Below are 46,478 nucleotides of genomic sequence, written 5' to 3'. Positions count from 1 at the left end.
GCGTCTTGGCCTGTGGAGAGTCGGCGCAGTCAGGCCGCTCGATGAAGCAGGAACCCACCGAAGCGACCCGTAGATCATCACGCGGCGCCGTAGGAATCCCCTTCCTGTAGGGAGGGGAGGATGTCAACGAGCGGTGAATCAATGGTTCCGCATCGTGCCATGATCCCGGCAGCTTTTTCAAGGAACATTGTCATTCTTACCCTGTCCGGGTAAGGCCAGGCAATGTCAGCGAAGGGCGAGCGACATGAAGGTATACGCGAGCGCTTCGCCGTCGATGCGGAACATGTCGGCCGTTTCGCCGGTCTGCACGAAGCCGCAGCGCGTGTACAGCTGGCGCGCAGGCAGGTTCACCGACAGCACTTCGAGGTCGATCCAGTCGAGTGCCGCCGCGCTGGCCGCCCACGCCGCCGCCACGGCGATCAGGCGCGCCCCCAGGCCCTGCTGGCGGGCGTCGCGCCGCACGCCCATGCCGAGCAGCGCGCGGTGCGCGCAAGCGCCTTCAGGACGCGCACGCAGGTCGATGTGGCCCCGGATGGCGCCGTCGCTGTCGTGCGCCAGCCACAGGCGGCGCCACCCGGGCTGCCCGAGGGCGCTGGCGAACGCATGGCGAAAGGCGGTTTCGCGTTCGGGGCCAAAGCACGAGGCGCCGCGCGGCATCGGCATGAACAGCGCCGTGGCGCCGCTGCCGTTGTCGCGCAGGTGCTCGTTCAGGTAGGCGAAGAAGGCTTCGAGGTCGCCGCTTGCGGCCGGCCGGATGATCGCTTCGCCCGCCATGCTTACAGCGCCCGCGCGATCAGGATCTTCTGGATGTCGCTGGTGCCTTCGTAGATCTGGCACACGCGCACATCGCGGTAGATGCGTTCGACCGGGAAGTCGCTCACGTAGCCGTAGCCGCCATGCACCTGGATCGCGTCGGAGCAAACCCGCTCGGCCATTTCGGAGGCGAACAGCTTGGCCATCGCAGCTTCTTTCAGGCAGGGCAGGCCGGCATCCTTCATCGACGCGGCGTGCCGGATCAACTGGCGCGCGGCCTCGATCTGGGTTGCCATCTCGGACAGTTTGAACTGCACCGACTGGTGCTCGAAAATCGGTTTGCCGAAGCTTTCGCGCTCGCGCGCATACACCAGCGCCGCCTCGAACGCGGCGCGCGCCATGCCGACCGCCTGCGAGGCGATGCCGATCCGTCCGCCCTCGAGTCCCGACAAGGCGATCTTGTAGCCCTGGCCTTCTTCGCCAATCAGGTTGGCGGCCGGGATGCGGCAGTTCTCGAACAGGATCTGCGCCGTGTCCGACGAGTGCTGGCCCATCTTCTGTTCCAGGCCGGCCACGATGTAGCCGGGGGTGGCCGTCGGCACCCAGAACGCGCTGATGCCCTTCTTGCCGGCCGCCTTGTCGGTGACCGCCATGACGATCGCCACGTCGGCATATTTGCCGCTGGTGATGAACTGCTTGGTGCCGTTCAACACATACTCGTCGCCTTCGCGCGTGGCGGTGGTGCGCAGCGCCGAGGCATCGCTGCCGGTGTGCGGCTCGGTCAGCGCGAACGCGCCCAGCATCGCGCCTTGCGCCAGGGGCCGCAGCCACTGTTCTTTTTGCGCGTCGTTCGCATACATCATGGCGATGCTGCATACCGGGCAGTTGTTGACCGAGATGATGGTCGAGGTGCCGCCGTCGCCGGCCGCGATTTCTTCGAGCACCAGCGCCAGCGACACGTAGTCAAGGCCGGCGCCGCCCATTTCTTCGGGCACCGCCACGCCAAAGGCGCCCAGTGCGGCCAGTTCCTTCAGTTCTTCCTTGGGAAAGTAGTGCTCCTTGTCCCAGCGCGCGGCGTTGGGGGCGAGGCGCTCCTGCGAAAAGCTGCGCAGGGCGTCGCGGATCATCTGGTGTTCTTCGGTCAGTATCATGGGTTTCGCTAGGTTGGGCTTACCAGGGAATTGGCGTGCCGTCGTAATTGAGGAAGGCGCCGTTGGCGGCGGCGTCAAGGCCGGCCAGGGTGGCGCGCAGGCCGGCCGCGCTTTGTTCGGGCGTGATGTCGGCGCCGGGGCCGCCCATGTCGGTCTGGACCCAGCCCGGATGGAAGGCGACGCAGGTCGCGCCCTTGGGGCCGAAGCGGATGCCGGTATCGACCAGCACCGAATTCAAGGCCGCCTTGCTGGCGCGGTACAGGGTGCCGGAAGCGCTGCCGCGCGCGCCCATCGAGGCCATGCGCGAGGAGATCACGGCCAGCTTGCCGCGCGCCTCGGCCACCATGGGGGCGATCACGGGCAGCAGGCGCAGGGCGGCCAGCACGTTGGTGTGCATGACGGCGTCGAAGTCGTCTTGCGTCGGAAAGCCGTCGTGGCGCGGGCCGTACACGCCGGCGTTGAGAATGGCGGTGTCGAGCAGTTCGCCGTCCAGGTTCCAGCCCAGGGCGGCGATGGAGTCGGCGCTGGTGACGTCGAGCTGGTACGGATGCGCGCCGGCCGCGCCGAGGGCGGCGCAGTCGTCGCTGTTGCGGGCGGTGGCGAGCACGCGCCAGCCGTCGGCCAGGTACTGGCGCACCAGTTCGCGGCCGATGCCGCGCGAGGCGCCGATGATGAGTGCTGTTGGCATTGATTCTCTTGGTCGGGGTTCGGATACATGCAGCTTTGCCGCTAACCTCATATCCGTCGTCCCCGCGCCAAGGCGGCCCTCGGCGGGGAACGACGGTGGCCGGATTACATCATCTCGAACGCCATCGCCGTCGCTTCGCCGCCGCCGATGCACAGCGAGGCCACGCCGCGCTTGCCGCCGGTTTTCTTCAGCGCGCCGAGCAGGGTGACGATAATGCGCGCGCCCGAGGCGCCGATCGGGTGGCCCAGCGCACAGGCGCCGCCGTGGATATTGACCTTGTCGTGCGGGATGTTCAACTCGTGCATCGCCGCCATCGGCACCGCCGCAAACGCTTCGTTGATCTCGTACAGGTCCACTTCGGACGGCGTCCAGCCGGTCTTGGCGAACAGCTTTTGCAGCGCGCCGATCGGGGCGGTGGTGAACAGGTCCGGTTCCTGCGCAAAGGTGGAGTGAGCGACGATGCGGGCGATCGGGGTCAGGCCCAGTTCGCGCGCTTTCGATTCGCGCATCAGCACCAGGGCCGCGGCGCCATCGTTGATCGACGACGACGAGGCGGCGGTGATGGTGCCGTCCTTCTTGAAGGCGGGCTTCAACGCGGGGATTTTATCGAGCTTGGCCTTGGCCGGGCCTTCATCCTTGTCGATGATGGCGTCGCCCGCGCGCGTGCTCACGGTGACCGGCGCGATTTCCCACTTGAAGTAGCCTTCGTTGTTGGCTTCCTGCGCGCGCTTGACCGAGGCGATCGCAAACGCGTCCTGCGCTTCGCGCGTGAACGCATACTTGGCCACGCATTCTTCGGCAAAGGTGCCCATGGAACGGCCTTCGCCGGTTTTCTCGTTGCGCGAGTAGGCGTCTTCCAGGCCGTCGTACATCATGTGGTCGAGCATCTGGCCGTGGCCGATGCGGTAGCCGCCGCGCGCCTTCGGAATCAGGTAGGGCGCATTGGTCATCGACTCCATGCCGCCGGCGACGACGATGTCGGCGCTGCCCGCGAGCAGGCTGTCATGCGCGAAAATGGCCGCTTGCATGGCCGAGCCGCACATCTTCGACAGCGTCACCGCGCCGGCGGACAGCGGCAAGCCGCCCTTGATGGCCGCCTGGCGCGCCGGGGCCTGGCCCTGGCCGGCCATCAGGCAGTTGCCGAAGTAAACGTGTTCGACCAGCTTGGCGTCAACGCCGGAACGCTCGACGGCGGCGGCGATGGCCACGGCGCCCAGGTCGCTGGCGGACTTGGAGGAAAAATCGCCCTGGAACGCGCCCATGGGTGTGCGGGCCGCGCCGACGATAACGACTGGATCATTCATTGTGCAAGTTCTCCAAATAGGACGGGGTATATGCCGCCGGATTATCGGCGGCACTCTGGTTACAAAAGCGGATTTGCTGCGGATACGGGAACACGTCTTCGATATGGCCGTCCATGATGCGCTGCTTGCGCGACTGCCAGAAGTCCCTGGTCAACAGGTCCGCGTGGTGTTTCATGAAATACAGGCGGATTTTCGCGTTACCCAGCAAAAATGCGCCGAACTGCTCGGGAAACACATCGTGCTTGCCGATCGAGTACCACGGCTCGGCCGACATTTCATCTTCTTCGTTGCGCGGTTCCGGGATATTGCGGAAATTGCAGTCGGTGATATATTCGATTTCGTCGTAATCGTAAAACACCACGCGGCCGTGGCGCGTCACGCCGAAGTTCTTGTACAGCATATCGCCGGGGAAGATATTCGCGGCCACCAGTTCCTTGATGGCGTTGCCGTATTCGAGCACGCCGTGTTCGATCAGCGCATCGTTGCCGGCCACTTCGGCCTGGTTCAGGAAGATATTGAGCGGCACCATGCGCCGTTCGATGTACAGGTGGCGGATGATGATGCGGTCGCCTTCGTACTCGACCAGCGAGGGCGCGTGATGCATCAGCTCGGCGATCAGTTCTTCCGAAAAACGTTCCAGCGGAAAGGCCACGTTCGAGTATTCGAGCGTGTCGGCCATGCGGCCCACGCGGTCGTGGTTCTTGACCAGCAGGTATTTTTCCTTGATCTGGGCGCGCGTGGTTTCTTTCGGCGCCGGGAAGAAATCCTTGATTACCTTGAACACGTACGGAAACGAGGGCAGCGCGAACACCAGCATCACCAGGCCCTTGATGCCGGGCGCGATTTCGAAACGGTCGGCGGTGTGTTTCAGGTGCTGCAGGTAATCGCGGTAGAACAGCGTCTTGCCCTGCTTTTGCAGGCCGAGGATGGTGTAGATCTCGCTCCGTGGTTTACGCGGCAGCAGGCTGCGCAGGAATTGCACGTAGGCCGAGGGCACTTCCATGTCCACCAGGAAGTAGGCGCGCGTAAACGAAAACAGGATGGTGATCTGTTCATGGTCGAACAGCACCGTGTCGAGGATCAGCTCGCCGTGGCGGTTGTGCAGGATCGGCACGATGAATGGATATTCACGGTTGCCGTTGATGCCCTTGCCGACGATGTAGGCGCCCTTGTTGCGGAAGAACAGGCTCGACAGCACCTGGATCTGGTGGTTCGGCTCGAGCGCTTCGCCGCCGAAGATGAGCTTGAGGCGTGCTTCGACCAGCGCGATGTCGCGGTCGAGGTTGGCGAACTTGCAGTTCAGCTGGAAATTGGTGACGATGCGCTTGAGCGCGAAGCGCAGGCCGTCCTTGGCCGGGTAGTACACGCGGTAGGTCGGCAGCAGCTCGTCGGTTTCGATGTACTCGGTGGATACCACCGGACGCACGAAAATGAAATCGTTGTGGAAATAGGTGCGGTGCAGGATGTTGCAGCAGACCGAGTTGAAGAAAGTTTCGGCCAGTTCGGGCTGCTTGTGGCCGGACAGCATGCCGATGTAGTGCAGTTTGAGTTCGCGCCAGACTTCGTCGGTCAGTTCGCCGTTATCGTATTCATCTTCGAGGATTTGCACGCATTCCTGCACGCGCTGGTCGTAAAAGCCGATGCGCTCGCGCGCCGCCTGCTGGGCGGTGGCCCAGGAACCGGTTTCGAAATGGCGCTTGGCGACCTGGCTGGTCTGGCGGAACAGGCGGTAGTGCTTGTCGAAACCGTCGAGGATGGTGCGGGCGATGTCGAAAGCAATCTGCGAAGACAGCAGCTTGGGGAACGCAACTTGTGTCATCTGGCTTCTCGATCAGTCTTTTGTGGGAAGACTATTCTATACGCCGCAAGCTCGTCGTTCCCGCGCAGGCGGGAATCCAAGTGTGCGCCGCAGCCGATGGCTGAATGACGAACTTGGGTCCCCGCCTGCGCGGGAACGACGGTCTTGAGGTCGGCGGTGACCGAAATTACTTGGTCTCCGCAAACAACTCGCGCCCGATCAGCATGCGGCGGATTTCGCTGGTGCCTGCGCCGATTTCGTAGAGCTTCGCATCGCGCCACAGACGTCCGACCGGATACTCGTTGATATAACCATTGCCGCCCAGGGTCTGGATCGCTTCACCCGCCATCCAGGTCGCCTTTTCGGCGCTGTACAAAATCGCCCCGGCCGCATCCTTGCGCAGGTTGCGGATCGCTTCCGGCGTCTTGGCGCGGTCGCAGGCCTGGCCCACGGCATACACATACGCCTTGCACGCCATCATGGTCGAATACATGTCGGCCAGTTTGCCCTGCATGAGCTGGAATTCGCCGATCGGCTGGCCGAACTGCTTGCGCTCGTGTACGTACGGCACCACCGCGTCCATGCACGCCGCCATGATGCCGAGCGGCCCGCCCGAGAGCACGGTACGCTCGAAATCGAGGCCCGACATCAACACATTGACGCCCTTGCCCAAGCCACCGAGCACGTTTTCAAGCGGCACTTCGCAGTCCTGGAACACCAGTTCGCCCGTGTGCGAGCCGCGCATGCCCAGCTTGTCGAGCTTTTGCGCGATCGAAAAACCCTTGTAACCTTTTTCGATGATGAAGGCCGTCATGCCGCGCGGGCCGGCTTCCAGGTCGTTCTTGGCGTACACCACCAGCACGTCGGCGTCCGGGCCGTTGGTGATCCACATCTTGGTGCCGTTGAGCACCCAGCGGTCGCCCTTGAAATCGGCGCGCAGCTTCATGCTGACCACGTCGGAGCCGGCGTTCGGCTCGGACATGGCGAGTGCGCCGATATATTCGCCGGAAATGAGCTTCGGCAGGTACTTCATCTTCTGTTCTTCGGTGCCGTTGCGCTTGATCTGGTTGACGCACAGATTCGAGTGGGCGCCGTACGACAGGCCGACCGAGGCCGACGCGCGCGAGATTTCTTCCATCGCCACGATGTGCGCCAGGTAACCCATCTGGGCGCCGCCGTATTGCTCGTCGACAGTAATGCCCAGCACGCCCAGGTCGCCCATCTTGCGCCACAGGTCCATCGGGAACTGGTCGCTGCGGTCGATTTCCGCCGCGCGGGGAGCGATCTCTACCGCGGCGAATTGTTGGACTGCTTCGCGCAGCGCGGCGATGTCTTCGCCATGGTCAAAGGTCAAGCCTGGAAGATGCAGCATTTGTCGTCCTCGCGGGGTCGGAATGGGAAGAGTTCATCATACGCATGTTTGACGTTAACGTAAACGTCAAGCAGCGAGGCTGTTTAGGCATTCGCCGTTTGTTCGGCCAGCATGCGGCGGCATTCCTCTTCATGGGCGGCAATTTCGGCCAGGGCCATGTCGATATCCTCGCGCTGGCGCTCGAGCGTTTCGCGCTGGTGGGCCAGCACGCCGAGGAAGCGGTTCATCTGCGCCGCGGTATCCTTGGGCGACTCGTACATGTCGACGATGCTCTTGATTTCCGACAAGGTCAGGCCGAGGCGCTTGCCGCGCAGGGTCAGTTTCAGGTGGGTGCGGTCGCGCGCCGTGTAGACCCGGTTGCGCCCGCCCACGCCTTCGCGGCTGGGGCGCAGCAAGCCCTGGTCTTCGTAGAAGCGGATGGCGCGCGCGGTAATGTCGAATTCGCGCGCCAGTTCGGCGATGGTGTAAGTACGTATGGACATCAGTGGCTCGGAGCTATTCTCAGGCGGCGGGTGGAAGGGGCCGCGCGCAACCGCTTGGAATTGGGCGCAGCTTGCCGTTTACGTCAACGTCAACCTATTGTAGCGTGCCTGCCGTCTTCCTGAACACGAAAGAATGCGCCATGAATGCGCTCGCATCCGCGCTGTCCTGCCCTTGCGGCGCTGGCCCATTTGCACAAGCTCTGGTACAACGGTGTATTGCGCCGCAGCCATGATGACGACGGCATCCTGCGCTGCCATCTGATCTAAGCCAAACCATCGGTTCGTGCGCGGGGGTGGCGCGGGGACGCTGCGCCTATACTGGTTTTTCCGACCAGTGACGGCCGATCGAGTATGCCAGCCCGCCAAAAATTGCTGAAGAATTAACATTTCCTCGTGGTTTGCGGCAATGCTGCGAGGGTGTACAATTCCCGCTTGATTGTTAAATTGCAAATGTAACTTGTCACAATTGGTCTCAACCGTGAAGAGACTGACTTTCATGCCGTTGCATGAAATAGTGCCACTCATGAATTCATCCAACGAACGCGAAAGCTTTAGTGAGCGCCTGCAGCAGGCACTGAAGAACGCCCACTACTCCCCCGACAGCCCTACCCGCCTGGCGCGGGAATTTAACATTCGCTTCGATGGACGGCCCATTACTGTGCATGCTGCCCGGAAATGGCTGGTTGGAGAGGCGATTCCCACCCAGGAGAAGCTGCGCATGATCGCGCAATGGCTGGGCGTGCCGGCGGAATGGTTACGCTTTGGCGGGGACGAAAGCGCCTCGGCAAACAGCGACAGCGCGGCCGGCTTGTCGCGTTTCGAATCCGCCGATGTGAAACTCATTGCGGATTTACAGAGACTGGACGAACATCATCGTCAAATAGCACGCGAATTCATTCGCATGCTTGTACGAATTAATTACCAAAAGTAGCTATTTGGTAGGCGTATCGGCCTTTTTCGTGTTGATATAAACCAAACTATTTTCACGCCAAGCGCCCCGATATCGGTGCTTGCCTGCCTACGCACGCCTTCTGCGTCACATCAACGTCCAATCACGACCCTGTCCTCTGCAAATTCGACGGGGCTTTATGATTTGTCATGGCGAAGCCATAAAATTCATGCACAATGGTCAGACCGTGAGGAACTTTCCCGGTTGCAAGGAATTGATATTGTGCCGCACAAACACGGCATAGTGGATCATAATCACAACAGACATTGCAGTCTTGTCATCCCGTTACGCAACACGTCGAGGACCCAGCCGTCTTATGAAAAGTAACTACAGCAATACCGCGCAACTCAAGGACCTGATGACTGTTCCCCCGATGACTGCCGCGCAGCACGCAGAAGTCATGCGCAAGCGCATCGCCCATCGGCGGATGGTCGAGGAAGCAAAAGAACTGAAAAAGGCCGACAGCTGGCAGTTCGACAAGCGCTGATCGCGGCCAGCGCGGCGCCGGCACAGCTGGCGCGCGCTTGCCTGTGTACTCGTTGCGAAGATCGTTGACGCACACAGCGGCGCACACAGCGGCGCACACAGCGGCGCAGCAGGGCGCCAGGGCGTCTCAGGCGTCCTTGAGGCCGGACCCCGGCTTCATGCCGGCCCAGCGCGGCGCCAGCGTGTGCATCACGCCAAACAGGTCCATGACCCGCGCCACCGTATGATCGACCATGGCGTCGATGCTCTCGGGCTTGTGATAAAAGCTCGGCAGCGGTGGAAAGATCACTCCCCCCATTTCCGTCACTGCCGTCATATTGCGCAGGTGCGCCAGGTTGAACGGCGTTTCGCGCACCATCAGCACCAGCCGGCGGCGCTCCTTGAGCACCACGTCGGCCGCGCGCGCGATCAGGTTGTCGGACAGGCCCAGGGCCACCGAGGCCAGGGTTTTCATCGAGCAGGGGGCGATGACCATGCCATCGGACTGGAACGAGCCGCTGGCGATCGAGGCGCCGACATCGCGGTTCTTGTGGACGACATGGGCCAGCGCCTCGACCTCGCGGCGCTGCATGCCCAGTTCCTGGTGCAGGGTCAGGACGGCGGCGTCCGAGACGATCAGATGCGTCTCGATGCCCGGCGTGGCGGCCAGTTGCTGGACCAGGCGCACGCCATACACGGCGCCGGTGGCGCCGGTGATGGCGACAAGCAGGCGCCGCGGGGGAGAATCAGGCATCGAGCAGGGTTTTGAGTTCGCCCGACTCGAACATCTCGTTCATGATGTCGGAGCCGCCGATGAATTCACCCTTGACGTAGAGCTGGGGAATGGTTGGCCAGTTCGAATAGTCCTTGATACCCTGGCGTACTTCCGGATCTTCCAGCACATTGACGGTGGCGATATTGTCGACGCCGCAGGCTTTCAGGATCTGGATGGCGCGGCCGGAAAAGCCGCATTGCGGGAACTGGGCGGTTCCCTTCATGAACAGCACCACAGGGGTGGCGGTTACGGTGTCTTTGATCCAGGTTTTTACGTCGCTCATGGCTTGCCTCGGTGGGAAATAGGTTAGATACCGTCATTTTATAAGAAAACGGCGGGGGACGGACGTTTGGGGTCTGGCGGCGTTGGGAGTAGGGGGGAATAGCTACTTTGACGGAGAGGCCGCGTCGGGATGATTAACCGGCCTCCAGCAATTTGCCCAGGCAAACCGCCTCATCGCGCCCCACATACTTGCCGTAGCTGGGAATCGCGCGGTAGCCGTGCTTTTCATAGAACGCCAGCGCGCGCGTATTGACCTTGCGCGTTTCCAGCCACAGTTCGCGGTAGCCGAATCCGTGCGCCGCCTGCTCCACGTGGGCCAGCAAGGCCGCGCCCGCGCCCCTGGCGCCGGGGCGCGCGAACATGCGCTTGAGCTCGCCCACATCCCCGTCCAGCGGCCGCAAGGCCGCGCAGCCGAGCAACTGCCCGGCCTCGCCCCTGGCCAGCACGAACAGCGAGCGCGCCATGCGCGCATCGTCGGCCGAAAACGAGGCCTTGCCGCTGTCGCCGGTGAGCGCCGCCAGCGCCGCCGACAGTTCCTCGACCAGCACCCGCGCCTCAAGGCTGTCCGGATCGCAGGCGCTCATGGCGATCATGGGCCGCTTATCCGCGCAGCTTGGCGAACGCCGCCGCCATGCTGCCTCCGGCCGGCGCCGCTGCCCGCTCCTGCTTCTGCTGGTGCTGCGCCAGGCGCTTGCCGTCGCTGCGGTCGCCCCGCTGCTCGGGCTTGGAGCCGGCCTGCGGCGCGCTGTCGGTCAGGCGCATGGTCAGGGCGATGCGCTTGCGCTTCTCGTCCACTTCCAGCACCTTCACGCGCACCACCTGGCCGGCCTTGACCACCGTGTGCGGGTCCTTCACGAAGGTGTTCGACAGCGCCGAAATATGCACCAGTCCATCCTGATGCACGCCGATGTCGACAAACGCGCCGAAGGCCGCCACGTTGGTGACCACGCCCTCCAGAATCATGTCCGGGCGCAGGTCGCGGATTTCTTCCACGCCTTCCTTGAAGGTCGCGGTGGTGAACTCGGGACGCGGATCGCGGCCCGGCTTTTCCAGCTCCTTGAGGATGTCGGTAATGGTCGGCACGCCGAATTTTTCATCCGCGTATTTGGCCGGATTGAGCGTCTTCAGAAGCGAGGCGTCGCCGATGACGGACTTCATCTCCTTCTTGATATCGGCCAGGATCTTTTCGACCAGCGGATACGATTCCGGGTGTACCGCCGAGGCGTCGAGCGGATTGGCGCCGCCCATCACGCGCAGAAAGCCCGCCGCCTGCTCAAACGTCTTCTCGCCCAGGCGCGGCACCGCTTTCAGGTCCGCGCGCGAGGTAAACGCGCCCTTCAGGTCGCGGTAGGTGACGATGGCCTGCGCCACGCTCGACGACAAGCCGGACACGCGCGCCAGCAGCGGCGCCGACGCGGTGTTGACGTCCACCCCGACCGCATTGACGCAATCTTCGACGACGGCGTCGAGCGAGCGCGCCAACTGGGTCTGGCTCACATCGTGCTGGTACTGGCCCACGCCGATCGACTTGGGATCGATCTTCACCAGTTCGGCCAGCGGATCTTGCAGGCGGCGCGCGATCGACACCGCGCCGCGCAGCGACACGTCCATGTCGGGCAGTTCGCGCGAGGCGAATTCGGAGGCCGAGTACACCGACGCACCGGCTTCCGACACCACGATCTTGGTCAGCTTGAGTTCCGCGCGCTGCTTGATCAGGTCCTGCGCCAGCTTGTCGGTTTCGCGCGAGGCGGTGCCGTTGCCGATCGAGATCAGGGACACATTGTGTTTCGCGGCCAGCGCGCCGAGCACGTGCAGCGAGCCGTCCCAGTCGTTCCTTGGCTGGTGCGGATAGATGACGGCGGTGTCGACCACCTTGCCGGTGGCGTCGACCACGGCCACCTTCACGCCGGTGCGCAGGCCGGGGTCCAGGCCCATGGTGGCGCGCGGTCCGGCCGGCGCGGCCAGCAGCAGCGCTTTCAGGTTCAAGGCGAACACGTTGATGGCATCGAGTTCGGCGCGTTCGCGCAGGGCGCCCATCAGCTCCGTCTCCAAGTGCATGAAGCTCTTCACGCGCCAGGTCCAGCGCGCCGTGTCGGCCAGCCATTTGTCGGCCGGGCGGCCCTGGTGCTTGATGCCGAAGCGCGCGGCGATGCGGCCTTCGCACGGGTTGTGCGGCGCGTCCCACTTCGGTTTTTCGGCTTCGGTGTCGAGCCGCAGGACGACGTCGAGAATGCCTTCGCGGCGCCCGCGCAACAGGGCCAGCGCGCGGTGCGACGGGACCGTCGATATGGTTTCGGAATAGTCGAAGTAATCGGCGAATTTTTCGCCTTCATCCTGCTTGCCCTCGACCACCTTCGATTCGACGATGCCGTGTTCCTGCACGTATTCGCGCAGCGACTGCAACAAGGTCGCGTCTTCGGCGAAGCGCTCCATCAGGATCTGGCGCGCGCCGTCCAGCGCGGCCTTGGTGTCGGCCACGCCGGGGTTGTTGCCGTCGTCGCTGGTGAACGCTTCGCGCAGGTACTTGGCCGCTTCTTCTTCGGGGGCGATGGTCGGGTCGCCCAGCAAGCCTTCTGCCAGGGGCGCCAGGCCCGCCTCGATCGCGATCTGCGCCTTGGTGCGGCGTTTCTGCTTGTACGGCAGGTACAGGTCTTCCAGGCGCGTCTTGTCTTCGGCGTGGGTGACGGCGTCGAGCAGGGCCGGCGTCATCTTGTTTTGTTCGGTGATCGAGGAGATGATCGCGGCGCGCCGGTCTTCCAGCTCGCGCAGGTAGCGCAGGCGCTCTTCCAGCAGGCGCAACTGGATATCGTCCAGTCCGCCAGTTGCTTCCTTGCGGTAACGCGCGATAAAGGGAACGGTGGCGCCCTCGTCGAGCAGGGCAATGGCGGCGGCAACCTGGACAGGCTTGGCGACAAGTTCAATGGCGAGACGTTGTTCGATAGTTGGGAGCATGGGGAACATCCTGATGGGTCAAGCAGGCAATGATACGCAATCGCGGCGAATGCGCCAGTCTTGACAGTGCCTGGACGGTGTGCAGGGCGAGCGCCGTCCTGGCTGTTTAAAAGGGGACAGTGTACATTGCCTCGGTCCTGTTGATTAGCATAAAAAAACCATGGAAAAATTGCGCCAGTATTTTCTCGAACTTCAATCGACATTACCGGCCGACGGGCCGGGTTTCAGTGCCGTTGTGCTGCAGGATAATGCGCTGGCATGCGAGCTGCATCATGGCATGGCGTCGCTGGAACTGGCGGTGCCGCTGTCGGGAAAGTCGGCCTATTATCTGGCGTCGGAATCGAAGCAGTTTACGGCGGCGTGCATGCTGGCGCTGGTGCGCGCCGGGCGGATCGGCCTCGATGACGATGTGTGCATCCACTTGCCGGAACTGGCGCGCCTGGAACAGGCGTTTCCCCTGCGCTCGCTGCTCAATCACACAAGCGGCATTCCCGATTATTTTCAGTTCTTGCAGTGCCAGCTGGGACGGCACGAAGCCGATTATTTCAACAATGCCTTGATTCTGAAAATGATCGCCGGGTTTGAGTCGCTTGCTTTTCCGACCGGTACACAACATGGTTACAGCAACAGTAACTATATCCTGCTGGCGGCACTGATCGAGCGCCTGAGCGGCTTGTCCGCGGCGCGCTTCGCACGCGAGACCTTGTTCCAGCCACTCGGTATCGAGCGCATGGGCTTTGACGATGACCGCAGCAATATCATCATGCAGCGCGTGCTCAGTTATGAGGCCGATGCGGCGCGCCCGCGCGGATTCAAACAGCATCTGGGCAATGCCAATACAGTGGGCGATGGCGGCGTGTATGCCAGCACCGATGAACTGGTGCTGTGGGAACGCGCATGGCATCGCCAGTGGGACGATAGCGGGAGTCTGTTGCAGGCGATGCTGCAGCCATCGGCGCTGGCCGATGGCACGGTGCTGCCTTACCGTTTCGGGCTGGAGATCATCGAGCGCAATGGCGCCGCCGTGGTGTTTCACAGTGGCGGCTTATGGGGATTTCATACCCTGCTGATGCGGCTGCCGGCGCGGCGCCTGTCGGTGATCTTCCTGGCCAATTGCGACAGCGCCGAACCGGATAGGGAACGGATGCTGGCGGCGCTGGCTTGACATCGCGGCCGGCTGGCGCTGCGCCATCGGGCGCCCTGTGTCGTTTAACGCTTGGCGGCGCCGGCGTACACCTGTTCCAGCACCGCCTGCATGGCAAGCAAATGTTCTTTCTCAATGTCGGCATATTCCCACTCCGGATTGACGACACGCGCGCGCTCGTTGTACCAACATTGACAACGCAGGGCGAGCAAGGCTTCGTCGAGCATGCCGGGCTCAATCTCGCCGCTGATGCGCAACTGGCCGAAGGCCGCAGCCACCCTGACCCGCCATTCATCGGTCAGGAAACACTCATTGACCGGTTCCAGCGCCAGCCACGGTTCGATCTCGGCGGGTTCGGCGCGCCAGATATTGTCAGGAACCGGATAATCCCATTCCTCAAACAAGCCGCGCACGAACGAGGCGATCTCGCGATTGCGCCCGCCGTGCTGGTACCAATCCTGCAGCGCGGACAGGGTATCGTGGCCGGCGTCGCTACCGAATGGACTGAAATCGTTGCACCCGTCGTAGTAAAAATCGTCAGGGGCCAATTTCGCATAGCGCGGATGGCAATTGTCCCGGTTCATGCCCTCGTCATGATCGAAGTAATACTGCGTCATCTCAGCATTCGAAGCCATGTTGTTCGCGATATTGCTTGACCTCTTGCGCCGGCATCGACTTGAACATGGCGCAGACGGTGAAGCTGCCTTTTTGCTTGCCGTTCTGGACGTAGCCCCAATCTGAAATATCGGCGCGCTTGAAGGTGATTTCATCGCCGTTTTCGACGCTCTCGACGATATCCGGGTCGTTGGCGATGGTGCCGGTAAAGCCAGTCTTGGTCTGCTTGAATGGCATGACCCAGAAATGCTCGCTGCCGTTCTTGTCGGTGACTTTTACCTTGAGGCGAAACAGATCCGCGCCTTTGGGTGGTTTGGCATAAATGGCGAGAAAGGAATCGAGCGAGCCTTGCGCCTTGACGATCGCGGCCGCCATGTCTTTGTTTTCATTGGCGATCATGACCGCACGGTCGCCGATCTGGGCATTGGCGGTGGCGGTAAACAGCAGCAGGGCGAGGACGGCGGACAGTTTCATGATTTCTCCAGGAGGGGGGGCGAGTGCGGCGACGATCACCGTGCGACTCGAAGGTTGCCATATTATCTACATTGTAAATAAATAGCAATATTCGAGTCATGGCGGTATCGGTATCGGGAATGCGGCGATGCATTTTTGCACCCGCGCTTACCCTTGCCGCATGAATGCCGTGGCACGCCCCCTGAGCGCGCATCAACCCATCCCTGCGTGCGAAAGAGAACAGAACACAAGCGTCTTTATGTCGGATAATATCGGGTGTTATCGTCTTCGATATTGCCCTTACAGAACACATGCACACGATGGATTTAACGCGCGACGAACCCCGCGAAGGACGCCCTGCCACCGCTGCGCCGCACGCTACCCCGGCGTCGGCCCTGCCGGCGCCGATCGCCAGCTGGCTGCAACGGGTCGAGGCCGCCGCCCACCCGCAGCCCAAGCTCGACCTGGAGGTCAAGGATCCCAAAGTCGCCCAGTACAAGTTCGTCTATGTGCTGGCGCCGACCAGCGGCGGGCGCCACGTGGCCCTGTGCCTGTGCAAGGCACGCCTGCGCCCGAACGGCGAAGTGGCCGCCGCCAGCCCGGTCAGCGAAGTGTTTTCCCTGCTCTCGGCCCCGCCCGCCTACCTGGAAGGCGACGATGAAGACCTGGTGCGTTTCTTCATCGCCATGCGCAGCGGCGCCGCCTCCCAGGGCGGCAGCGCGACCGAGCCGAAAGGCAAGGTCGGCGCCATCCTGCTGCAAATGTTGCTGGAACAAGACAAGCTGCTGTGGGCGAATTCCTGGGCCGACATGGCCAACGGCCTGATCTACCCATTGCAGGCCGGCCCCGTGCGCGAAGCCAACCTGGTCTGGCGCGAGGAAGGCCGCAGCGCGCGCCTCGGCTGGCAAGTCCAGCCCGCCAGCGGCGCGACCCATACCGCCGCCGACCAGATCGACTACATGCTGCCGACCGATCCGCCGTGGTACATCGACAACCTGTCCTGCGGCGCGCTGGCGCTCAACCGGGGCGGGGTCGACATTTCCCTGGCCGACTTGCAGGCGCTGGTGGCGCAAGCCCCGGCCCTGAGCGGCAACGATAAGAAGCGGGTGTCGCAACTGTTGCTGGCCCACGGCTTGCAGCAACTCATGCCCCTGCCGCAGCCGCTGACCCAGCGCCTGCGCGACGACGTCAAGCCGCGTCCGCACTTGCTGCTCGACAGCGTGCCGCTGGCCGATGGCGCGCACCAGCGCTGGCACGATTACGCCGTGCTCTCGTTCGACTACGACGGCGAGCGCGTGGCCTTCGACCCGGCCCAGCGCGTGGTGCGCCAGGTGGGCGAGGTGACCGAAGTCATCGCCCGCGATAGTGCGGCCGAGGCCGCCGCACTGGAAGAACTGACCGCCCTCGGTTTCCGCAAGCCCGGCACGCCGCCGCTCAATGCCCTGGCCGGCGCCCGGCAACTGGAAAGCCAGGCGCACTGGCTGCGGTTTGCCGCAGGCGACCTGGCCGGCCTGGTCGACGCTGGCTGGCATGTGCAGAAATCCAACAAATACCGCTACGATGTCGTCGCCGTCGAAGACTGGTACGCCGAGATCGACGAGCCGGTCGAAGCGGGCAATGCCTGGTTCGAGCTGGAGCTGGGCATCGTGGTCAACCAGAAAAGAGTGCCGCTCTTGCCGGTGCTGGTGCAACTGATCCGCAGCGCGCCGAGCGACTTCGATCCCGAGGTGCTGGCCGCCCACGCCGACGCCGACCAGATGCTGGCCACCTTGCCGGACGGCCTGCGCGTGGCGCTGCCCTGGGGGCGCTTGAAGCCGATTCTCAACACGCTCGGTGAACTTTACTTCAGCGACAAGATCAAAGCCAAGGTCAGGCTCTCGACCCTGGATGCGGGCCGTCTCGAAGAACTGGCGCGCGGAACCGCGTTGCGCTGGTTCGGCGGCGAGCAGTTGCGCGAAACCGGCCGCAAGCTGAGCTTGTTCGGTTCGGTGCAAAAAGTGGCGCCCCCGGCAGGGCTGCAGGCCACCTTGCGCGACTACCAGGCAGATGGCCTGGCGTGGATGCAATTTTTGCGCGAGTACGACCTGGCCGGCATCCTGGCCGATGACATGGGTCTGGGCAAGACCGTGCAAACCCTGGCCCACATCCTGATCGAAAAAGAAGCCGGCCGCCTGACCCATCCGGCGCTGGTCATCGCGCCCACCAGCCTGATGACCAACTGGCAGGACGAGGCGGCCCGTTTCGCGCCCGACCTGCGCGTTCTGCTGCTGCAAGGCAAGGAGCGCCTGGAACAGTTCGACAAGATCGAGAAAGTCGACCTGGTCCTGACCACTTACGCCCTGTTGCCGCGCGATGAAGAAAAGTTGCGCGAGCATGAGTTCCACCTCGTCATCCTCGACGAGTCGCACTACATCAAGAACAACCGCTCCAAGGCGGCCCAGAGCGCCGGCCTGCTCAAGTCGCGCCACCGCCTGTGCCTGACCGGCACGCCGCTCGAAAACCACCTGGGCGAGCTGTGGTCGCAATTCCATTTCCTGCTGCCGGGCTTGCTGGGCGATGAAAAAACCTTCAACAACCAGTTCCGCCACCCGATCGAGCGCCAGGACGACCCGCTGCGGCGCGCGCTGCTGAACCGCCGGATCCGGCCTTTCCTGCTGCGCCGTACCAAGGACAATGTCGCCAAAGAACTGCCGCCGAAGACCGAAATGGTGCGCAAGGTGGAATTGTCGGGCGCCCAGCGCGACCTGTACGAAACCGTGCGCTTGGCGATGGACAAGAAAGTGCGCGACGAGATCGACAAAAAAGGTGTGGCGCGCAGCCAGATCGTCATCCTGGAAGCCTTGCTCAAGCTGCGCCAGGTCTGTTGCGACCCGCGCCTGGTGAAGGCCTTGCCGGCCAAGAAGAAGGACAGCGGTTCCGCCAAGCTGATCGACCTGATGCAAATGGTCGACGATTTGCTCGAAGAAGGGCGCAAGATCCTGGTGTTCTCGCAATTTACCAGCATGCTGGCGCTGATCGAGGAAGAGCTCAACGCGCGCCGCATCCCGTACGCCTTGCTGACTGGCGACACCAAGGATCGCGCGGCCCAGGTCGCCGCCTTCCAGCAGGGGGCGGTGCCGATCTTCCTGATCAGCCTGAAAGCGGGCGGCGTCGGCCTGAACCTGACCGCGGCCGATACCGTGATCCACTACGATCCGTGGTGGAATCCGGCCGCCGAAAACCAGGCCACCGACCGCGCCTGGCGCATCGGGCAGGACAAGCCGGTATTCGTGTACAAGCTGATCGCCAAGGGCACCCTGGAGGAAAAAATCCAGTTGCTGCAACAAAAGAAATCCGACCTGGCGCAGTCGATCCTGGCCGAAGGCGAGTCGCACAAAATGAGCCTGACGCAAGAAGACCTGCAAGCCATTTTTGCGCCGCTGGACGAATAAGCGCCTCCCATGTGTATTCATATACTTGCTGCAATGTTGGCGATATACTAGCGGAGTGTGATGTTGAATAGCTAAAGAAAGTGTTTCATGAACGGTCATGCCAGCGAGGCAAGCCAAGGGCCGGTGCGGTCCAGCGACAACATGCTCGTGGAACAGTTTCGCGCCATCGCCGAGTTGCGCGGCGATGTGGCCTGGATCGTCGATTGCGCGTCCGCTACCTTGTCCTATATCAGCCCATCGGTGCGTGACTTGCTCGGCTACGAGGCTGCGGATTTCATCAAGCAACTGTCCAGCCAGCAAGCCGAGTCGCCGCTGGCCGCCTTGTGCGCGGGCTTGCCGCAGCGTCTCGCCCGCTTCAACGCCGGCGACCAGAGCCGGCGCGAGCTGCTGCGCCATGTCGAGCAGCTGCGTCCGGATGGCAGCACGGTCCCGCTCGAGGTGCGCTCGACCTTGCTGACCGACGCCAGCGGCAAGCCATGCGCGCTGGTCGGCGTGCTGATCGACGCCAGTGCCGCACGCGCGCGGGCCGAGGAACAGCGCCGCTTTGCGAGCATGCTGAACCATGAATTCCGCACGCCCTTGTCGACCATCGACGGCGCCATCCAGCGCCTGGAGGCGACCGCAACGCAGGCCGACGAGCCGACCCGCCAGCGTTATCGCAAGATCCAGGCGGCGGTGGACCGGCTGATCGGCATGCTCGACCAGTACCTGTCGCCCGACCGCATGGACGAGATCGGCAGCGCGCGCCAGCCCGACACCGTCGCGCCCGAGCTGCTGTTGCAGGAAGCGGCGGCCCAGGTCAGCGCGGCAGGGGGCAGCGCGCGCATCGAATCGAGCGGCTTGCCGCCCCTGATCCGCGCCCAGCCGAACGCCTTGCGCCTGGCGTTGAAAGTGCTGGTGGATAACGCACTGCAATATTCGCCGCCGGGGCACGCCATCATCCTGGCCGGGTACGCCACGGCCGATGGCATCGAGCTGTCCGTGCGCGACCAGGGACAGGGCGTGCCGCCAGCCGAAATGGCCATGATTTTCGGCAAGGGTTGTCGTGGAAGTAATGCCGTGGGCACGGGCTCCGGCTTAGGCTTGTATATGGCGCGTTCCGTGATCGAGGTGCATGGAGGCACGATCGATGTGCAAAACGTGCCATTGTCGGGCCCGGTGTTCAAAATCTGGCTCCCCGCGCAACGTGCGGCGGGGAAAAGAGTTGCGCCAGAAGGTAGCAGCAGTGATAATTCCGGTAATCAACACACTAGGGAAGGCACCGCGCGCAAGTAGGGAAACTACGCACGGGGTAATGAAATGAAGAAAATGGCCAACCCATGACGCACATATTGATTGTTGAGGACAACGGCGACTATGCCGGCGATATGGCGGAGTTTCTGACCGAACTCAAGCATGAAGTAATGATTGCGACCACCGCCGCCGAGATGTGGGCGGCCCTGACCAAGACCCCGACCGCCGTGGTCGTGCTCGACCTCGGCTTGCCCGACGAAGACGGTTTCAATGTGATTCCGCGCATGCGCCAGCTGTATCCCGAAATCGGCCTGCTGGTGCTGACCGGACGAGTCGCGTTCGACAACCGCATTCTGGGCTTGCGCCTGGGCGCCGATCATTACCTGACCAAGCCGATCAAGTTTCCGGAACTCGCTGCCCATATCGAGGCGCTCGACCGGCGCGTGCGTCCGCCCGAGCCGGCGGCCCAGCTGCCGAGCAAGTGGACCTTGCGCGTCAGTGCGCGCCAGCTCGAACTGATGGGCGCGGTGATCGACCTGACTGAAAAAGAGTGCAACTTCCTGCACCTGCTCACGCTCAACACCCGTCCGGTGCCGCGCCAGGTGATCGTGGCCGGCATGGGTGGCGACGACCCGGACGCCAGCCGCCGCGTCGACATGCTGGTGTACCGCCTGCGCAAGAAAGCCCGCTCCGGCCTCGGCCAGGACTTGCCGCTGCGCAGCGCCTACGGCGAAGGCTACAGCCTGTCCGCCGGTTTCACACTCGCGTAACCGGTTACATTGCGGCGCGGCGCACGCTACCCGGCTGTTCGCCAATAGCAAGCGGGCCTGGGCAAGGCCTTAGGCCAAGCATGCATCGAAAATAGGGACACAGTCATGTGGTCTGAGCATGGGTCTGCATTTAATGAGGGACAGGGCCAGGCCGATTCAGTAAAATGGCGTGATCCCCTCGTTTCTCATACTGCCATGGCCCGCCTTCCCCGTCTCGTCCTCCCCCACCAGCCGCATCACATCATCCAGCACGGTAACGACCGCCAGCTGATTTTCCGCGAAGCGGAAGATTACCAGCGTTTCCTCGGCTGGCTGAAAGACAGCGCCAAGGAATTCAAGGTCGCCATCCACGCCTACGTGCTGATGCCCAAGCACCTGCACCTGCTGGCATCGCCCTCGACCGTGGAAGGCCTGGCCCAGACCATGCAGCGCGTCGGCCGTTACTATGTGCCCTGGTTCAACGCCAAGTACGGCCGCAGCGGCAGCCTGTTCCAGGGCCGCTTCAAAACGGCCCTGATCGACGCCGCCGCCTACTTCCTGCTGTGCAGCCGCTATATAGAACACAATCCGGTGCGCAACGAGCTCGTTGCCGATCCCCTGGACTACCCGTGGTCGAGCTACGCGCACCACGCCGGCGCCCAGCCCGACAACGTCATCACCGACCACGCCCTGTACTGGGCGCTGGGAAACACCCCCTTCCAGCGCGAAGCCGCTTACATCGAACTGAGCCGGCCAGCCCTGACGCACGAGCAGCTCGACCAGATCGACGCCGCCGTGCTCAAGGGCTGGCCACTCGGTTCCGATGCCTTTAAGACAGAATTGCAACACCGTGCCAAACGCCAGGTACTACCCGCCAAGCGCGGCAGGCCGTTCAAAATCAAGGCCCCCGCCCCCTGAAAACGCCCGCCGGGCGTTTTTTTTCGGCCGTCAAAACCCGCCAAAATCCCTTTTCCAGCTAGCCGAACAGCATCAAGCTGAAAATCGGTTCACTATGTCCCTATTTAATTTTCCGAGCGACGCCAGGCAAATTAATGCGACTCTGACCCTAATTAATTTGCTTGCCCATTCTGCTGCATTGCACTAATGTTGGTGTTCGATTTTAAAAAGCTGTGGAGAATGCGCATGATTGCCCAAGGAATGTACGATCCGTCCAATGAACACGATGCCTGCGGCGTCGGTTTCATCGCCCATATCAAGGGCAACAAGAGCCACTCCATCATCGAGCAGGGCCTCTTGATCCTGAAGAACCTCGATCACCGGGGCGCTGTCGGCGCCGACAAGCTGATGGGCGACGGCGCCGGCATCCTGATCCAGATCCCGGACCAATATTTCCGCGATGAAATGGCGAAGCAGGGCGTGGAACTGCCTCCGCCGGGCGAATACGGCGTCGGCATGGTGTTCCTGCCGAAAGAAAATGCTTCCCGCATCGCCTGCGAGCAAGAAATTGAGCGCGCCGTGCGCATCGAAGGCCAGGTCGTGCTCGGCTGGCGCAACGTGCCGCTGGACGACACCATGCCCATGTCGCCGACCGTGCGCGGCAAGGAACCGGTGATCCGCCAGATTTTCATCGGCCGCGGCCCGGACATCATGGTCACCGACGCGCTCGAACGAAAGCTGTACGTGATCCGCAAGTCGTCCGGGCACGCGATCCAGGCCCTCAAACTGCTGCACGGCAAAGAATTTTTCGTGCCATCGATGTCGGCCCGCACCATCGTCTATAAAGGCTTGCTGCTGGCCGACCAGGTCGGCGTCTATTACAAGGACCTGCAAGATCCGCGCTGCATCTCGGCGCTGGCGCTGGTGCATCAGCGTTTTTCGACCAATACGTTCCCGGAATGGCCGCTGGCCCACCCGTACCGCCTGATCGCCCACAACGGCGAAATCAACACCGTCAAAGGCAACTTCAACTGGATGCGCGCGCGCGAAGGCGTGATGAAGTCGGCCGTGCTGGGCGAGGACCTGCAAAAGCTGTTCCCGCTGATCTATGAAGGCCAGTCCGACACCGCCTGCTTCGACAACGCCCTCGAACTGCTGATCATGGCCGGCTACCCGATCGCCCAGGCCATGATGATGATGATCCCGGAAGCCTGGGAAAATCACACCATGATGGACGACAACCGCCGCGCTTTCTACGAATACCATGCCGCCATGATGGAACCGTGGGACGGCCCGGCCGCCATGGCGTTTACCGACGGGCGCCACATCGGCGGCACCCTGGACCGCAACGGCTTGCGTCCGGCGCGCTACATCGTCACCGACGACGATCTGGTCGTGATGGCCTCCGAATCGGGCGTGCTGCCGATTCCGGAATCGAAAATCATCCAGAAATGGCGCCTGCAGCCGGGCAAGATGTTCCTGATCGACCTGGAAGCGGGCCGCATCATCGACGACAAGGAATTGAAAGACACCTACGCCAACGCCAAGCCGTACAAGGCATGGATCAACTCGGTGCGCATCAAGCTGAACGAAATCAAGCTCAAGGAAAGCCAGCTTGGCCACAACCGCGCCAAGGACGGCGCCTCGGCCCAGGGCGAAAAAACCCCGGCGTCGGTGCTCGACCGCCAGCAAGCCTTCGGCTACACCCAGGAAGACTTGAAATTCCTGATGGCCCCGATGGCCGTGCTCGGCGAAGAAGCCACCGGTTCGATGGGCAACGATTCGCCGCTGGCGGTCATGTCCAACAAGCTCAAGCCCCTGTACAACTATTTCAAGCAACTGTTCGCGCAAGTGACCAACCCGCCGATCGACCCGATCCGCGAAGCGATGGTCATGTCGCTGGTCTCCTTCATCGGTCCCAAGCCGAATTTGCTGGACACCAACAACGTCAATCCGCCGATGCGCCTTGAAGTGTCGCAGCCGGTGCTCGGCTTCGACGACATGGCGCGCCTGCGCAATATCAGCGCCCACACCGGCGGCAAGTTCAAGTCGTACGAACTGAACATTTGCTACCCGGTCGCCTGGGGCAAGGAAGGCATCGAAGCCTCGCTCGCCTCGCTGTGCGCCGAAGCGGTGGACGCGGTCAAGTCCGGCCACAACATCCTGATCGTTTCCGACCGCGCCGTGTCGGCCGAACAGGTTGCCATTCCAGCCCTGCTGGCCACCTCCACCGTCCACCAGCACCTGGTGGCGCGCGGCCTGCGCGCCTCCACCGGCCTGGTCGTGGAAACCGGCTCGGCCCGCGAAACCCACCACTTCGCCCTGCTGGCCGGCTACGGCGCCGAAGCCGTCCACCCCTACCTGGCCATGGAAACCCTGATCGAACTGGCCCAGGGCATGAGCGGCGAGATGTCCGGCGACACTGCCATCTATAACTACACCAAGGCCGTCGGCAAGGGCTTGATGAAGGTGATGTCCAAAATGGGCATCTCGACCTATATGTCGTACTGCGGCGCGCAGATTTTCGAAGTCATCGGCCTGAACAAGTCGCTGGTCGACAAGTACTTCAAAGGCACCTCGTCGAATGTCGAAGGCATCGGCGTGTTCGAAGTGGCCGAGGAAGCGCTGCGCTTGCACAACCTGGCCTTCGGCAACGACCCGCTGTTGGAGGACGCCCTGGACGCCGGCGGCGAATACGCTTTCCGCGTGCGTGGCGAAGAACACATGTGGACGCCTGACGCCATCGCCAAGCTGCAACACTCTACCCGCAGCAACAATTTTTCGAGCTACAAGGAATACGCGCAGATCATCAATGACCAGAGCCGTCGTCATTTGACACTGCGTGGCCTGTTCGAGTTCAAGCTCGATCCGAGCAAAGCCATTGCGCTCGACGAAGTCGAACCGGCCAAGGAGATCGTCAAGCGTTTCGCCACCGGCGCCATGTCGATGGGCTCGATCAGCACCGAAGCCCACGCCACCCTCGCCATCGCCCTGAACCGCATCGGCGGCAAGTCGAACACGGGCGAAGGCGGCGAAGATCCGTTCCGCTACACCAAGGAATTGAAAGGCATCAAGATCAAGCAGGGCGAAACGATGGCTTCCGTCATCGGCGAGCAGAACGTGGTTGTGGACATTCCTTTGCAGGAAGGCGATTCCCTGCGCTCGCGCATCAAGCAGGTTGCCTCGGGCCGCTTCGGCGTCACCGCCGAGTACCTGAACTCGGCCGACCAGATCCAGATCAAGATGGCGCAGGGCGCCAAACCGGGCGAGGGCGGCCAGCTGCCGGGCCACAAAGTGACCGAATACATCGCCAGCCTGCGCTTCTCGGTGCCGGGCGTGGGCCTCATTTCGCCGCCGCCGCACCACGATATCTATTCGATCGAAGACCTGGCGCAATTGATTCACGACTTGAAAAACGCCAATCCGCGCGCCTCGATCTCGGTCAAGCTGGTCTCGGAAGTGGGCATCGGCACGGTCGCGGCCGGCGTGACCAAGGCCAAGGCCGATCACGTGGTCGTTGCCGGCCATGATGGCGGCACGGGCGCCTCGCCCTTGTCGTCGGTCAAGCACGCCGGCACGCCGTGGGAGTTGGGCCTGGCGGAAACCCAGCAAACCTTGGTCTTGAATGGCTTGCGCAGCCGCATCCGCGTACAGGCCGATGGCCAGATGAAGACCGGACGCGACGTGGTGATTGCCGCCATGCTCGGCGCCGACGAGATCGGTTTCGCCACGGCCCCGCTGGTGGTCGAAGGTTGCATCATGATGCGCAAATGCCACCTGAACACTTGCCCGGTCGGCGTGGCGACCCAGGACCCGATCCTGCGCGCCAAGTTCTCGGGCAAACCCGAGTATGTGGTGAACTATTTCTTCTTCGTGGCCGAAGAAGCGCGTCAATTGATGGCCCAGCTCGGCATCCGCAGCTACGACGAACTGATCGGCCGGGTCGACCTGCTCGACAAATCGAAAGCCATCAGCCACTGGAAAGCCCGTGGCCTGGACTTCAGTAACATTTTCTACCAGCCGGAAGTGCCGGCCGGCGGCGCGGTGCGCCAGGTCGAAGAGCAGGATCACGGCCTGGAAAAAGCGCTCGACCACAAACTCATCGCCCAAGCCAAGGCAGCCCTGGAAAAAGGCGAGCGCGTCTCCTTTATCTCGCCGGTGCGCAACGTCAACCGCACCGTCGGCACCATGCTCTCGGGCGAAGTGGCCAAGCGCTACGGCCACGCCGGTTTGCCGGACGACACCATCCACATCCAGCTGCAAGGCACGGCCGGCCAGTCGGCCGCCGCCTTCCTGGCCGCCGGCATCACCCTCGACCTGGTGGGCGAGGGCAACGATTACGTCGGCAAGGGCCTCTCGGGCGGGCGCATCATCGTGCGTCCGAACACCGAGTTCCGCGGCTGGGCGGTCGATAACATCATCGTCGGCAACACGGTGCTGTACGGTGCGATTGCCGGCGAAGCCTTCTTTAATGGCGTGGCGGGCGAACGTTTCGCCGTGCGCAACTCCGGGGCCACGGCGATTGTCGAAGGCTGCGGCGATCACGGCTGCGAATACATGACTGGCGGCACGGTCGTGGTGCTGGGCGCCACGGGCCGCAACTTTGCGGCGGGCATGTCGGGCGGGGTGGCGTATGTCTACGATCCGCTGGGCGATTTCGAGAAGAAATGCAACACCGCCATGGTCAACCTGGAGCGCGTGCTCAGCACCAAGGAGCAGGGCGACCGCGCCGGCTGGCACAGCCAGAGCCGCGCCAGCAACCCGGAATCGGACGAAGCCATCCTCAAGCGCCTGATCGAACGCCACTTCAAGCACACGGGCTCGACCCGCGCGCGCAACCTGCTCGACGACTGGGCAACCGGCCGCGCCAGGTTCGTCAAAGTCTTCCCGACCGAATACAAACGGGCGCTGGAAGAACTGCACAACAGCAGCATGGAAGAAGCGAACGACAAGATCGATTCGGTTGGAAAATCCGTCGCCAAGATCGCTGCCTAAGACAGCCCGGGCGGGCACCGCGTTGCCCGCCGCATAGAACACAAGGAAAAACATCGTGGGTAAAATTACCGGCTTCATGGAATTCAAGCGTCAGGACGAGGGCTATCTCGCACCTGCGGCGCGGGTCAAGAACTACAAGGAATTCGTGCTGCACCTGAGCGATCCGCAAGCGAAGGTGCAGGCGGCGCGCTGCATGGATTGCGGCATCCCTTTCTGCAATAGCGGCTGTCCCGTCAACAACATCATCCCCGACTGGAACGACCTGGTCTTTCACGGCAACTACCGCGCCGCGCTGGACAACCTGCACTCGACCAATAACTTCCCCGAGTTCACCGGCCGCGTCTGTCCCGCGCCGTGCGAGTCGGCCTGTACCCTGGGCATCATCAACGACCCGGTCGGCATCAAGTCGATCGAGCACAAGATCATCGATACCGGCTGGGAGCACGGCTGGGTGCTGCCGCAGCCGCCGGAAAAACTGAGCGGCAAGAAAGTGGCGATCATCGGCTCCGGTCCGGCCGGCCTGGCGGCGGCGCAACAACTGGCGCGCGTCGGCCATGCCGTCACTGTGTTCGAGAAAAGCGACCGCATCGGCGGCCTGTTGCGCTACGGCATTCCCGACTTCAAGATGGAAAAGACCCACATCGACTTGCGGGTCAAGCAGATGGAAGCCGAAGGCGTGACCTTCCGCACCAGCGTGCTGGTCGGCAAAGACTTCCCGGCCTCGGTCAACAACTGGGCCAAGGAAACGATTTTCCCCGAAGACCTGGCAAACGACTTCGACGCCATCGTCATGGCCGGCGGCGCCGAGCAACCGCGCGACTTGCCGGTGCCCGGGCGCGAGCTCAAGGGCGTGCATTTCGCCATGGATTTCCTGCCGCTGCAAAACAAGGTCAACGCCGGCGACAAGCTCAAGGACCAGATCAAGGCCAGCGGCAAGAACGTGGTCGTGATCGGTGGCGGCGATACCGGTTCCGACTGCGTGGGCACCTCGAACCGCCACGGCGCCACGTCGGTGGCCCAGTTCGAACTGATGCCACAGCCGCCCGAGCAGGAAAACAAGCCGCTGGTGTGGCCGTACTGGCCGACCAAGCTGCGCACCTCGTCCTCGCACGAAGAAGGATGCGAGCGCGACTGGGCGGTGGCCACCAAGCGTTTCGAAGGCAAGGGCGGCAAGGTCGAGAAGCTGATCGCCTGCAGAGTCGAGTGGAAAGACGGCAAGATGATCGAAGTGCCGAATTCGGAATTCGAGATGAAGGCCGACCTGGTGCTGCTGGCCATGGGTTTTGTCTCGCCGGTACAACAGGTGCTGGACGCCTTCGGTGTCGAAAAAGATGCGCGCGGCAACGCCAAGGCCACCACCGATGGCGATGGCTGCTACGCGACCTCGGTGCCGAAGGTGTTCGTGGCGGGCGACATGCGCCGTGGACAATCGCTGGTGGTATGGGCGATCCGCGAAGGCCGCCAATGTGCCCGCGCCGTTGACGAATTCCTGATGGGCGAATCGGTCCTCCCCCGTTAAACCACCGGTGCCAGGTCTGACATTCGGACACGAGCCCAGCTTTAAACCACCGGTGCCAGGTCTGACATTCAGACACGAGCCCAGCTTTAGAAAACCGCCATGCGATTTTTACAGTTGAGCCTGTGTCCGAATGTCAGACCTGACACCTGGCTGACACCTGGCGAGACACCTGGCGAAGTGTCTCTTTTTTGACTTATTTCACCTTCCTTGTATGCATGAAGTAATGTAAAGTTACATAAACGCATTGTTGAGCAAGAGAAAGAAGTTCGCCTCCGAACCAGTTTTCTCCCCGCTTCTATCCCAACAAAAACAAGCACTTACCTTCAGAAATATCTGACCCGCCGTTCAGTAGTGTTGTATTCTGGCCGCGCGCACCCATTGTGGATCGGGGGCCTCTCAGCAGGGATTGCCCTTTCTGCACTACAATACGCCATTCCCAAATATGAACAGCGCCGTGTCTAATCTTGTCGAAATCCGCGATCTACATTTTTCTTACGGCGACCGTTCGATCTTGTCGAACCTCCGGATGGACTTCCCACGCGGTAAGGTCGTGGCCGTCATGGGCGGTTCCGGCTGTGGCAAGACCACGGTGCTGCGCCTGATCGGCGGCCAGATCCGCCCGCAAAAAGGCTTCGTCACCGTCGCCGGCGAAACCGTCCACGAACTCGATACCGATAATCTGTACCGCCTGCGCCGCAAGATGGGCATGCTGTTCCAGTTCGGCGCCCTGTTCACCGACCTGAGCGTCTTCGAAAACGTCGCCTTTCCGCTGCGCGAGCATACCGACCTGCCCGAAGAGCTGATCCACGACCTGGTGCTCATGAAGCTCAACGCGGTCGGCCTGCGCAATGCCGCCAGGCTGAAACCTGCCGAGATTTCCGGCGGCATGGCGCGCCGCGTGGCCGTCGCCCGCGCCGTCGCGCTCGACCCGGAACTGATCATGTACGATGAACCGTTCGCCGGCCTCGATCCGATCTCGATGGGCGTGACCGCCAACCTGATCCGCAGGCTCAACGATGCGCTCGGCTCCACCTCGATCCTGGTGTCGCACGATGTGCATGAATGCTTTGCGATCGCCGATTATGTGTACTTTATGTCCGCCGGGAAGATTGTCGCCCAGGGTACGCCGGCCGACATGCGCGTCTCCGAGGATCCTTACGTGAAGCAGTTCGTCAATGCCGCGCCCGACGGCCCCGTGCCTTTCCATTACCCCGGCAAGTCGCTGGCCGAAGACCTGGGCCTGGGAGAGCGCAAGTGATCGCTAACTTCCTGGGCGCCATCGGCCAGTCCGTGCGCGAAAACATCGCCAGCGTCGGTTTCGCCACGCGCTCCTTTTTCACCCTGCTGGGCGTGACCCCGGGCGCGCTGCGCCGTCCCGGACTCATTTCCGAACAGATTCATTTCATCGGCAATTATTCGCTGGTGATCATCATCGTCTCCGGCTTGTTCGTCGGCATGGTGCTCGGCTTGCAGGGCTATATCACCCTCACGCCCTACGGCGCCGAACAAAAGCTCGGCCAGGTGGTCGCGCTGGCGCTGGTGCGCGAACTCGGGCCGGTCGTGACCGCCCTGCTGTTCGCCGGCCGCGCCGGTACCTCGCTGACCGCGCAAATCGGCTTGATGAAAGCCGGCGAGCAACTCTCGGCCATGGAAATGATGGCCATTAACCCGGTGCAGCGCGTGCTGGCACCGCGTTTCTGGGCCGGCGTCATTGCCATGCCCATCCTCGGCACCATCTTCAGCGCCGTCGGCGTACTCGGCGGCTATCTGGTCGGCGTGCAGCTGATCGGCGTCGACGAAGGCGCCTTCTGGTCGCAGATGCAGGCGAACGTGGATGTGCAGCACGATGTCGTCAACGGCATCATCAAGAGCTTCGTGTTCGGCATCGCCGTCACCTTCACCGCGCTGTTCCAGGGCTACCAGGCCCAGCCGACGCCGGAAGACGTGTCGCGCGCCACCACCCGTACCGTTGTGATCGCGTCGCTGACCGTCTGGGGTCTGGACTTCGTGATGACCGCGATGATGTTTAACTAAATCCCGTTCGACTAAATACATTGAATCTGGCGGCACACAGCGCCGCATAACACGAGTTAGGAAATCAAATGCATCGTAAATCCATCGACGTCTGGGTCGGCCTGTTTGTCCTGCTGGGCCTGGCAGCGCTGCTGTTCCTCGCCCTCAAGGCCGGTAATATGAGTACATTGTCGTTCGGCAAGACCTACCTGGTCCAGGCCAAGTTCGACAATATCGGCGGGCTCAAGCCGCAAGCACCGGTGAAAAGCGCCGGCGTGGTGGTCGGGCGCGTGGGCGATATCAAGTTTGATGACAAGACTTATCAGGCGCTGGTAACCTTGGAACTGGAGACGGGCTATAACTTCCCGAAAGATAGCTCGCTCAAGATCCTCACCGCCGGCCTGCTCGGTGAACAGTACATCGGTATTCAGGCAGGTAGCGACGATGCCAACAAGCTGGTCAATGGTGACCGCATTAACACGACCCAATCTGCCACCGTGCTGGAAGACCTGATTAATCAGTTCATCTACAGCAAGGCGGCCGACGGAAAGGAATAAGAGCAATGACATTCATGAAGCCGAACCGCGCCCCGACCTGGCGCGTCAGCGCTGCCGCCCTGGTGGCCATTGCCACCCTGAGCGGTTGCGCCACCAACAACCCGCGCGATCCGCTCGAGCCGTTCAACCGCACGATGTTCAAGTTTAACGACACCATCGACCAGGCCGCGCTCAAACCGGCCGCCAAAGCCTATAAAACGGTGCTGCCGAGCTTCGTGCAAACCGGCGTGAACAACTTCTTCGGCAACCTGTCCGATGTCTGGACCGGCGCTAACAACTTGATGCAAGGCAAGGGCGAGCAAGGCATGTCCGACTGGACCCGCGTTGCCCTCAATTCCACCTTCGGCATCGGCGGCCTGTTCGATATCGCTTCCGAAGCGGGCCTCAAAAAGCACAACGAAGACTTCGGCCAGACCCTCGGCTACTGGGGCGTGCCGAGCGGCCCCTACCTGATGCTGCCGCTGCTGGGACCGTCCACCGTGCGCGATACCTCCGGCTTGCCGGTTGATATGGCCGCCAACGGCTGGTCCTACGTCGATCCCGCGTCGACCCGCAACATCGGCACCGCGATCCGCGTGATCGACGCCCGCGCCAACATCCTGGACGCCTCGAACCTGATGGAAGAAGCCGCACTCGACCGTTACGAATTCATCCGCGACGGCTTCCTGCAACGCCGCCAGGGCCAGGTCTTCGATGGCGAAAGCTCGCGCAAGGCGCTGAAAGAAGCCAACGACGGACCGGCCGACGCCAAGAGCATCCGCGCCGCCTACGCCGACGATGACAGCGCGTCGCCTGGCGCGTCGCCTGGCGCGTCGCCTGGCGCGTCGCCTGGCGCTGCGGCCACGGCCACGGCGCCGGCGGCCACGCCGAGCGCGCCTGTCGCGCCGCCAGCGACGCCAGCGGCGGCACCGGCTGTGTCATCCGAAACGCCCTCGAAGTAGTTAACCGTTAAACTGGACCGTCAACGCACGGTCCAGCCGGTATCAACGCAACCTTTTCGAAAAGAGCTTATGAAACTGATCAAACACCTTATTGCCCTCGCGACAGTGACCATTGCCACCAGCGCCATCGCTGCCGCCCCTGGCGAAGCGCCGGACGCGCTCGTCAAGCGCATCAGCGCCGACGTCATCGACACCGCCAAAGCCGACAAGGATATCCAGGCCGGCAACCATAAAAAGGTCATGGACTTGGTCGAAAGCAAGATCTTGCCGCACGTTGACTTCATGCGCATGACCCAGCTGGCCGCCGGCCGCGCCTGGCGCGATGCCTCGCCTGAACAGCAAAAGCAACTCTCGAACGAGTTCCGCACCCTGCTGATCTTTACGTACTCGGGCGCGCTGTCGCAGATCAAGAATGAAACCGTCGAGTTCAAGCCGCTGCGCGCCGCGCCGGAAGACAAGGAAGTCGAAGTGCGTTCGCAAGTGAACGTGGCCCGCGGCGAGCCGGTCACCCTGAACTATCGCCTGGCGCAAACCCCGGCCGGCTGGAAGATTTTCGACATCAACGTGCTCGGCGCGTGGCTGGTGGAAACCTACAAGGGCACGTTTGCTTCGGAAATCAACAAGTCCGGCATCGATGGCCTGATCAAGACCCTGGCCGAGCGCAACAAGAAGCTGGCCGCCAAGCCGCTGGCCAAGCCACTCAAATAACATGGTTCAAACCAACAAGCTCGAGAACATCGATACCCTGACCGTACACAACGCCAAGGCGGCACTGGTGCAGGGTTACGATGCGATCAAGGCGGGCCAGACCGTGTTCGATTTCGGCACCGTCAAGGTCGCCGATTCGTCCGCCGTCGCGGTCTTGCTGGCCTGGCAGCGCGCCGCGCGCACCGCCGGCGTGGTGCTGTCCTATGTCAATCTTCCGGACAGCCTGAAAAGCCTGGCCGCGCTGTACGGCGTCGATGCCTTCCTGGTGGACACCCCCGCCAACCTGCACCACCATTGATCCTGCCTTTGGGGAGGCCTGCGCGCCTCCCCACTCCCCCTGCCTGTAACCCTGGGCAACTCTGTTTCTCCCGATTTCCCCTATAATTGACGGCTCACCCCGCAATGTCTCTGCATGCTGTATAGACATTTGCTCACCCAAAAAGACGCATGACAGCGATTCAAATTAGCAACGTCGAGAAAAGCTACAAGGCCCTCAAAGCCTTGGGTGGCGTCTCCCTGACGATTGAAGAAGGCGAGTTCTTTGGCCTGCTCGGCCCCAACGGCGCCGGCAAGACCACCCTGATCTCCACCATCGCCGGCCTGATCCGCCCCGATGCGGGCACGGTCGCCATTCACGGCCACGATGTCGTCACCGATTTCCGCGAAGCGCGCAAGAAGCTCGGCGTGGTGCCGCAGGAACTGGTGTTCGATCCCTTCTTCACGGTGCGCGAAACCTTGCGCCTGCAATCGGGCTACTTCGGCCTGAAAAACAACGACAAGTGGATCGACGAGGTCATGGGCAACCTGGACCTGACCAGCAAGGCCGACGTGAACATGCGCGCACTCTCTGGCGGCATGAAGCGGCGCGTGCTGGTGGCCCAGGCGCTGGTCCACAAGCCGCCCGTGATCGTGCTCGACGAGCCGACCGCCGGCGTCGACGTCGAACTGCGCCAGACGCTCTGGAAGTTCATCTCGCGCTTGAACAAGGAAGGCCACACCGTGGTGCTGACCACCCACTACCTGGAAGAAGCGCAAGCCATGTGCCAGCGCGTGGCCATGCTCAAGGGCGGCAAGGTGGTCGCACTGGACACCATGTCGGCCCTGATCCGGCGCATCTCCGGTTCGCAGCTGATCGTCCACCTGGCCAGCGGGGTGCTGCCGGAAGCGCTGCGCCACCTGGTCTCGCACGACGAACATGACAATGGCAGCGGCAACGGCGGCGGCATGAAATACAGCCTGCGCGTAAACGAATACGGCGAAGTCGAACAGATCCTGGCGCGCCTGCGCGAAAGTGGCGCCGTCATCGACGAAATGCAGCTGCAGCAGGCCGACCTGGAAGACATCTTCCTGCAGATTATGGACAAGGGTACGCTATGAACATGTTCTCGGTGGGCTTCCAGACCCTGCTCTACAAGGAAATGCTGCGTTTCTGGAAGGTGGCCACGCAAACCGTGCTCGCGCCCGTGCTCACAGCCATGCTGTACCTGCTGATCTTCGGCCACGTGCTCGAAGGTCACGTCAACGTGCGCGGCGTGAACTACACCGCCTTCCTCATTCCCGGCCTGGTGATGATGAGCGTCTTGCAGAATGCCTTCGCCAACTCCTCGTCCTCGCTGATCCAGTCCAAGATCACCGGCAACCTGGTGTTCATTTTGCTGCCGCCGCTGTCGCACTGGGAGATTTTGTCGGCCTACGTGCTCGCCTCCGTGGTGCGCGGCCTGACGGTCGGCGCCGGCGTGTTCATCGCCACCGTGTGGTTCGCCAAACTGTCGTTCGCCGCGCCGCTGTGGATCCTGGCCTTCGCGCTGCTGGGCGCGGCCATCCTCGGCACCATGGGGGTCATTGCCGGCATCTGGGCCGAAAAATTCGACCAGCTGGCCGCCTTCCAGAACTTCTTGATCATGCCCGCTACTTTTCTGTCCGGCGTGTTCTACTCGATCCACTCGCTGCCGCCATTCTGGCTCACCGTGTCGCACTTCAATCCGTTTTTCTACATGATCGACGGCTTCCGTCACGGCTTCTTCGGCCAGTCCGACGTCTCGCCGTGGACCAGCCTTGCGATCGTGTCGGCCTTTTTCGCGGTACTCGCGGGTATCGCCATCAACCTGCTCAAGCGCGGCTACAACCTGCGCCATTAATGCGTCATTCATCAGAGGAATCATCGTGGCTACCACACCAGAACTTATTCACGGCTACATCAGCGCCGGTCTCGAATGCACCCACCTCGAAGTGGATGGCGACGGCCAGCACTTCACCGCTGTCATCGTCTCGCCGGCGTTTGCCGGCAAGCGCCCGATCCAGCGTCACCAGATCGTCTACGCTGTGCTGGGCGAGCGCATGCGCGAAGAAATCCACGCGCTGTCGATGAAAACGCTCACCCCAGAAGAATACCAAGGTTAAAAGGATAACAAGCATGGACAAGCTCCAAGTGGTCGGAGGCAAGCGCCTCGAAGGGGAAATCGTCATTTCGGGCGCCAAGAACGCGGCCCTGCCGATTTTGTGCGCCGGTTTGCTCACCTCGGGCGACCTTGAACTGTCGAACGTGCCGCGCCTGCACGACGTCAAGACCATCCTCAAGCTGCTGGCCCAGACCGGCCTGAAGGTGACCCAGGACGACGAGCGCGTGACCTTGAACGGCAGCGCCATCACCACCCTGGAAGCGCCGTATGAGCTGGTCAAGACCATGCGCGCATCGATCCTGGTGCTCGGCCCCTTGCTGGCGCGCTTCGGCGAAGCCAAGGTCTCGCTGCCGGGCGGCTGCGCCATCGGTTCGCGTCCGGTCGACCAGCACATCAAGGGTTTGCAGGCGCTCGGCGCCGAGATCACCATCGAAGGCGGCTACATCTACGCCAAGTGCAAGAAGCTCAAGGGCGCGCGCATCCGCACCGACATGATCACCGTCACCGGCACCGAGAACCTGCTGATGGCGGCCACCCTGGCCGACGGCGAAACCATCCTCGAAAACGCCGCGCGCGAGCCGGAAGTGACCGACCTGGCCAACCTGCTGGTGGCCATGGGCGCCAAAATTGAAGGCATCGGCACCGACCGCCTGGTGATCCAGGGCGTGGCCGAACTGCACGGCGCCAGGCACGCGGTGATCTCGGACCGCATCGAAGCGGCCACGTTCCTGTGCGCGGTGGCGGCCACCGGCGGCGACATCCTGCTCAAGAACACCCGCACCGACTATTTCGACGTGGCGCTCGACAAGCTGCGCGAGATCGGCCTGGTCATGACCATGGGCCCCGCTTCGATCCGTGCGCAGATGGGCGGCCGCCCGAAGCCGGTGTCGTTCCGCACCACCGAGTATCCGGGCTTCCCGACCGACATGCAGGCCCAGTTCATGGCTGTCAATACGATCGCCTCGGGCGGCAGCCGCATTACCGAAACGATCTTCGAAAACCGCTTCATGCACGTGCAGGAGATGAACCGCCTGGGCGCCGCGATCCAGACCGAGGGCAACACCGCCCACGTCAAGGGCGTCGACAAGCTGGTGGGCGCGCCCGTGATGGCGACCGACCTGCGCGCCTCGGCCTCGCTGGTGATCGCCGCCATGGCCGCGCAAGGCACCACCATCATCGACCGCATCTATCACCTCGACCGCGGCTACGACCGCATGGAAGTGAAGCTGTCGGCGGTGGGCGCCGATATCGTCCGCATCAAGTAAAGAAGCCAGAGAAAACATCAATGAGCACATTCAGTAACCCGGCCAACTCCCAGCTGATCCTGGCGCTGTCGAAAGGCCGTATCTTCGACGACACCATGCCTCTCTTGGCGTCGGCCGGCATCACCGTCACCGACAACCCGGAGACTTCGCGCAAGCTGATTTTGGCGACCAACGATCCGAACGTGCGCGTCATCATCGTGCGCGCGTCCGACGTGCCGACCTATGTGCAGTACGGCGCCGCCGATTTCGGCGTGGCCGGCAAGGACGTGCTGCTCGAGCACGGCGGCGAAGGCCTGTACCAGCCGATCGACCTGAACATCGCCAAATGCCGCATGTCGGTGGCGGTGAACGCCGGCTTCGACTACGACAAGGCGGTGCGCCAGGGCGCGCGCCTGCGCGTGGCCACCAAGTTCGTCCAGACCGCGCGCGAGCATTTCGCCGCCAAGGGCGTACACGTCGACCTGATCAAGCTGTATGGTTCGATGGAGCTGGCGCCCCTGGTCGGCCTGTCGGACGCGATCGTCGACGTGGTCTCCACCGGCAGCACCCTGCGCGCCAACAACCTGGTCGAAGTCGAAGAGATCATGGACATCTCCTCGCGCCTGGTGGTGAACCAGGCCGCGCTCAAACTCAAGCGCGAGCGCCTGCAACCGATTCTCGACGCCTTCGAACGCGCCTCGCGCCTGAACAACTAAAGAGCTAGAAACGACTATCATGACCATCCAGATCCGCCACCTCGATTCGGCCCAGCCGGACTTCAAGCAACGCCTCGATACCCTGCTGGCCTTCGAAGCGTCCACCGATGAAGCGATTGAACAATCGGTGGCGGCGATCCTGCATGACGTCAAACATCGTGGCGACGCCGCCGTCCTTGAGTACACCAACAAATTCGACCGCATTCCCGGCGGCGCCGCCAGCATGGCCGCCTTCGACGTGCCGCAAGCCGAACTCCAGGCCGCACTCGCTGCGCTGCCGGCAGCCCAGCGCGCGGCGCTGGAAACGGCGGCCGAACGGATTCGTGTCTTCCACGAGCGGCAAAAAGAAGAACTGCGCGGCTTTACCTACACCGAGCCCGATGGCACGGTGCTGGGCCAGAAAATCACCCCGCTCGACCGGGTCGGCATCTACGTCCCGGGCGGCAAGGCGGCCTACCCGTCGTCGGTGCTGATGAACGCGGTGCCGGCCAAGGTGGCCGGCGTGCCTGAAATTATCATGGTGGTGCCGACCCCGGACGGCGTGAAAAACCAGATGGTGCTGGCCGCCGCCGCCATTGCGGGCGTCACGCGCGTGATCACCATCGGCGGCGCCCAGGCTGTCGGCGCGCTGGCCTACGGCACCGCCACCATCGCCCCGGTCGACAAGATCGTCGGCCCCGGCAACGCCTACGTGGCCGCGGCCAAGCGGCGCGTGTTCGGCACGGTCGGCATCGACATGATCGCCGGCCCGTCCGAAATCCTGGTGCTGTGCGACGGCAGCACCGACCCGGACTGGGTCGCGATGGACCTGTTCTCGCAGGCCGAGCACGACGAACTGGCGCAGGCCATCATGCTGTGCCCCGACGCCGACTACATCGCACGGGTCGAAGCGAGCATCCACAAGCTGCTGCCGAGCATGCCGCGCGCGGACACCATCCGCACCTCGATGACCGACCGTGGCGCCCTGGTCAAGGTGCGCGACATGCAGGAAGCGTGCGACATCGCCAACGCCATCGCCGCCGAGCACCTGGAAATTTCGGCCGAGGACCCGCAGCAATGGGCCGACAAGATCCGCCATGCCGGCGCCATGTTCCTCGGGCGTTTTTCGTCCGAGTCGCTGGGCGACTATTGCTGCGGCCCGAACCACGTGCTGCCCACCTCGCGCACCGCGCGCTTTTCGTCGCCGCTGGGCGTGTACGACTTCCAGAAGCGCTCGTCCATCATTTTCGTCAGCGAAGCCGGTGCGCAAACGCTGGGCAAGGTCGCGGCCGAACTGGCCTACGGCGAAGGCTTGCAGGCGCACGCGCGCAGCGCCGAACTGCGACTGCGACCGGCGCCATGAGCGACTGGCTCAATCAGGTATTTTGCGAGGATGCGCTGAGTGGACTTTCGCGCATCCCGGACGGTTCCATCGACCTGATTCTGACCGACCCGCCGTATAACCTGGGCAAGGACTACGGCAACAACTCCGACCAGCAAAGCGTGGCCGATTACCTGGCCTGGACCGAGCAATGGATCTCAAAGGCGCTGCCCAAGCTCAAGCCCAACGGCAGTTTGTATATTTTCCTGACGTGGCGCTTTTCGCCCGAGATTTTCGTCATGCTCAAGCAGCGCATGACGATGATGAACGAGATTATCTGGGACCGCCGGGTGCCGTCGATGGGCGGCAGCGTGCGCAGTTTCAGTTCGGTGCATGACACGATCGGCTTTTTTGTGAACCGCAAGGATTACTACTTCGACCTGGACGCGGTGCGTATTGCCTACGACGCGGCGACCAAGAAGGCCCGTTCGCGTTCGATCTTCGTCGGCGCCAAGTGGCTGGAAGTGGGCTACAACCCCAAGGATCTGTGGAGCGTGTCGCGCCTGCACAAGGAACACCCGGAGCGCGCCGATCACCCGACCCAGAAGCCCCTCGAGATCATCGAGCGCATGGTCAAGGCCTCGTGCCCGCCGGACGGCGTGGTGATGGACTTGTTCATGGGCAGCGGCACCACGGCCATGGCGGCCAAGCGCTGCGGACGCAATTTTGTCGGCTTCGAGCTCAATGCCGCGTACTGCGAGATCGTCGCCGCGCGCCTGGCTTCGCCGCCGGAGCAGGAAATGGTCAAGAAGCGCAAGCCGCCCAAGAAGGCTGCGCAGGCTGAAAATGCTTAGAACTGTCATTCCCACCACCACCGCCAGCGCCGTCGTTCCCGCGCAGGCGGGAACCCAAGTTCGCCGATCCGCCGACGGCTACGGTACGAACTTGGATTCCCGCCTGCGCGGGAATGACGGTAACTTAAGGAGCAAAGCAGCATGAGTTTCATCGACACGCTGATCGCCAACACGATCCGTCCCGAGGTCCAGGCCGACCACGCCTACGTCGTCGCCGACGCCGACGGCTTCATCAAACTCGACGCGATGGAGAACCCATACTCGCTGCCTGCCCACCTGCGCGAAGAACTGGGCCAGCGCCTGGCCGCCGCGGTCCTGAACCGCTATCCGCTGCCAAGCAACGCCACGCTCAAACACAAGATTTGCACGCGCCTGGGCGTACCAGGCGGTTACGACGTCATCCTCGGCAACGGCTCCGATGAACTGATCTCGATCATGGCCACCGCCGTCTCGGGCGGCGCGCGCCGCCCGGTGATCCTGGCGCCGACGCCCGGCTTCGTGATGTTTTCGCGCTCGGCCATGCTGGCCGGCGCCACGTTCGTGGGCGTGCCGCTGCGCGCCGACATGACGCTCGACCAAGCCACCATGCTCGCCAGGATCGCCGAGCACAAGCCGGCGCTGGTGTTCCTGGCCTACCCGAACAACCCGACCGGCAACCTGTTCGACCCTGACGAGATGGTCGAGATCATCCGCGCCGTCGGCGACACCGGCATCGTCGTCGTCGACGAAGCCTACGGCCCGTTCGCGCGCACCTCCTTCATGGAGCGCCTGCCCGAGTTCGGGAACCTGGTCGTCATGCGCACCGTCTCGAAACTGGGCCTGGCCGGCATCCGCCTCGGCTACATGACCGCCGCCCCCAAGCTGCTGGCGCAGTTCGAGAAGGTGCGCCCGCCGTACAACATCAACGTGCTGACCCAGACTGCCGCCGAATTCGCGCTCGATCATATCGAGGTGCTCAACGAGCAGGCCACCCTGCTGATCGAAGCGCGCGAGAAAATGGCGGCCGAGCTGGCCGCGCTGCCCGGGGTGACCGTGTTCCCGTCGGCCGCCAACTTCCTGCTGGTGCGCCTGCCGGACGCCGACGCCACCGTCGCACGGCTCGACGCGGCCAAGGTGCTGATCAAAAATGTGAGTAAAATGAACGGATTGGGCGGGTGCATCCGCGTGACCGTGAGCACACCTGAAGAAAATGCTGTTTTCCTGGATGCCGTCAAGGCATCGCTGACTTCGCACTAACCGAGCCTCCCATGACCACCGCAGACCGCACCGCAAACATTACGCGCAACACCAACGAGACGCAAATCCGTGTCGCCATCAACCTCGATGGCACTGGCCAGCAAAAGCTCAATACGGGCGTGCCTTTTCTGGACCACATGCTCGACCAGATCGCCCGCCACGGCCTGATCGACCTCGATATCGACTGCGTGGGCGACCTGCATATCGATGCCCACCACACGGTGGAAGATACCGGCATCACGCTCGGCATGGCGGTGGCCAAGGCGATCGGCGACAAGAAGGGCATCCGCCGGTACGGCCACGCCTACGTGCCGCTGGACGAAGCGCTCTCGCGCGTGGTGATCGATTTTTCCGGTCGTCCGGGGCTGGAAATGCACGTACCCTGGAAGCGTTCGATGATCGGCAGCTTCGACGTCGACCTGGCGCATGAGTTTTTCCAGGGTTTTGTGAATCACGCGCTGGTCTCGCTGCACATCGATAACCTGCGCGGCGAGAATGCGCACCATCAGTGCGAGACGGTGTTCAAGGCGTTTGGGCGCGCGCTGCGCATGGCGGCCGAACGCGATGCGCGCTCGGCTGGCACGATCCCGTCGACCAAGGGTAGTTTGTAACGTCATCGTCGCCGTCGTTCCCGCGCCAAGGCGGCACTTGGCGGGAACCCATAGCACCGCCGATTCGCCAACGTGCTATGGATCCCCGCCTTCGCGGGGACGACGGTAGAAAGCGCGTCTGTCTCCGATTAAGAACCTGAATTGCTATGAATAAAATTGTTGTGGTCGACTACGGCATGGGCAACCTGCGCTCGGTGGCGCAAGCCCTGCGCGCCGTCGCTCCTGAAGCCGACGTTCTCATCTCCGGCGAGGTCGCCGATATCGATTCGGCCGACCGGATCGTCCTGCCCGGCCAGGGCGCCATGCGCGACTGCATGGCCAGCCTGCGCCAGTCCGGCGTCGAGGAAGCCTTGCTGCGCGCCGCCAGGACCCGTCCCATCATGGGCGTGTGCGTCGGCGAGCAAATGCTGTTCGACGCGAGCGAGGAGGGCGACACGTCCGGCCTGGCCCTGTTGCCCGGCAAAGTGGTGCGCTTCCGGCTCGATGGCCGCCTGCAGCCGGACGGCTCGCGCTTCAAGGTGCCGCAGATGGGCTGGAACCGTGTGAAACAAGTGCGCCAGCATCCGCTGTGGCAGGGTATCCTCGACGATAGCTACTTCTATTTCGTGCATAGCTACTATGTCCAGCCTGACGACACCAGCCTCACCGCCGGCGAAACCGATTACGGCGCGCCGTTCTGTTGCGCGGTCGCCCGCGATAATATTTTCGCGACCCAGTTCCACCCGGAGAAAAGCGCCGGCGCGGGCCTGCGGCTGTACCAGAACTTCGTCCACTGGAATCCCTGATTGTCATCCGGTCACCCAATCACCCAACTACCTAAGATAACCGATCATGCTGCTCATTCCTGCCATCGACCTCAAAGACGGTCACTGCGTTCGCCTCAAACAGGGCGATATGGAACTTGCCACCGTCTTCTCCGAAGACCCCGCCGAAATGGCGCTGCACTGGCTCAAGCAGGGCGCGCGCCGCCTGCACCTGGTGGACCTGAACGGCGCCTTCGCCGGCAAGCCGAAAAACGAAGCCGCCGTCAAGTCGATCCTGCAGGTGGTGCAGGAGTTCGCCGTCGATAACGGTATCGACGAGATCCCCGTCCAGCTGGGCGGCGGCATCCGCGATCTCGACACCATCGAGCGCTATCTCGACGACGGCATCACTTACATCATCGTCGGCACCGCCGCTGTCAAGAACCCGGGCTTCTTGCACGACGCCTGCGGCGCCTTCCCGGGCCACATCATCGTCGGCCTGGACGCCAAGGATGGCAAGGTCGCCACCGACGGCTGGAGCAAGATGAGCGGCCACGAAGTGATCGACCTGGCCACCAAGTTCGAAGCCTATGGCGTCGAATCGATCATCTACACCGACATCGGCCGCGACGGCATGATGGGCGGGATTAACATCGAAGCGACCGTCAAGCTGGCCCAGGCCGTGCGCATCCCGATCATCGCTTCCGGCGGCCTGCACAACCTGGGCGATGTCGAGGCCCTGTGCGCGGTGCAGGAAGAAGGCATCGAAGGCGTCATCTGCGGCCGCTCGATCTACGAGGGCACGATCAACCTGGGCCAGGCCCAGGCGCGCGCCGATGAACTCACCGAAGGCGATCCGGCGTAAGCCGGAAGAACACACCATGCTCGCAAAACGCATCATTCCCTGCCTCGACGTGACCGGCGGGCGCGTCGTCAAGGGCGTCAACTTCACCGAACTGCGCGACGCCGGCGACCCGGTCGAAATCGCGCGCCGCTACGATGAGCAGGGCGCCGACGAGATCACTTTCCTCGACATCACGGCGACCTCGGACGAGCGCGACCTGATCCTGCACATCATCGAAGCGGTGGCCTCCACCGTGTTCATCCCGCTCACCGTCGGTGGCGGCGTGCGCAAGGTCGACGACGTGCGGCGCCTGCTCAACGCCGGCGCCGACAAGGTCAGCATGAACTCCTCGGCCGTCACCAATCCCGAGCTGGTGTTCGAGGCCTCGCAAAAGCACGGCTCGCAGTGCATCGTGGTGGCCATCGACGCCAAGCAGAGCGCGCCCGGCAAGTGGGAAGTGTTCACCCACGGCGGGCGGCGCGCCACCGGCCTCGATGCGGTCGAATGGGCGATGAACATGGAGCGCCTCGGCGCCGGCGAAATCCTGCTCACCAGCATGGACCGCGACGGCACCAAGTCCGGCTTCGACCTCGGCCTGACGGCCGCCGTCTCGAACGCGATCGGCATTCCCGTGATCGCCTCCGGCGGGGTGGGCGGCCTGCAAGACCTGGCCGACGGCATCAAGGTCGGCAAGGCCGACGCGGTTTTGGCGGCCAGTATTTTTCACTACGGCCAGCACACGGTCGGCGAAGCGAAGCGCTTCATGGCCGCGCAGGGCATTCCCATGCGTCTGGATTGAACATGACACCAACGATAACGAGTAGCGCGGCCAATTTCAGCTGGCTGAAAAAAGTCCGGTGGGACGAGAACGGCCTGGTGCCGGTGATCGCCCAGGAAGCCGGTTCGAACGATGTGCTGATGTTCGCCTGGATGAACCGCGACGCGCTGGCGCGCACGGTGGAACTGGGCGAAGCGGTGTACTGGAGCCGCTCGCGCAAGAAGCTGTGGCACAAGGGCGAAGAGTCGGGCCATACCCAGAAGGTGCTGGAAATCCGTCTCGACTGCGATGAAGACGTGATCCTGCTCAAGATCGAGCAGGCCGGCGCCATCGCCTGCCATACCGGGCGCCATTCCTGCTTCTATCAAAAGTTCGGCGGCGACGCCAAAAGCGGCGACTGGCAGGTGGTCGAACCCGTGCTGCAGGACCCGGAAACGATGTACACCAATCCAAAAAAGAGTACCCCATGAGCCAGACCCTCGCCCGCGTGGCGCAAACGATCGAATCGCGCAAGCTGGAAAACGGCGGCGACCCCGCCACGTCCTACGTCTCGCGCCTGTTTTCCAAGGGCGACGACGCGATCCTGAAAAAAATCGGCGAAGAAGCCACCGAGCTGGTGATGGCCGCCAAGGATGCGCGCGTCGATGGCGATGCTGCCAAGGTGCTGTACGAATGCGCCGACCTGTGGTTCCATTCGCTGGTGCTGCTGGCCCAGTTCGACCTCTCCCCGCAACAGGTGCTCGACGAGCTGGCGCGCCGCGAAGGCCTGTCGGGACTGGCCGAAAAAGCCGCCCGCCCCGAGGACACTCGATAAACCTACTGCGCGGTGCAATTTTCGCCCTGCGATGCTCACCGTACCTTCGTACGGCTGCGCTTCCCGGACTGCGCGTCCCGGACTGCGCGTCCCGGACTGCGCGTCCCGGACGAAACTTGCACCGCTCGCTACGGTTTCTCGAGGTCCTCGTACTTCTAACCCTACGGAAGCTGTCCATGACCGACTGCCTGTTTTGCAAAATCGCCGCCAAGCAAATTCCTTCGAGCATAGTCTACGAGGATGAAGAATTGCTGGCGTTCAAGGATATCCACCCGGCCGCGCCGGTACACCTGCTGGTCATTCCCAAGGTCCACCTTGCGACCTTGTCCGAATGCAACGAATCGCATGCCGCGCTGCTGGGCAAGCTGCTGGCGCTGGCGCCAAAACTTGCCAAAGAGCATGGTTGCGAAGTCAGCTACGATGCCGACGGCAAGCCGGCCGGCGGTTACAAGACGCTCATCAACAGCGGTCCCGACGGCGGCCAGGAAGTGTATCACCTGCACCTGCACCTGATCGGCGGCGCCCGTCCGTGGGCCGGCCAACGCTGACAATGCGGCAGGAATGCCCGGCATCGCGTAGAATACGCGGCGTAAGCTTTCGCGAATTCGGGCGCGTGCGCCTCGACAGGAGAAAATGATGGGTGGACTGAGTGTTTGGCATTGGCTGATCGTGTTGCTTGTCGTTGTGTTGGTTTTTGGAACCAAAAAACTCGGCAACATGGGTGGCGATATTGGCAAGGCCGTCAAAGGCTTCAAGGATGGCGTGCGCGGCGACGAGGACGCCAAGCCGGTGGTTCCTTCGCAGGTGACGGACAAGACCACCATCGATGGCGAAGCGAAAGAGAAAACGAAGTTCTGATGACCGTGCGTGCCCCGGCGCGCGCCTAGTCCGATACTTCCAGACGCCATGATCGATCTTGGACTCTCTAAAATCGCCATTATCGGCGTGGTTGCACTCATTGTCATCGGCCCTGAAAAGCTGCCCAAGGCGGCGCGCATGGCGGGCACCCTGTATGGACGCGCCCAGCGCTACCTGCATGAGGTCAAGTCCGAGGTGAGCCGCGAGATCGAGCTCGATGAACTGCGCAACCTGCAAAAGGAAGTGCAGGAAACAGCCCAGTCGATCAAGGACAGCGTCGAAAACACCATCGCCCGGAACATCGACGATGTCGACGCCGCCTGGCGCGACCTGCCCTCCTCAAGCGCGCCGGCCGCCACCATGAGCGACCTGGAACGCAAGGCGCGCGACTTCCGCCGCAAGAAGCTGGTGCGCAATTCGGCGGTGCCGGGCTGGTACAAGCAGCGCCACGGCGGCAAGGCCCACATCATGTCGGGCGCCGCGCGCGTGAAAAAATTCCGTCCGCGCTCGTCGTCCACCTCGTCCTTCTTCTAACACTCTTTGAATTCTCAATGACAGATAAAGCAGCGGGCGAAGAGACCTTTATCTCTCATCTGGTCGAATTGCGCGACCGCCTGGTCAAGGCCTCCATCGGCATCGCCGTCGTGTGCGCCGTGCTGATGCTGGGGCCCGGACCGGCCTATATTTACGACATCATCGCCCAGCCGATGATCGCCTCGCTGCCGGTCGGCTCGAAGATGATCGCCACCGGCGTCATCTCGCCATTCCTGGTGCCGATGAAAGTGACCCTGGTGCTGTCGATTATCCTGGCGCTGCCGTGGGTGTTCTACCAGATGTGGGCCTTCATCGCCCCCGGCCTGTACCAGCACGAAAAACGCCTGGTGCTGCCGCTGGTGGTGTCGTCCTCGGTCCTGTTCATGAGCGGCGTGGCGTTCTGCTACTTCTTCGTGTTCGGGCGCGTGTTCAAGTTCATTTCCGACTTTTCCCCGACCTCGATCGCGGTCACGCCGGACATCGAAAACTATCTCGATTTCGTCATGTCGATGTGCCTGGCCTTCGGCGCCACCTTCGAGGTGCCGGTGGTGGTGGTGATCCTGGTGCGCATGGGGATCGTCAGCGTGGCCAAGCTCAAGGAAATCCGTCCGTACGTCATCGTGGGCGCATTCGTGATCGCCGCCATCGTCACCCCGCCGGACATCGTCAGCCAGCTTGCGCTGGCCTTCCCGATGTGGATTTTGTTCGAATTCGGCCTGCTGGTCGCCCCGGCCTTCGTGCGCGCCACCCAGGCGCCGGAAGAATCGGCGTAAATATGCCGCCCCCTCAGGGCGCCTGACGGGCCAGGTACAGCACCGTGGCCTCGCTGCCGTCATCGCTCCCGACCTGCGTTGCCGTCATGTTCGGCAGGGTTGCTCCCAGATTGGACAGCAGGGCCGGGGTGGCGCTGTCGAGCAGGTCGGCGCTGGCCGGATTGACCTCGACGCGGCAGGTTTTGGTGCGGCATTCGAGCCGCCTGACCTGCGATTCAAGCCCACTATTGGCACGCGCCAGCGCGGCGCGCACGGCCGCTGACGCCTGGCTGCTCCACGCATGGTCCACCTGTTCGGCGCGAAACATGGTCTCGGCCGGCGCCACCGCCGCCGTCTCCGCCGTCAGCGCAAGCGCGCTCTGTGCGGCGGGAGGCGCGCGCGTGAGAATCATGCGCAGCCCGGCCACTTCGCGCCGCAGGCTGGCGACTTCTTGCCTCAGCTGCGCGATGTCGTTCGGCGGCGCCGTGCCGGACAGCGCCGGCGCGCCCGGCGGCGTCGGCGCGGCGCCCGGCGCGCGCCGCGCCGGTTCGGGCGCAGCGGCGGCGGCC

At 62.9% G+C, this 46,478-nt stretch carries 47 protein-coding genes and 1 pseudogene; 33 read left to right on the top strand and 15 right to left on the bottom strand.

Features of this window, described 5'->3' with window-relative positions:
* Positions 1–225: 225 nt before the first annotated feature.
* The 8 genes from F1735_RS19695 to F1735_RS19660 form a co-directional block, all read right to left on the bottom strand.
* Positions 226–774 carry a GNAT family N-acetyltransferase gene (locus tag F1735_RS19695; RefSeq protein ID WP_167238522.1) on the bottom strand — a complete coding sequence of 183 codons (549 nt, stop codon included), beginning with the start codon at positions 772–774 and terminating at the stop codon, positions 226–228.
* Between the two features lie 2 nt (positions 775–776).
* On the bottom strand, positions 777–1,904 hold the full coding sequence (locus F1735_RS19690) for an acyl-CoA dehydrogenase family protein (RefSeq protein ID WP_167238521.1): 1,128 nt from the start codon (positions 1,902–1,904) through the stop codon (positions 777–779).
* Positions 1,905–1,923: 19 nt separating this feature from the next.
* On the bottom strand, positions 1,924–2,592 hold the full coding sequence (locus F1735_RS19685) for an SDR family oxidoreductase (protein ID WP_167238520.1): 669 nt from the start codon (positions 2,590–2,592) through the stop codon (positions 1,924–1,926).
* Between the two features lie 104 nt (positions 2,593–2,696).
* Positions 2,697–3,896: an acetyl-CoA C-acyltransferase gene (locus F1735_RS19680; protein ID WP_167238519.1), complete on the bottom strand. Its 1,200-nt coding sequence runs from the start codon at positions 3,894–3,896 to the stop codon at positions 2,697–2,699.
* Positions 3,889–5,715 carry a bifunctional isocitrate dehydrogenase kinase/phosphatase gene (aceK, locus tag F1735_RS19675; RefSeq protein ID WP_167238518.1) on the bottom strand — a complete coding sequence of 609 codons (1,827 nt, stop codon included), beginning with the start codon at positions 5,713–5,715 and terminating at the stop codon, positions 3,889–3,891. Before aceK ends, F1735_RS19680 begins: the two co-directional genes overlap by 8 nt.
* 166 nt (positions 5,716–5,881) lie before the next feature.
* A complete protein-coding gene (locus tag F1735_RS19670) occupies positions 5,882–7,066 on the bottom strand; it encodes an isovaleryl-CoA dehydrogenase (protein ID WP_167238517.1) in 1,185 nt (394 codons plus the stop codon).
* A gap of 83 nt (positions 7,067–7,149) precedes the next feature.
* On the bottom strand, positions 7,150–7,542 hold the full coding sequence (locus tag F1735_RS19665) for a MerR family transcriptional regulator (protein WP_166885847.1): 393 nt from the start codon (positions 7,540–7,542) through the stop codon (positions 7,150–7,152).
* A gap of 84 nt (positions 7,543–7,626) precedes the next feature.
* The gene (locus F1735_RS19660) at positions 7,627–8,073 is read right to left on the bottom strand and encodes a hypothetical protein (RefSeq protein WP_167238516.1); all 447 of its coding nucleotides are present in this window, start codon (positions 8,071–8,073) and stop codon (positions 7,627–7,629) included.
* On the opposite strand from F1735_RS19660, the gene F1735_RS19655 reads away from it, so the two are divergent.
* Positions 8,072–8,479 (top strand): hypothetical protein, encoded by a 408-nt coding sequence (locus tag F1735_RS19655; RefSeq protein ID WP_166885694.1) that lies wholly within the window; start codon positions 8,072–8,074, stop codon positions 8,477–8,479. The genes F1735_RS19660 and F1735_RS19655 overlap by 2 nt on opposite strands.
* A gap of 334 nt (positions 8,480–8,813) precedes the next feature.
* A complete protein-coding gene (locus F1735_RS19650; RefSeq protein ID WP_166874768.1) occupies positions 8,814–8,984 on the top strand; it encodes a hypothetical protein in 171 nt (56 codons plus the stop codon).
* A 126-nt stretch (positions 8,985–9,110) separates the two neighbouring features.
* On the opposite strand, the gene F1735_RS19645 is transcribed toward F1735_RS19650, so the two are convergent.
* From F1735_RS19645 to F1735_RS19630, 4 genes are all read right to left on the bottom strand, one after another.
* Entirely contained in the window at positions 9,111–9,716 is a 606-nt protein-coding gene (locus tag F1735_RS19645; RefSeq protein ID WP_167238515.1) for a UbiX family flavin prenyltransferase, read from the bottom strand.
* Complete coding sequence (gene grxD, locus F1735_RS19640) at positions 9,709–10,020, bottom strand: Grx4 family monothiol glutaredoxin (protein ID WP_167238514.1); 312 nt, start codon at positions 10,018–10,020, stop codon at positions 9,709–9,711. Before grxD ends, F1735_RS19645 begins: the two co-directional genes overlap by 8 nt.
* Before the next feature lie 133 nt (positions 10,021–10,153).
* Positions 10,154–10,612 carry a GNAT family N-acetyltransferase gene (locus tag F1735_RS19635; RefSeq protein ID WP_167238513.1) on the bottom strand — a complete coding sequence of 153 codons (459 nt, stop codon included), beginning with the start codon at positions 10,610–10,612 and terminating at the stop codon, positions 10,154–10,156.
* 7 nt (positions 10,613–10,619) lie between these two features.
* Positions 10,620–12,971, bottom strand: coding sequence for a Tex family protein (locus tag F1735_RS19630; RefSeq protein WP_167238512.1), 2,352 nt, complete (start codon positions 12,969–12,971; stop codon positions 10,620–10,622).
* 160 nt (positions 12,972–13,131) lie between these two features.
* Between F1735_RS19630 and F1735_RS19625 the strand changes: the two genes are divergently transcribed.
* Positions 13,132–14,136: a serine hydrolase domain-containing protein gene (locus F1735_RS19625; protein ID WP_167238511.1), complete on the top strand. Its 1,005-nt coding sequence runs from the start codon at positions 13,132–13,134 to the stop codon at positions 14,134–14,136.
* A 44-nt stretch (positions 14,137–14,180) separates the two neighbouring features.
* Here the strand turns inward: F1735_RS19625 and F1735_RS19620 are convergent, their stop codons facing one another.
* Together F1735_RS19620 and F1735_RS19615 are read right to left on the bottom strand one after the other, a co-directional pair.
* Entirely contained in the window at positions 14,181–14,750 is a 570-nt protein-coding gene (locus F1735_RS19620; RefSeq protein WP_167238510.1) for a MolR family transcriptional regulator, read from the bottom strand.
* Positions 14,734–15,204, bottom strand: coding sequence for a YegJ family protein (locus tag F1735_RS19615; RefSeq protein ID WP_167238509.1), 471 nt, complete (start codon positions 15,202–15,204; stop codon positions 14,734–14,736). The genes F1735_RS19620 and F1735_RS19615 overlap by 17 nt, the downstream gene beginning before the upstream one ends.
* Positions 15,205–15,503: 299 nt before the next feature.
* Between F1735_RS19615 and F1735_RS19610 the strand changes: the two genes are divergently transcribed.
* From F1735_RS19610 to tatC, 30 genes are all read left to right on the top strand, one after another.
* Positions 15,504–18,614, top strand: a complete 3,111-nt coding sequence (locus tag F1735_RS19610) for a DEAD/DEAH box helicase (RefSeq protein WP_167238508.1) — start codon at positions 15,504–15,506, stop codon at positions 18,612–18,614.
* A gap of 87 nt (positions 18,615–18,701) precedes the next feature.
* Positions 18,702–19,889, top strand: a complete 1,188-nt coding sequence (locus tag F1735_RS19605) for a PAS domain-containing sensor histidine kinase (RefSeq protein WP_167238507.1) — start codon at positions 18,702–18,704, stop codon at positions 19,887–19,889.
* A gap of 44 nt (positions 19,890–19,933) precedes the next feature.
* Positions 19,934–20,617 (top strand): response regulator transcription factor, encoded by a 684-nt coding sequence (locus F1735_RS19600; RefSeq protein ID WP_167238506.1) that lies wholly within the window; start codon positions 19,934–19,936, stop codon positions 20,615–20,617.
* A gap of 195 nt (positions 20,618–20,812) precedes the next feature.
* The gene (locus tag F1735_RS19595; RefSeq protein WP_167238505.1) at positions 20,813–21,514 is read left to right on the top strand and encodes a transposase; all 702 of its coding nucleotides are present in this window, start codon (positions 20,813–20,815) and stop codon (positions 21,512–21,514) included.
* A gap of 225 nt (positions 21,515–21,739) precedes the next feature.
* Positions 21,740–26,488 carry a glutamate synthase-related protein gene (locus tag F1735_RS19590; protein WP_167238504.1) on the top strand — a complete coding sequence of 1,583 codons (4,749 nt, stop codon included), beginning with the start codon at positions 21,740–21,742 and terminating at the stop codon, positions 26,486–26,488.
* Positions 26,489–26,543: 55 nt separating this feature from the next.
* Complete coding sequence (locus F1735_RS19585; protein WP_167238503.1) at positions 26,544–28,007, top strand: glutamate synthase subunit beta; 1,464 nt, start codon at positions 26,544–26,546, stop codon at positions 28,005–28,007.
* 454 nt (positions 28,008–28,461) lie between these two features.
* Positions 28,462–29,265, top strand: coding sequence for an ABC transporter ATP-binding protein (locus tag F1735_RS19580; RefSeq protein ID WP_166885671.1), 804 nt, complete (start codon positions 28,462–28,464; stop codon positions 29,263–29,265).
* A complete protein-coding gene (gene mlaE, locus F1735_RS19575; protein WP_166885669.1) occupies positions 29,262–30,041 on the top strand; it encodes a lipid asymmetry maintenance ABC transporter permease subunit MlaE in 780 nt (259 codons plus the stop codon). The genes F1735_RS19580 and mlaE overlap by 4 nt, the downstream gene beginning before the upstream one ends.
* Before the next feature lie 68 nt (positions 30,042–30,109).
* On the top strand, positions 30,110–30,577 hold the full coding sequence (gene mlaD / locus F1735_RS19570) for an outer membrane lipid asymmetry maintenance protein MlaD (RefSeq protein ID WP_167238502.1): 468 nt from the start codon (positions 30,110–30,112) through the stop codon (positions 30,575–30,577).
* 5 nt (positions 30,578–30,582) lie between these two features.
* The gene (locus tag F1735_RS19565) at positions 30,583–31,518 is read left to right on the top strand and encodes an MlaA family lipoprotein (RefSeq protein ID WP_308627861.1); all 936 of its coding nucleotides are present in this window, start codon (positions 30,583–30,585) and stop codon (positions 31,516–31,518) included.
* 69 nt (positions 31,519–31,587) lie between these two features.
* Positions 31,588–32,226 (top strand): MlaC/ttg2D family ABC transporter substrate-binding protein, encoded by a 639-nt coding sequence (locus F1735_RS19560; protein ID WP_167238501.1) that lies wholly within the window; start codon positions 31,588–31,590, stop codon positions 32,224–32,226.
* A 1-nt stretch (position 32,227) separates the two neighbouring features.
* Positions 32,228–32,524: an STAS domain-containing protein gene (locus F1735_RS19555; protein ID WP_167238500.1), complete on the top strand. Its 297-nt coding sequence runs from the start codon at positions 32,228–32,230 to the stop codon at positions 32,522–32,524.
* A 149-nt stretch (positions 32,525–32,673) separates the two neighbouring features.
* Positions 32,674–33,603: an ABC transporter ATP-binding protein gene (locus F1735_RS19550; RefSeq protein ID WP_167238499.1), complete on the top strand. Its 930-nt coding sequence runs from the start codon at positions 32,674–32,676 to the stop codon at positions 33,601–33,603.
* Positions 33,600–34,364, top strand: a complete 765-nt coding sequence (locus F1735_RS19545) for an ABC transporter permease (protein WP_167238498.1) — start codon at positions 33,600–33,602, stop codon at positions 34,362–34,364. Before F1735_RS19550 ends, F1735_RS19545 begins: the two co-directional genes overlap by 4 nt.
* A gap of 25 nt (positions 34,365–34,389) precedes the next feature.
* Positions 34,390–34,626, top strand: coding sequence for a BolA family protein (locus tag F1735_RS19540; protein ID WP_166874824.1), 237 nt, complete (start codon positions 34,390–34,392; stop codon positions 34,624–34,626).
* Positions 34,627–34,639: 13 nt separating this feature from the next.
* Positions 34,640–35,890: a UDP-N-acetylglucosamine 1-carboxyvinyltransferase gene (gene murA, locus F1735_RS19535; protein ID WP_167238497.1), complete on the top strand. Its 1,251-nt coding sequence runs from the start codon at positions 34,640–34,642 to the stop codon at positions 35,888–35,890.
* Positions 35,891–35,910: 20 nt separating this feature from the next.
* Positions 35,911–36,585, top strand: coding sequence for an ATP phosphoribosyltransferase (gene hisG, locus F1735_RS19530; protein ID WP_167238496.1), 675 nt, complete (start codon positions 35,911–35,913; stop codon positions 36,583–36,585).
* A 19-nt stretch (positions 36,586–36,604) separates the two neighbouring features.
* A complete protein-coding gene (hisD, locus tag F1735_RS19525; protein WP_167238495.1) occupies positions 36,605–37,927 on the top strand; it encodes a histidinol dehydrogenase in 1,323 nt (440 codons plus the stop codon).
* Positions 37,924–38,739, top strand: a complete 816-nt coding sequence (locus F1735_RS19520) for a DNA-methyltransferase (RefSeq protein WP_167238494.1) — start codon at positions 37,924–37,926, stop codon at positions 38,737–38,739. The genes hisD and F1735_RS19520 overlap by 4 nt, the downstream gene beginning before the upstream one ends.
* Positions 38,740–38,880: 141 nt before the next feature.
* Positions 38,881–39,975: a histidinol-phosphate transaminase gene (gene hisC / locus F1735_RS19515; protein WP_167238493.1), complete on the top strand. Its 1,095-nt coding sequence runs from the start codon at positions 38,881–38,883 to the stop codon at positions 39,973–39,975.
* An 11-nt stretch (positions 39,976–39,986) separates the two neighbouring features.
* Complete coding sequence (gene hisB, locus F1735_RS19510) at positions 39,987–40,586, top strand: imidazoleglycerol-phosphate dehydratase HisB (protein ID WP_167238492.1); 600 nt, start codon at positions 39,987–39,989, stop codon at positions 40,584–40,586.
* Between the two features lie 146 nt (positions 40,587–40,732).
* Positions 40,733–41,371: an imidazole glycerol phosphate synthase subunit HisH gene (gene hisH, locus F1735_RS19505; RefSeq protein ID WP_167238491.1), complete on the top strand. Its 639-nt coding sequence runs from the start codon at positions 40,733–40,735 to the stop codon at positions 41,369–41,371.
* A gap of 46 nt (positions 41,372–41,417) precedes the next feature.
* A complete protein-coding gene (gene hisA, locus F1735_RS19500) occupies positions 41,418–42,194 on the top strand; it encodes a 1-(5-phosphoribosyl)-5-[(5-phosphoribosylamino)methylideneamino]imidazole-4-carboxamide isomerase (RefSeq protein WP_167238490.1) in 777 nt (258 codons plus the stop codon).
* Positions 42,195–42,210: 16 nt separating this feature from the next.
* Positions 42,211–42,972: an imidazole glycerol phosphate synthase subunit HisF gene (gene hisF, locus F1735_RS19495; RefSeq protein WP_167238489.1), complete on the top strand. Its 762-nt coding sequence runs from the start codon at positions 42,211–42,213 to the stop codon at positions 42,970–42,972.
* 2 nt (positions 42,973–42,974) lie between these two features.
* Positions 42,975–43,421, top strand: a complete 447-nt coding sequence (gene hisI, locus F1735_RS19490; RefSeq protein WP_167238488.1) for a phosphoribosyl-AMP cyclohydrolase — start codon at positions 42,975–42,977, stop codon at positions 43,419–43,421.
* Complete coding sequence (locus F1735_RS19485) at positions 43,418–43,765, top strand: phosphoribosyl-ATP diphosphatase (RefSeq protein WP_167238487.1); 348 nt, start codon at positions 43,418–43,420, stop codon at positions 43,763–43,765. The genes hisI and F1735_RS19485 overlap by 4 nt, the downstream gene beginning before the upstream one ends.
* A gap of 176 nt (positions 43,766–43,941) precedes the next feature.
* Positions 43,942–44,313, top strand: a complete 372-nt coding sequence (locus tag F1735_RS19480; protein ID WP_167238486.1) for a histidine triad nucleotide-binding protein — start codon at positions 43,942–43,944, stop codon at positions 44,311–44,313.
* Between the two features lie 88 nt (positions 44,314–44,401).
* The gene (tatA, locus tag F1735_RS19475) at positions 44,402–44,623 is read left to right on the top strand and encodes a Sec-independent protein translocase subunit TatA (RefSeq protein WP_167238485.1); all 222 of its coding nucleotides are present in this window, start codon (positions 44,402–44,404) and stop codon (positions 44,621–44,623) included.
* A gap of 48 nt (positions 44,624–44,671) precedes the next feature.
* Positions 44,672–45,157 (top strand): Sec-independent protein translocase protein TatB, encoded by a 486-nt coding sequence (tatB, locus tag F1735_RS19470; protein ID WP_167238484.1) that lies wholly within the window; start codon positions 44,672–44,674, stop codon positions 45,155–45,157.
* Between the two features lie 17 nt (positions 45,158–45,174).
* Entirely contained in the window at positions 45,175–45,930 is a 756-nt protein-coding gene (gene tatC, locus F1735_RS19465; protein WP_167238483.1) for a twin-arginine translocase subunit TatC, read from the top strand.
* A 13-nt stretch (positions 45,931–45,943) separates the two neighbouring features.
* Here tatC and F1735_RS19460 read toward each other — a convergent pair.
* Positions 45,944–46,478 (bottom strand): annotated as a pseudogene (locus F1735_RS19460) (hypothetical protein); the annotation flags it as partial.

This window comes from Massilia genomosp. 1, assembly GCF_011682185.1.
GTDB lineage: Bacteria > Pseudomonadota > Gammaproteobacteria > Burkholderiales > Burkholderiaceae_D > Telluria_A > Telluria_A rubra.
The sequence above is the reverse complement of the archived record's forward strand: the minus strand, read 5'-3'. Positions and strand labels throughout refer to the sequence as shown.

Bases quoted from the DNA above. Each gene is read 5' to 3' on its own strand.
- F1735_RS19695 (WP_167238522.1), bottom strand. From the start codon at position 774: ATGGCGGGCGAAGCGATCATCCGGCCGGCCGCAAGCGGCGACCTCGAA.
- F1735_RS19690 (WP_167238521.1), bottom strand. From the start codon at position 1,904: ATGATACTGACCGAAGAACACCAGATGATCCGCGACGCCCTGCGCAGC.
- F1735_RS19685 (WP_167238520.1), bottom strand. From the start codon at position 2,592: ATGCCAACAGCACTCATCATCGGCGCCTCGCGCGGCATCGGCCGCGAA.
- F1735_RS19680 (WP_167238519.1), bottom strand. From the start codon at position 3,896: ATGAATGATCCAGTCGTTATCGTCGGCGCGGCCCGCACACCCATGGGC.
- aceK (WP_167238518.1), bottom strand. From the start codon at position 5,715: ATGACACAAGTTGCGTTCCCCAAGCTGCTGTCTTCGCAGATTGCTTTC.
- F1735_RS19670 (WP_167238517.1), bottom strand. From the start codon at position 7,066: ATGCTGCATCTTCCAGGCTTGACCTTTGACCATGGCGAAGACATCGCC.
- F1735_RS19655 (WP_166885694.1), top strand. From the start codon at position 8,072: ATGAATTCATCCAACGAACGCGAAAGCTTTAGTGAGCGCCTGCAGCAG.
- F1735_RS19660 (WP_167238516.1), bottom strand. From the start codon at position 8,073: ATGAGTGGCACTATTTCATGCAACGGCATGAAAGTCAGTCTCTTCACG.
- F1735_RS19650 (WP_166874768.1), top strand. From the start codon at position 8,814: ATGAAAAGTAACTACAGCAATACCGCGCAACTCAAGGACCTGATGACT.
- F1735_RS19645 (WP_167238515.1), bottom strand. From the start codon at position 9,716: ATGCCTGATTCTCCCCCGCGGCGCCTGCTTGTCGCCATCACCGGCGCC.
- grxD (WP_167238514.1), bottom strand. From the start codon at position 10,020: ATGAGCGACGTAAAAACCTGGATCAAAGACACCGTAACCGCCACCCCT.
- F1735_RS19635 (WP_167238513.1), bottom strand. From the start codon at position 10,612: ATGATCGCCATGAGCGCCTGCGATCCGGACAGCCTTGAGGCGCGGGTG.
- F1735_RS19630 (WP_167238512.1), bottom strand. From the start codon at position 12,971: ATGCTCCCAACTATCGAACAACGTCTCGCCATTGAACTTGTCGCCAAG.
- F1735_RS19625 (WP_167238511.1), top strand. From the start codon at position 13,132: ATGGAAAAATTGCGCCAGTATTTTCTCGAACTTCAATCGACATTACCG.
- F1735_RS19620 (WP_167238510.1), bottom strand. From the start codon at position 14,750: ATGGCTTCGAATGCTGAGATGACGCAGTATTACTTCGATCATGACGAG.
- F1735_RS19615 (WP_167238509.1), bottom strand. From the start codon at position 15,204: ATGAAACTGTCCGCCGTCCTCGCCCTGCTGCTGTTTACCGCCACCGCC.
- F1735_RS19610 (WP_167238508.1), top strand. From the start codon at position 15,504: ATGGATTTAACGCGCGACGAACCCCGCGAAGGACGCCCTGCCACCGCT.
- F1735_RS19605 (WP_167238507.1), top strand. From the start codon at position 18,702: ATGAACGGTCATGCCAGCGAGGCAAGCCAAGGGCCGGTGCGGTCCAGC.
- F1735_RS19600 (WP_167238506.1), top strand. From the start codon at position 19,934: ATGACGCACATATTGATTGTTGAGGACAACGGCGACTATGCCGGCGAT.
- F1735_RS19595 (WP_167238505.1), top strand. From the start codon at position 20,813: ATGGCCCGCCTTCCCCGTCTCGTCCTCCCCCACCAGCCGCATCACATC.
- F1735_RS19590 (WP_167238504.1), top strand. From the start codon at position 21,740: ATGATTGCCCAAGGAATGTACGATCCGTCCAATGAACACGATGCCTGC.
- mlaD (WP_167238502.1), top strand. From the start codon at position 30,110: ATGCATCGTAAATCCATCGACGTCTGGGTCGGCCTGTTTGTCCTGCTG.
- F1735_RS19565 (WP_308627861.1), top strand. From the start codon at position 30,583: ATGACATTCATGAAGCCGAACCGCGCCCCGACCTGGCGCGTCAGCGCT.
- F1735_RS19560 (WP_167238501.1), top strand. From the start codon at position 31,588: ATGAAACTGATCAAACACCTTATTGCCCTCGCGACAGTGACCATTGCC.
- F1735_RS19555 (WP_167238500.1), top strand. From the start codon at position 32,228: ATGGTTCAAACCAACAAGCTCGAGAACATCGATACCCTGACCGTACAC.
- F1735_RS19550 (WP_167238499.1), top strand. From the start codon at position 32,674: ATGACAGCGATTCAAATTAGCAACGTCGAGAAAAGCTACAAGGCCCTC.
- F1735_RS19545 (WP_167238498.1), top strand. From the start codon at position 33,600: ATGAACATGTTCTCGGTGGGCTTCCAGACCCTGCTCTACAAGGAAATG.
- murA (WP_167238497.1), top strand. From the start codon at position 34,640: ATGGACAAGCTCCAAGTGGTCGGAGGCAAGCGCCTCGAAGGGGAAATC.
- hisG (WP_167238496.1), top strand. From the start codon at position 35,911: ATGAGCACATTCAGTAACCCGGCCAACTCCCAGCTGATCCTGGCGCTG.
- hisD (WP_167238495.1), top strand. From the start codon at position 36,605: ATGACCATCCAGATCCGCCACCTCGATTCGGCCCAGCCGGACTTCAAG.
- F1735_RS19520 (WP_167238494.1), top strand. From the start codon at position 37,924: ATGAGCGACTGGCTCAATCAGGTATTTTGCGAGGATGCGCTGAGTGGA.
- hisC (WP_167238493.1), top strand. From the start codon at position 38,881: ATGAGTTTCATCGACACGCTGATCGCCAACACGATCCGTCCCGAGGTC.
- hisB (WP_167238492.1), top strand. From the start codon at position 39,987: ATGACCACCGCAGACCGCACCGCAAACATTACGCGCAACACCAACGAG.
- hisH (WP_167238491.1), top strand. From the start codon at position 40,733: ATGAATAAAATTGTTGTGGTCGACTACGGCATGGGCAACCTGCGCTCG.
- hisA (WP_167238490.1), top strand. From the start codon at position 41,418: ATGCTGCTCATTCCTGCCATCGACCTCAAAGACGGTCACTGCGTTCGC.
- hisF (WP_167238489.1), top strand. From the start codon at position 42,211: ATGCTCGCAAAACGCATCATTCCCTGCCTCGACGTGACCGGCGGGCGC.
- hisI (WP_167238488.1), top strand. From the start codon at position 42,975: ATGACACCAACGATAACGAGTAGCGCGGCCAATTTCAGCTGGCTGAAA.
- F1735_RS19485 (WP_167238487.1), top strand. From the start codon at position 43,418: ATGAGCCAGACCCTCGCCCGCGTGGCGCAAACGATCGAATCGCGCAAG.
- F1735_RS19480 (WP_167238486.1), top strand. From the start codon at position 43,942: ATGACCGACTGCCTGTTTTGCAAAATCGCCGCCAAGCAAATTCCTTCG.
- tatA (WP_167238485.1), top strand. From the start codon at position 44,402: ATGGGTGGACTGAGTGTTTGGCATTGGCTGATCGTGTTGCTTGTCGTT.
- tatB (WP_167238484.1), top strand. From the start codon at position 44,672: ATGATCGATCTTGGACTCTCTAAAATCGCCATTATCGGCGTGGTTGCA.
- tatC (WP_167238483.1), top strand. From the start codon at position 45,175: ATGACAGATAAAGCAGCGGGCGAAGAGACCTTTATCTCTCATCTGGTC.